The organism is Rhizobium acaciae (assembly GCF_025941625.1).
GTDB classification, from domain to species: Bacteria; Pseudomonadota; Alphaproteobacteria; order Rhizobiales; family Rhizobiaceae; genus Rhizobium; species Rhizobium acaciae.
Window position 1 is genome coordinate 57672 of record NZ_JAPCZO010000016.1, and the last position, 57671, is coordinate 115342.

The window sequence follows — 57671 nt, forward strand, 5'->3', positions numbered from 1 at the left end:
CCGCTGCAAAAAGCCCGTTGGTCCATCGACCTACGGGCTCTTGGCTTGGAAATTGATCACCCATGGCCCCTCCCTGTGAAAGCGAGAGGCACCGTCGTTACGCGAACTTCCGGTTAACTCGCGTCGAGAGGGCGTCGGTGCGCGACGTCCGCGATGAGCGCCAAATCGAGCCGTACGTCATACTCGTGGTCTACGACTGCTCCGGGCCGATCCCGGACCTTCGCACCGAGGCCTCGCATGTCCGCTCTCGTACTAGGTGTCCTCGCAGCGGACGGTCCGCCGTCGGCCCCAAATCGGTCATTCCTTCAAGCCCGGGCAACGACTGCTCCTGGCGCACGGCAGTCCTACACGGCTTGCGATTCCGGCAGCATGATTGTGTGACCCAAGATTGGCAAGCCATTGCTTTGACCAATGCCCGAGCCTAAGGCCAATCCGCATAACCCGAGGACAGCATACTGTTTTCCGAGCCGGCCGAAGCGCGGGCGATCTCGCGGTAGCCGGCGGGTGAAAGGCCGGTCTTGCGTTTGAAGAAATGGCTGAAATAGGTCGGGTCGCGAAAGCCGAGGCTGTCGGAGATTTCCTGGATATTGCGGGCCGATCGCTCCAATCTCAGCTTTGCCTCCTGCACCACGCGCTCGTGCAGGAGCTGGATCGGCGAGCGCCCAAGCGCCCTTTGGCAGGTGGAATGCAGCCGGTCGGCTGTGACGCCCAGTTCCGCGGCGTAGTCGCTGATCGGCCGGTGCTGGCGGAAACCGGCCTCGACGAGTTGCCGATATCTCTGCAGGATCGATCCCACTTCTCCCTGCCCGCGCTGCTCGCTTCTCTCGCCATCGGAGCCGCGCCAAAGCGCCATCAGGATGAGCCTGATATAGGCGGATGCGACCATCCAGGAAGAGCGGGAGGGATCGCCCAGTTCCCGTACGAAGCCGGAGATCAGCGGGCTGATTTCGGCCACAGCTGAGGGATCCAAGGCCTCGACCAGCTTGCGCTGTTCGGTGAAGATGCGCAGCGAATAGGATTCGACCTTGTCGCCGATCGCATCGACCATGATCTGCGGCGAAGCGCCTACCAGATGAGCCGCGGTTCCGGCTGATATCGACAGGTCGCACCGCGCCTCTGGCGGCAGGAAGGCAAGCAGCGGTCCGTGCAGCGGCCGATGTTCGCCATCGTCGAAATGAAGCTCCCCACTCCCCTCGCCGAGCAGAAGGAAATGGTGGAAATCGGCATAGATCCCTTTTTGGAAACGGATACGCCGGTGCGACAGCGACGGAGCGTGCCACTCGCCCCTGGCATAGTGATGAATCCCTCCGTCCGTCGCCACCGCTTCCACCTCCGTTCCCACATCAAACAATGCTGATATCACCGGATAATTACAATATTAACCCAATAAATCGCATTCCATCCGTGCCAGATCGGCGTAACCTTTTCTCCATCGGCCTTTGGGAGGAGGCTCTTCAACAGATGCAGGAACGGTCAGGCGGCCCTCGTGGCGTCGCGTCCGCTCGTTTTCTCCCATGGCAACAATGCAAGCGCCATCACGTGGAACCAACGCGTGGGGAATGGGTGGAACAGTGTTTTCGGCAAAGCTGATGATCAACAACGAGGCGATGGATGCTTCCGAAGGGGCTACCTTCGAACGCATCGATCCGTTGACCGGCGATGTCGCCACGATCGCCTCGGCAGGAACCGTTGCCGACATGACAAGGGCAGCCAATGCGGCCGCGGCCGCTTTTCCGGACTGGTCGCAGACCGGCCCGGGCGAACGGCGCAGGCTCCTGAATGCCGCAGCCGACATCCTGGAGGCCCGCACACCCGAACTCGTTGCCGCCATGACCGTCGAAACCGGCGCCACCGCCCAATGGGCGGCGATCAATTGTGGGCTCGGCGCGGATATTCTTCGCGAGGCGGCGGCGATGACCACGCAGATATCCGGCGAGATCATTCCTTCCGGCATTCCGGGAAGCCTTGCCATGGCGGTCCGCCAACCGGCAGGCGTCTGTGTCGGCATTGCCCCCTGGAATGCACCTATTATTCTCGGAGCCCGCGCCGTTGCCATGCCGCTGGCCTGCGGCAACACCGTCGTCCTGAAGGCTTCCGAACTCTGCCCGAAGACCCATGGCCTGATCGGCGACATTCTGTGTGACGCCGGCTTTCCGCGCGGCGTCGTCAATGTCGTCTCCAACGCGCCGAGCGATGCCGCCGCCGTCGTCGATGCGCTGATCGCCCATCCGGCCGTGCGCCGCATCAACTTCACCGGCTCCACCCGTGTCGGCCGGATCATTGCCGAATCCGGTGCAAGGCATCTCAAGCGCTGCCTGCTCGAACTCGGCGGCAAGGCGCCGTTCATCGTCCTTGCCGATGCCGATATCGACGAGGCCGTGCGTGCCGCCGCCTTCGGCGCCTTCATGAACCAGGGCCAGATCTGCATGTCGACCGAACGGATCATCCTGATGGACGAGATCGCCGACAGCTTCGTCGGCAAGTTCCGGACGAAAGCCGCAACCCTCGTCGCCGGCAATCCCAAGGACGGCAACACGCCGCTCGGCACGCTGATCAACACTGAGGCCGTCCGCCGCGTTAGGTCGCTCGTCGATGATGCCCTGCAGAAGGGCGCGGTCCTCGTCTGCGGCGGCCAGGCCAACGGCACGCTGATGGACGCGACGGTCATCGATCACGTGACGCCTGCCATGCGCATCTACCGCGAGGAGAGCTTTGGACCGGTCGCGGCGATCGTCCGGGTCGGCAGCGTCGACGAGGCCGTGACGGTTGCCAACGACAATGAATACGGGCTGTCGGCCGCCGTCTTCAGCGCCGACGTCAATGCAGCACTTGCCGTTGCCATGCGGCTTGAATCCGGCATCTGCCACATCAACGAATCCACAGTTTCCGACGAGCCGCAAATGCCCTTCGGCGGCGTCAAATCAAGCGGCTACGGCCGCTTTGGCGGCAAGGCCGCGATCGATGAATTCACCGAGCTCAGATGGATCACCATGGCCTCGGGAAAACGGCACTACCCGATCTAATAGATCGGCCGACATGAACAATGGGAACGGGCTGGGAGGCCCGATCAAGAGGGAGGAATGATTTCATGAACGGCATTTTCCGCAACGGAAAAATCAACGCGGCATCGCTGAGCCGCCGCTCTTTCATCGCATCGACCGTGGCGGGCGGTGCGGCGCTGGCGCTTTCCGGCCGCACGGCCTTCGCTCAGAGCGGCGATACGCTGAAGGTCGGCTTCATCAGCCCGCGCACCGGCCCTCTCGGCGGCTTCGGCGAAACGGACGGCTATGTGCTCGAGCTGGCGCGCAAGGCGCTGGCGAACGGCCTTCAGGCGGGCGGCAAGACCTGGAAGGTGGAGATTCTCGACCAGGACACCCAGTCCGATCCCTCGCGTGCCGGCCAGCTGGCGAAGGACCTGATCAACAACCAGGCGATCGACCTGATGCTTGCCGTCTCGACGCCCGAAACCATCAATCCGGTGGCCGACGCCTGCGAAGCGGCCGGCATTCCCTGCCTCTCGACGGTCATGCCCTGGGAAGCCTGGTATTTCGGCCGCGGCGCCAAGCCGGGCGCACCCTCGCCGTTCAAGTGGACCTATCATTTCGGCTTCGGCGTCGAAGAGTTCCACAAGGCCTATGTTTCGCAATGGAACCTGATCGAGACCAACAAGAAGGTCGGCGTCATGTATCCCAACGACGCCGACGGCAATGCGATCCGCACCCATCTGGCGCCGGCGCTTTCCAAGGCCGGCTTCACCATCGTCGATCCCGGAGCCTATGAAACCGGAACCACCGACTTTACCGCGCAGATCGCTCTCTTCAGGCAGGAGGGCGTGGAGATCTTCAATTCGTTCCCGATACCGCCCGACTTCGCCGCCTTCTGGCGTCAGGCCGCACAGCAGGGCCTCACCCAGCAGATCAAGATCTGCCAGATCGCCAAGACCGGCCTGTTTCCCTCCGACATCGAGGCGCTCGGCGACCTCGGCCTGAACATCGGCAGCGCCGCATACTGGCACAAGGCCTTCCCCTACAAATCCACGCTGACCGGCGTATCGGGAACCGAACTCGCCGACGGCTATGAAACGGCAAGCGGCAAGCAGTGGACGCAGCAGCTCGGCGCCAGCCTTGCGCTTCTCGACGCCGGCTTCGATGCGCTGAAAGCCAGTACCGACGTCAAGAGCAAGGAGGCTGTGGCCAAAGCGATCAGCACGCTGAAGACCACCACCATCGCCGGCAAGGTCGACTTTACCAGCGGCCCCGTCGCCAACGTCTCTCCCGGACCGATCATCGGCACGCAATGGGTGAAAGCGCCGGAAGGCTCGAAATTCGCGCTCGACTATGTCGTCACCGAAAACGCCACCGACCCCAATGTCCCGGTCGGCGCCAAGCTCACCGCTTACAACGGGTAACGCACAGTGCTGCAGCGGGAAGCTCAAAGACGGCCGGGGGGAGCCTTTCTCTCGGCCAAGGGGATCCACAAGCGGTTCGGCGCGCTGGTGGTGCTGGAGAATCTGGATTTTTCCATGGGCGATGGCGAGGCGATCGGCATTGTCGGGCCGAACGGCGCTGGCAAGACGACCCTGCTCAGCGTGCTCGCCGGCGCCTTCCCGCCGAATGAGGGAAGCATCACCTTCGACGGCGTCGACGTCACGCGCCGGACGGCGGCGGAGCGCTGCCGCTCCGGGCTCGTCCGGACCCACCAGATTCCCAAACCCTTCGGCGGCATGACGACGTTCGAAAATGTCTTCGTCGCCGCATCGCACGGCAATGCCGCAAGCCGCGACGAGGCCTATGAGCGCGTGGTCGATTCGCTTTCGCTCTGCGGCATGCTTGGCGTCGCCAACCGCCCCGCCGACACGCTCGGCCTGCTGGACCGCAAACGGCTGGAGCTTGCCCGTGCGCTTGCCACGCAGCCAAGGTTGCTGCTGCTCGACGAGATCGGCGGCGGCCTGACGGATGGCGAGGCGAGCGAACTGGTGGAAACCATCCTGGAACTGCGCCGCCGCGGCATCGGCATCGTCTGGATCGAGCATATCGTTCATATCCTCCTGCAGGTGGCGGAGCGGCTGATCTGCATGGACGCCGGCAGGATCATCGCCGATGGCGAACCGAAAACGGTCATGAGCGATGCGGAGGTGGTCAAGGCCTATCTCGGAGGGACACCCGCATGAGCCTTCTCTCCATCCGCGACCTCGACGTCCGCCACGGCCTGCTCCAGGCGGTGCGCGGCGTCAGTTTCGATCTTGCCAAGGGCGAGGTGCTGGCGCTGGTCGGCGCAAATGGCGCGGGCAAGACGACGCTGCTCAGATCGATCGCCGGCGCCCATCTGCCATCCTCCGGCCGCGTCCTCCTCAACGATGAAGATCTGGCTGCCGTGCCGTCCCATAAGCGGATCGCCAAGGGCATCGCCCTGGTGCCGGAAGGCCGGCGTCTGTTTTCGCAGATGACGGTGGAGGAAAACCTGCTTCTCGGAAAGAGCTCCGGCCGCAAGGGCGAGTGGAGCATCGACCGCGTCCTCGACGCTTTTCCGAACCTGAAACCCCGCCGTCACGCTAAAACGGGGCACCTCTCGGGCGGGGAACAGCAGGCAACCGCCATCGGCCGGGCGCTGATGAGCAATCCCGATATTCTTCTCCTGGACGAGGTCTCGCTCGGGCTTTCGCCTCTGGTCGTCGATCGCGTCTACGCCCAGTTGCAGGCCTTGCTCACCTCGGGAACGACCATTGTGCTCGTCGAGCAGGATCTCGCCCGCGCCATGAGCGTCGCAAACCGTGTCATCTGCATGCTGGAAGGACGCATCGTCCTCGACCGGCCGGCCGCGGCCGTCACGCGCGAACATGTCACCCAGGCCTATTTCGGATTGCACCGGACATCCGGCGAAAGGAGCGCATCGTGATCAACACCCTGCTCCAGGGCATTCTGCTCGGCGGCTACTACGCCGTCATCGCCTGCGGATTGTCCTTCATGTTCTCGGTCATGCGGATCATCAATCTCGCGCATGGCAGCCTGGCGGTCGCAGCCGCTTACGGGCTGTGGCTGCTCGCCGCCAAAGCCGGAATTCCGCCCTTCGCCGGCCTGCTGATCGTGCTGCCGGTCATGGCGGCGGCCGGCTGGCTGTTGCAGCGCTTCATTCTGGAGCGCAGCGCCCGCGGCGGCACGCTGCTGCCGATTCTGACGACCTTCGGCCTGTCGATCGTCATCGACAATCTGCTGTTCGAGCAGTTCGGCGCCGACACCCGCTCGCTCGCGCCGTTCATCGGCAACCTGTCCTATGCATCCTGGCAACTGCCTGGCCACATCTACGTCGGCAAGCTTGCCGTCATGATGATGGTGACGGCAATCCTCGTTCTCGGCGGGCTGCAGTTCTTCCTGAGCCGCTTTGCGCTCGGTCGCGCGATCCGCGCCACGGCGGAAGATCCCGATACGGCGGGGCTGGTCGGCATCGATGCCCGCAGGGTAAACGCCGTCGCCACCGCGATCACTATGGTCACGGTCGGGATCGCCGGTGCGTTTCTCGGGATGCGGGCAACCTTCAGCGCCTATTCCGGCGGCCCGCAGCTTCTCTTTGCCTTCGAGGCGGCCGTCATCGGCGGAGCGGGATCGTTATGGGGCACGCTTGCCGGCGGCATCGTTCTCGGCCTTGCCCAATCGCTCGGCGCGCAATTGCATCCGCAAGGCTTCCTGATCGGCGGCCATGCCGTGTTCCTGCTGGTGCTTTTCGTCAGGCTATCCCGGTTCGGCATGCCGGTTTTTGACAAACTTGTCTCCTCTCTCAAAATGCGCACCCGTCTCCGGAGCCCGACATGAGCCCCAACGCGACCCTTGCCTCCAACGGAATATCGATAGAACGCTGGACGAAGGCGTCACGGGTGGCGCTCGGCTGCATGGCCGCGGTGCTCGTCCTGCTGATGTTTGCCCCCGCTGTCCTCGGCGCCGGCGCGATCGACCGCATGACGGCCCTGTTCATCTACGTGATCCTTGCCGCCATGTGGAATGCGCTTGCCGGTTTCGGTGGGCTGGTCTCGGTCGGCCAGCAGGTGTTCTTCGGCCTCGGCGCCTATTTCACCATCCGGCTTGCGGATGCGGGGCTCAATCCCTTCGTCTCGCTCTTTGCCGCCGCGATCGTGACCGGCGCGCTGTCGATCCCGCTTTCACTGTTCATGCTGCGCCTGAAGGGTGGCGAGTTCGCGATCGGCATGTGGGTTATCGCGGAACTCGCCCACCTGCTGGTCAACCTCGACCGGCTGATCCAGGGGGAAACGGGAACTTCGCTGATCTCGCTCAACGTCTATGACGGCGCGACGCGGCGGGCAACGATCTACTGGCTCGCCTTGATAGCCATGGCCGCCCTGCTGGGTGCTCTCTTCATGCTGATGCGCAGCCGCGCCGGTGCGGCCATGCAGGCGATCCGCGACAATGAGGAAGCGGCAACCTCGGTCGGCGTGCGGGTGATCGCAACCAAGAGGCTGCTCTTCGTGCTCGCCGCCTTCGGCATCGCGGTCGCCGGAGGCCTGTGGCTGGCGACCGCCACGACCTTCCAGCCGAAGACCTATTTCAGCGTTCAATGGACGGCCTACATGATCTTCATGGTGCTGGTCGGCGGGATCGGCAAGTTCGAAGGCGCGATCCTCGGCGCCATCCTGTTCTTCGTGATCGAGACCGTCTTCGGCGGAGCCGGCGTCTGGTACCTGATCGGCCTCGGCGCCACGGCTTTGATTTTCTCGCTCTACCTGCCGCGCGGCCTTTGGGGCGAAATCGAACGCCGCTTCGATTTTCAACTTCTGCCGGTCGGCTACCGGCTGAAATTGCCCGGTCCGCATAAAATCAAATGGGAAGAATGAGCCGGCTTGCTTCCGAATTCTGTTGTGAAAGGTGACGTTCATGCTTTTTGGTAAAACAATCCTGGTGACCGGCGTGGCTTCCGGCATTGGCGCCCGCACGGCGGAATTGGCCGGCCAGATGGGCGCCGAGGTTCTCGGCGTCGATGTCCGCGAGCCGGCCAGCGGAAGTGCCGCCTTCATCAAGGGCGATCTCTCCACGGCATCAGGCGTAGCCGAGATCGTCGCGCAGCTTCCGGTGCGCCTCGACGCGCTCGCCAATGTCGCCGGCCTTTCCGGCAACACCGGTGTCGTCTCGACGCTCGCCGTCAATTTCTACGGGCTTCGCGCCCTGTCGGAAGCCGTGGTACCCCGCCTGCGCGAAGGCGGTGCCATCGTCAACGTCGCCTCGATCGCCGGCTATGGCTGGCGCGCCAACCTCGAGCGGGCAAAGTCGCTGACATCAATTGAAGGCTTTCCCGAGGTGGCGGCGGTAGTCACTGAGCACGGCCTCAAGGATGAGGAAGGTTACCCGCTCTCCAAGGAACTGCTGCTGCTCTGGACAATGCGTGCCGCCCATCAGCCGCTGTTCAAAAACCGCGGCATCCGGGTGAACGCGGTGAGCCCCGGGCCGGTGGAAACGCCGATCCTCAAGCAGTTCCGCGCCGTGCTCGGCGACGCCAAGGTCGACAGCGACATCACCCGCGTCGGCCGCGCCGGCACCTCCGCCGATATCGCGCCTGCCGTGCTCTTCCTCTGCTCGGATGGCGGGCGCTGGATCAACGGCGCCAATCTTGCCGTCGACGGCGGCCTCGAAGCTTCCATCAACGCCGAAGTCCTCGGCTTCTAGTTCTTGTCCCAAGGAGACCTCCGATGAATATTTCCCTCCTCATCAACGGCGCAGACCGCGCGGCCTCCGGCGGCCGCACCTATGATCGCATCGATCCCTTCACCGAGAAGCTCGCAAGCCGCGCCGCCGCGGCAAGCCTGGATGATGCTGCCGCTGCCGTCGATGCCGCCAGCGCCGCCTTCGGCGCCTGGTCGAAGACCGGCCCCGGCCAGCGCCGCGCGATCCTGATGAAGGCCGCCGACATCATGGATTCCAAGGTGGGCGAGTTTACCCAATTGGTGATCGAGGAAACGGGCGCCACCGCGCCCTGGGCCGGCTTCAATGTCATGTTCGCCGCCAACATCCTGCGCGAGGCCGGCGCCATGACCACGCAGATATCAGGCGAAATCATCCCTTCCGACAAACCCGGCACTCTCGCCATGGGCGTTCGCCAGGCTGCGGGCGTCTGCCTGGCAATTGCCCCCTGGAATGCGCCGGTCATCCTCGCCACCCGCGCCATCGCCATGCCGATCGCCTGCGGCAATACCGTCGTCCTCAAGGCCTCCGAACAATGCCCCGGCACGCACCGGCTGATTGCGACGGCACTGACCGAAGCCGGCCTGCCCGCCGGCGTCGTCAATGTCATCACCAACGCGCCGGAGGATGCGCCTGAGATCGTCGCCGCGCTGATTGCCCATCCGGCCGTCAAACGCGTGAATTTCACCGGATCGACCAAGGTCGGCAAGATCATCGCCGAGACCTGCGGCAGGCATCTCAAACCCGCCCTCCTCGAACTCGGCGGCAAGGCGCCGCTGGTCATTCTCGACGACGCCGATATCGACGGTGCCGTCAATGCCGCCATTTTCGGCGCCTTCATGAATCAGGGCCAGATCTGCATGTCGACGGAACGCATCATCGTCGACGAGACGATCGCCGACCAGTTCGTCGCCAAACTGGCCGCCCGCGCCAGCCAGCTCCCGGCCGGCGATCCGCGCGGCCACGTTGTTCTCGGTTCGCTGATCAGCCTCGACGCGGCGAAGAAAATGGATGAGCTGATTGCCGATGCGACCGCCAAGGGGGCAAAGCTCGTGGCCGGCGGCAAGCGCTCGGGAACCGTGGTCGAGGCGACGCTGCTCGATCACGTCACGCCCGAGATGCGCGTCTATGCGGAAGAATCCTTCGGCCCGGTGAAGCCGATCATTCGCGTCTCCGGCGAGGAAGAAGCAATCCGCATCGCCAACGACAGCGAATACGGCCTGTCGTCGGCCATCTTCAGCCGGAATGTCCAGCGGGCAATGGCCGTTGCGGCACGGATCGAATCCGGCATCTGCCACATCAATGGCCCGACCGTGCACGACGAGGCGCAAATGCCCTTCGGCGGCGTCAAGGGCAGCGGCTATGGCCGTTTCGGCGGCAAGGCGGCGATCGCCGAATTCACCGATCTGCGCTGGATCACGGTCGAGGATTCCGCCCAGCACTATCCTTTCTGAGCCGGTTTTACAGTTGTTGCCGTGCCACGACGCCATTGCGGTCGTGGCACAGCCTATGCTCAGACCGGCGAAAGGGATTTCGCACCGCCCTTGGGAAGATGCTTCAGCGCTTCGAGATGCCGTGGCGGCGACCGGCTACCGCGATCGATCCGAATTCAGCTCTCCAACCATTGAACGATGAGCTTGGCTGCCGCCCGCTTGCGGCCCACACGAATGTCAGCGGCGCCGGTGTCGAAATCCAGGCCGTTTTTCTCCCGCACCTGTCTCAGCCATGTCGGAAAGGCATGAAGATTTCCACGCCCGAGAACGGGGAAACCGAGATCGTTCCGGTAGATCTTTGTTTCGCTTTCCGAGAACTCTCCGCGCTCGATGGTGCGTGCGTTCAGTTCCCACTGCCAGTCCGGGTTCGGCCGGATCTGCAATCGTACGACGTTCCTGGCGATCAACGGATGGCCTTCGGTGCCGCGCAGCGGGATCGCAATATGGATTTCCCAGTCCTCGTCGTCGCCAAATGGCAGGCCCAGCCTTTGCGCCAGGGCGACGGATTCGGTGGCATTGCGGCGCGCAAACTCAATGTCCTTGAGCTGCCGCGCCAGCGAGCGGAAACGCTCTTCGTCAGGCTCGATATCCGGCAGGACTGTCTCGATATAACGGTGCAATATCGCCAGTTGCTCGACGCGCCGCATAAGATCATATTTGCCCTCGATCATATCGGCAACAAGCTCGGCGCGGGTTGCCCTGTTGAGCAGGCAGATAAACACCGTGCCCCAGAAGCTGAGGTTGGTGACGTCGTAGAGATCTTCGCCATAACGTCGGTCGTGGCGATAGCCGAGATGCTGGAAAACCTCGAGAATGCGCACCGCCTCGTCGGCAAAGGGAACAAACTTTGCCTTCTTGTCGCGCTGGGCAGGCATCGTCGTATAATTGCCGACCTGCGCGATGAGCTTGAGCCGCGCCTTCAGCGCCTTGGCCGAAATCGTCTCGCCGCTGGGCAAGGCTCCGGTATCGTCAAAACCGAACACGAACAGCAATTTGTGCCGCCGCGACATCGGGATGACGCCGCCAAGATCGAGAAACGGCAGCATGCGCCGATAGGCCTCGAGCAGCAGCGGCATTTCCTTGTCTCCGACAGAGGGTGCGCCGCCGGCAATGCGCATGAAATGGAAATAGAAATCGATCTGCTCGTTCGGATCGAGCAGCCCGGAAACTTTGGTCGCCAGAGGCCCGATACGATAATGATTGGCAGGCCAAAATTTCCCCTGGCGCCGGTCGGCAAAGGCTTCGTTCTCGTCGGCAATGAATGTCCGCAACAGCTTTGCGTCGGCGTCGGTCATGGTGTGTCCCTATCGATCAGACGGTCGTGTCCGATCGTACGGACAGCCTCGAGATGTCCAAAGGGTCCTCGGCCACCCTGCTTCGGATCGATATAGCGTTCGAGCGTAAAGGATCCTATCTGCGCCAGAACGCCCAGATATTCGATGAAGCCGCCGATTGAAAAATCCCTGGCAGCGCCATCGCCGCCGAGGCGGAAATGCGGGACCATGGTATAGACCTGATCGACACTGATCGGCCCGAGCCGCCGGCGAACCGCATCGAAAACGGGCTTGCCGGTTGTAGCATCCACCCAGCCACGACCATCGAAAACGCTGGCGTCCACGGCGGCAGCTACCGCCATATCGTCGTCGAAGGGAGGTACGCCTTCAATGACGTGGGTGGTAATGTCTGTGGTGGTGACGGTGCCGAGATTCATCTTGAGCGTGATCAGCTTGAACTTCGGATGCCAGACGCTGACTTCGCCGAACGCATCACGCATGAAGGGCACCATTCTTGCGGCGTCGAATTCCGGATCGCCTGCAAACAGCGCATGCAGGACAGGCATGATCGGCTCAGGATCGCAGATCCAGAAAAGACCGTCGCGCCATTGCCCGCGACCATGCTCAATCCAGAAATCAACCATCGCGTCAGGCAGCTTCCCGCGATAGCCCTCAGCCTGCGAAGCAGCAACCGCCATACCGTCTTTGAGCGGTCCGAATTCATCCAATATTTCCTGTAAGGGGCGCCGGGGGGTAGCAGACATATTGGCTCCAGATGCTCATCAGCCGCTCGATATGGTCAGGGCGATCCTTTGTCGCCGCCACCCTTGAACGGCCTCTGAGAAAGCTCTTTCGGAATGTCGTACTGATTCCAACCCTGATCATCGAATGTGTAATAGCGAAGCCCGTAGTCGAACACGTAGAGCTTGTCGTTTTGAACGAAGATCGCGCTCGGCTGCAGTACGAAGGGGGCAGAGCGCATCTTCACCTTGGGCGCGAATGGCTTTGCAAAATGGCCATCGAACCGGAACAGTTCGGTGCCGGTTGCAAGGATCAGTTCGTTGCGCCAGCGAACGCCGTCCTTGAAATTCTTCTCGCGGTCGGCAATGGACGAGATGTCGGTAAAGCCGGCTTGCGGACTGCCCTTCATCACCAGGCCATCGGAACCGATGACATAGTCGGCTTCGGGGCCATCGCTCTCGACATCGGCGACGTAGGAATAGGCGGGAAGAGATCGAGCGATGCGATCCGGCAATGCCTGCTGCTTCCAGGCGCCGGGCTGCCCGGTGAAAAGTGTTTTCAGGCGCGGATAGCTGTCCAATTCGGAATAAAGTTTTTTCTGAAGCTCAAATTCCTCCTCCTCCGACATATCCTCCCGATAAAGAGGGTGGCCGGGATAGAGATTGAAATGCCGCGTATTCGCCGCCTGCGTGGCGACGATGAAAATATCGCCGTTCTGATTGGTCCCGAGGATCGTCCAATCGGGCACCTTATAAGGATATTCCGTCTGCAGCGGCGGGGAGACATCCTGCCAGGACTTGTCCTTACCAAGCTTCAGAAAACCTTCGCCGCCCGCAACCAGCCATTGATCCCCGACCGGCAGAATGGAGGTGAATAGGATCTCGGGTGCATCATCGGATTCGGCCTGGGTCCCGGGAATGACCGAATGCTCCGCGCCTTTGGGACTGATCACATAAATGTCGCCGTTCAGGCTGAGCGTCACATAAGATGCCTACGTCATCGGTTCGCGGCACGACCCTGACATCCCGCAATTCCCGCCGCACATCGAGGCGCGAGAATGTCTGCGCTTCCGCGTCGCGCGTCAGGATGATGGTATAGGGATCGTCCCAGCGCGGGCCGCCAATCAAAAGCGCAAAATATCGATCATCCGCCATGGCCGCGGCATAAAGCGTTGGCTCCCATGCTCCGTAGAGCTCCTCGAAATCTTCTTCCTCAGTGGCGGTAATTTCCGCTTCGGCCTCGGAAATCCTCCTGGACTCGTGGGGTTTGCCTCGCGCTTCAAAAAACACTGCTGCGGTCAGTCGTACCTCCTTCAAATCGCGATCAGGGACTTTCTCCGCATCCCGGTGGCTGTACTGACGATGTCCGCCCATGAACAGGTATGGCTGCAAGGATACGATAGACGAGCCCTATTGTCTGGCAGGCAAGCCTTTGAACTCGCGTTGCAGAAGTGACGGCGGGATCTCGTACCAATCCCAGGATTGCCCGTCCCACCTGCACACGCCATGCTTCCTGTCGAAATATATCAGCGTGTTATCGAAAGATTGAATTTTCAGAGGTGCAGGAATATTTCGGTTTATAGCTGCGGAATTTAGTTTGGGTTTCACGATGCCAAGCTTATGGCCGTCAAATCGGCGAAGACCGTCGTCTGTGGCCGCAAAAAGCTCCGAACGACACCACGCGGCACTGAACAATGTTTCCGTATCCCCGAGGAAGCCGACCTTCTCAAATCCTACTTCGATGGTTCCCTGCAGGATCAGACCTCCCCCGCCCAAAAACCAAATACGCTGCTCCGGGTCGCGGTATAGCCCTCTAATCACGCAATCTTCGGGGAGGGATAATCGTGAGAAACCGCCGTCGAGATAATGATACACGCGTTGGATGCGTGGCCTTGTAACGCGCTCGGACCGTTGTTCCTTCATCATCTTCAGGAACTGCTCCGGGCTGACATTTTCCCAGCTTTTGGGATCGAGCTGCGCAGCGCTTGGTGCAGAATAAGGTCTTTGAACACTTTCGACGATGAGCGAACCGTCCAAGGAAATCGCCTTTCCAAAATGTTCGGCCTCATAACCGACCTCACGGGATTTGTTCGCAGAAAGCCGTTGCCATGTTCCAAAGCCCTCTCTGCGATAGAGTTGACGGCTATCCCCGACAACATATTGGCTATGTCCATCTACGACCAGCGTATGGACTGCCCCAAAACCCTCAGCATCTTCGCTGAGAATCCCAGCTCCGGGGATCTTCGATCGCTCCGCATGCTCGTCCTTCAACACATAGACGTCGCCCTCGTTGCTGAGCGCTACCGGGACATGGTCTTCCGTAGGATCGGCTCCCATATAGCTGATATCGACGATCTCGCGCTGAACATCCGTTCTGCTCCACGGCTGAGAAAATCGCCCATCATAAGAAATGATCGCAGTAAATGGATCATCGTATTCAAGCTCGCCAACACATATCGCAAAGCGGTCGACATCAAATGCCACAGCGGCTTGAATTGTTGCCTTCCAGTCACTGCCGTTCATCAATAATGTCCCCTTCTCAGTACTGTTTCGGCTTCGCCGGACGGAAGTGGCCGTTCCCTCGTTCGCCCAGGAGCGGCAAATCCGGTTTTTGACGCGACCTGGCCTGTTGCCATGGCTGTAGCTAGCGCTTTGCATTCTTCCGGCAAATCCGGAATATCCTCGATCACTTTGATACTTTCAGCTAATATTGCCCCCATAGGCGCTGTCCCCGGTACAGGGCTTGCGAGTTCTGCAAACCGTTGTCGAAGTATTCCATGCAATCCTTCGCTATCGCTTCCGTGCTGCCGACTTAGCAAACAAATCGACATCCCCTGGTTAAGCGTCGGTGCGTTGGGAATACGATTCTCTGTGGAATCATATTCGGATTTGCCAGGTCGCCGCCCTAATCGATAGGCCATATCAGGAACGATATGGTGAGCATTGCCCCGACATATCGGCTCGATCTCCTCGTAGGGGCCAACAATGCATCGACGTTGTGAGCCTTCCTCATCAACGCGCGCACCCTGCGTCTGGGGTAGAGGTTGCGGTTGCTGCCGTTCTTCTGTCTCCTGCTGCCTCCGGCGTCGTGCGTTCTCTGCGCGCTCGGATCGGAACCACTCCTGAACGTCATCAACGTCGACGCCTTGCTCCTCAAGTTCGCGTGCCTTCCGGAAAAGCGCCCGTTCGAAATCATCTTGTGGCATTTCATCATACCACGGCATTGCCGTCGAGGTTGGCCACATACCCTCGATAAAAGCTCCGATACCAGTCATTGCCCTACCAAATCGGCCGAGCCTTCCGACCCATTTACCGACTTTGATGGTCGGCCGGGGTGGAGGCCTATTCCACTGTGGAACATTCGGCCGGATGACCTGCCCCGGGGGTCGCGGCACCGGGGCGGGTCGAACTGGCGCAGGAACCGTTTGAGGTACCGTCGCCGGTGCTGCCTGCGCATATTGTGCGCCCATCACCAGCAGCTCCGGCGAGGCATCGCTCATGATCTTGCCTTCATCGCTGCCGTTCCAGCGCAGCGATCCTCGGACAGGATCATCGTCTTTCGGCGGCGCATATGTCTGCGTCCCACGCACGAAGATCGCTTCGCCCTGCGTATTCCGATTGTTCATCCAGAAGCGGTCGAGATGCCGGATGACATGAGAACTCTCGGCACGCACCTGATCGGCATGCTCGATCGGTTCGCAAACATTTTCTACGGTGCCGGATTTGACACCCTTTCTCGTTCCCGGCGCATCGCCATGGACGTGCGTCGTACGGGATCGCATGACCATGGCCTTCTTGCCGGTGAAGAGGACGGAAGGCGTATATCCCATGTCGTGCCCGCAATAGTCGACGATCGGGTACGGGATGGGGACAACCGAGGAGCCGACCGGCGTCAGGCAAACATCCGGCGACAGCGAGACGATCTTTGCCTCGTCAAGATCACGCAAACCTTCGCGCGGCTGCTTCGTCGTCCAGGGCGCCGGATAGTCGGGTTCGCCGACATAGTTGTCGCGCGGGATGCTCATGCCGCAACCTCATCGGCGTCAGCATCGGCCGTCGCTTTGACTTGGACCCGCGTCAACGTCAGCGATGTTTCGCCTGCCTCCTGAAGGGGAAAGCGTGCCCGCCAGGTCAGCATCACGCGACTATCGTTCCGCCAGTCGAAATGCACGCCGTCCAGCGAGAGCACATACCACTCATCGCGCTCATGACCGACACATCGGACCCCCAGCGTGATTCCCGGAAGTCGCCCTGCGGCTAGGGCGAAGCTAGGGTGCAGATGATCCAGTTGGTAGTCTTCGTCCCCGATCAGATGCGGCACAACAACGAGATCCGGAAGAGCACATTGCCAGAAGCGTGCATCGAAATCCCTAGGCAGAAGCGGGTGGCGCTCGTTGAGCCAAGTATCGTCATAGGTGCCGGCATGTTGCTGGCGGGACCGCCACCAAGGTGACACGAGACCCAGTCCCTGGGGCACTGTTGGCTCGCGCCAGTTCAGCTTCTCGCCAGGCAACGTGATTTGTGGCGCCGCGACGCGCGCTTGATCCCAAGGCATGTCGAGATTGACGATGCCGCATCCGAGCGGATTACACGCTTCGACATCGGCGGGCGTTTCGTTTTCCGGGTCTCCGGTGCCGGGAATTTGGCCGCCATACGCCTTGCTCCAGCAAATCGGCACCGAAGACGCCGGCTCGGCTTCGGTCAGTTGCCAATCCGTCAACACGCGCTTTGCTTCCTTTGCCGAGAAGCCGGCCCATTTTTGCTTGACGACGGGGCGCCAGAAGCGCGCGCCATGGACTTCAAGCTTTTTGGAAAGCTGCCCGACGCGTAGGCCGACCTGCCATGAAGGTGCTGGCTCGCCGCCCGCGGCGTAAGCATTGCCGAGGAAAGTGATGTCGGTTCCGACCTTCTCTGGCGTGAGATCGGTCTGACGCAGGAGAGGACTGGCATGGGGATCGCCGTCATAGGCATCCTCCCACTGGAAGTCTTCCTGTTTCGAGGCGATGGCGAGCGCATCGCCCTGGCGGTGAACGAAAGTGCCGCGAACCGACACAACGCAATCCAAATCCCCATTCGCGTCGAATTGCCGGAAGGCCATAGCCGGAAAGGGAAGCCGGTTGATCAGGTCCAAGCGAACTTCCTCCTCAGTTCAGATCGATCGGCTTGCCGCGCATCTGGAAGTGTTCGGTGGCGACGAAGTTGAACGTCTTGCCGAGAATGATCACTTCGCCATTCGCCTTCATGATGAATTTGGAATCGCCGCATTCGATGACGAATTCCTCGCCGACGGCGATCTTCTTGAACTTGCCGACGCTCTCCAGCGATGTCTGGCCGACATTGGTCACTTTGCTGACGCCGATCTGCTCGGCGCGGGCGATGCCGATCGTGTCGGATTTGAAAGAGCCGACGATGGTGTTCATGATGCCGGGAAGCGGGAAGAGGCCTGAAGCCGCATCGCCGACACCCGTGCCGGAGCCGGCCAGCGCCGTGCCGGCATCGGCGCGCGGGCTTGGCCCCGAGACGACCCCCTCACGGCTGCCAAGACCACCGGCGCCTAGGAAACCAAGAGCCGACGACGCAACTGTGCCGGCAAAGGCCGCAAGCCCCGGCCCGCCACCGCCTGCTATTTGCCCGGCCTGCGCCAGCAGCCCCGCCGTATGCCCGGAAAGACCACTGACCGCCCCCATCAACGCCATCGCCATCGGCCCCGTGCCGCCGACGACGGTGTTCATCGAACCGCCGACTTCATGTTTCTGGTTGCCGCCGACTTCAACCGTCCGGTTGGCGCCGATCGCCGAAACCTCGTGGCGATCGATGCGCTTGGTGCGGTCATTCAGTACGCGTGTCGTCTGGTCCTTCTGCGCATGGAAGAACATGTTTTCGCTGCCGGCCTCGTCTTCGAAGGTCATCTCGTTGAAGCCGGTGCCCTTATGCGAGTTCGAGCGCATGACCATGCGGGTCTTGTTGGCCGGCAGGTCGTAAGGGACTGCGTTGCTGGGATTGGGCACCACGCCGGTCACTAGCGGCCGGTCGGGGTCGCCGTCGACGAAGGCGACCATCACTTCCATGCCGATGCGCGGGATGACCTGGGCGCCCCAGGTCCCGCCTCCCCAGACCTGGCTGACGCGCACCCAGCAGGTGTCAGAACCGTCCTTCTTGGCCTTGCGATCCCAGGGGAACCACAGCTTGATGCGGCCGTACTGGTCGGGGTGGATCTCCTCGCCGGAAGGGCCGGCGACGATCGCCACCTGGGTGCCCTCGATCCGCGGTCGCTTCGTCTCGCGATGCGGCGTCATCGCCACCCGCGACGGCACCGCCTCGAATGTGTTCGTGTATTCCGGTTCATTGCTATTCGTCTCATACGAACGGTCGACGACGGTATGCACCGACTTGACCACCACATGCTCTTCATAGGCATGGTCAGGATGGGCGACTTCATAGGGGGTGAAGCGGCGTCCCGCCTCCAGAATGCGGGATGTGGAGGCGCCGAAGACCCGGTCGTGATCGGCTTCGGACGCCTGCATCCTGAGTTTTTCCGCCCGCTCCGCCTCGGCCACGGACGAAATGCGCGCCGGATATTCGTAAAGCTCGCGCTTGGTCGCTTCAGGCATCTGCACCAGCGACGGGGTCATGGTGCCGGGCACCATGCGCGGCGTTTCGAAATTCCAGTCGGCGCCTGCCCGCTGGCCCGGCACATAGGAATAGCGCCGGCTCCACTCGTTGATGTGGTTGCGGTCGGACGAGCCCTGCGCCAGGCGGACCCGCCCTTCGCCCTGCGCCGAGGGCGACGGGCCGAGCCAGGATCTTGCGCCATCTGCCACATGCAGCTTGTGTTTGCCGTCCTCATGGGAGAACCAGTAGAACAGGCCGTCTTCCTCGAAACGTCGCGTGAGATAGGCAAGGTCCGTTTCGTTCCACTGCACCGAATAATGCTGCGGCGGCGGTGGCGTGATCACGCCCGACGTATCGGGCGCCGGGATGCCGTGTTCGGAAAACAGCGTCTCGACGATATCGACCGAGGTCTTGTCCATCCAGATGCGGCAGTCGGAACGGCGCGAAAGCAGCCACATCTGCGGCCTGAGCACCATGGAATAGGATCTGAGGCCGCGCGTGATGGGCGGTCCCTCGTTGAGTTCGGTCACCAGGCCGTTGAACGGCCGGCGCACGCCGCCGCCATCGTCACCCTGCTGCACCTCGACGGAGACATCCATCAGCCGGCCGATCAGTTCCTCCGGCTTGACGGATGGTTTCTTGGCGCGGGCCGAGAGCTTGATTTCAAAGAGCGAGGAAATCCCTTCCTCGATCGTCACCCGCTCCGGCAGAAGCTGGTCCTCGCCGAGCGGCGAGACGATCTTCAGAATACGGTTCGCCTGGATGAAATCGGCGGCGAGGGATTGCAAATCGTCCATAACATCACGTTCCGTCTTGGGAGCCGAATTACTGCTGCTGTTGCGGCCGAGGATGGGTTTTGAGATAATCCGCCAGCGCCTGGAAATATTGCCCCAGCATTTCGGTATTGGCCTGGTCGGACGCCTGCCTGTAACTTTCGATGAGCGCGTCGCGCTTGGCCTTTCCACCCGGGCTCTCGTAGAAATCCGTCAACACCGAGACGTCTTCCGGAGACAGAGTGGCCAGCACAAAGGTCAGGCGCGTCTTTTCGTTCGCCCGCGCTATGTCCTTGGGAACCGGCTTTTCGTTCTCGCTTTTCGAACGCAGCGACGAGATCACGCCCTGCATTTCGGATTGCAGCTTGTCCTTTGAAGCGGACGCCAGTGTCTCGACATCGGAATTGGAAAGAGCCTCAAGGCAGAGATACATGAGCTGTGCGGTGAAAGCGGTGTCCACAGCAAGATCCGGGCCAGCCATCAGATCGGCAAGCCGACTGATACGCGGACCGTTGTCCGGGTCGGCAAGACGCGTTTCGATGTCTTTCGCCGCTGTTTGGTCCTGCGCTTCATACATGCGAGCGACCTTCGTCTGCCCCTCTTCCAAAGCCGCTGCCGTTTTGGCGAAGGCCTTCGGATCAGCGGCACCGTCGCCTGCCTCACCCACGGCTTTCGATATTTCGGCAAGCATGCTGTCGGCCTTGAAGGAAGATCGCGCCGCGGTTTCAAGCAGAGGCTGCGCATCCGAAGTTGCGGAAATGCCCCGATCGGCCGCAGCCTTCGCGACATTTTCGACAGCGGCAGGCGTGCCGGAAAGGCGCGACGCCACCTGCTCGATCTGAAGCAGGGATTGATCGGTGGTATCAGACGCGCCAACCATGCCGGCAGCACTTGCGGCCATGGCGCAGACGAGAGCGGCCGCAACCAGCCAGCGCATACGACCCATCAATCCGTGCGGCTTCAGGAGATCCGTCAACAGCATCGACACCCCTCAGATCATCCTGACGTCGGTGAGCTGCTTGGGCCGCGCTTCGGTGGACAGGCGGTTGATGATCTGCTCCGCCTTCGCCAGTTGCGTGCTGCCTGTGGGGTCGATCAGCAGCTTTTCGGCAAAATTCTGCTCGGGATAGAAGGATGAATTGCCGGTAAGACGGCTGAGCGTATTGATGCGATCCCGCACGACCGATCCGATATTGTCGTATTCGACACGCTGACCGGGTTCGAAAGGCTGCAGCGGCCGGCCGATAAAGCGGGGCGAAGTGGCCTTCGGATAATCCGTTGCCGAAGGCAGCTGCGGAATGGCGTTCTTGCTGTATTCGATATCCCGGCCCATGCCGCCGGCGGTCCCGCCGGTGGCAGGCACATAGGTCACCAGCTTGTCGGAATCCAGAACCGCGCTCATGTAGAACAAGAGCTCCATCTTCCGGGACAGCCTGTTTTCGTCGACGCGCCGGCTCTCCGGCGGATTGCAGAACGGCGTCTTGCCGACCAGATCGGCAAGCCTGGATTTGTTGGCTTCGGTGATCGAATTGTCCTGCTGCACGCCCCTGACGAAATCATGCACGCAGATGTGGTTGGTGTCGATGAAATCGGCGATCCGCGTCATGAAATTGAGGGCGGTCGGCGCCGAGGCGATCGGCGCGCTGCTCGTCAGCTTCTCCGCAGCGCTGGTCACCTGCTTGTTGGCGAGCTTCTTGGCCTCGTCGAGCACGCCACCGAGCGCAAACATCACCGGCTTGCTGGTGGCGGCGGCATGCATCAGGTCGAAGGTGCGGTTGAGATTGTTGTTGCAGATCACGCGCAGCGCCGCGCGCCCCGCCAGCACACGCACCGAAGTCGTGGCGAAGGCGGCCATCATGATGCTGCCCGTCAGGACCGAAGCAGAAAACACGAAAAGCTCGGCCAGCATGCGGTCGCGGGATTCCTGGGCCTTTGTGGTTTTCTGGTAATTGTCGATGGCGAGATCGTAAGCCCGCACATAGGGATTGGCGACATTCGTCTCCCATTGGGATTTGTACTTGGGCAATTCTATAAGAATATCGTTCAAACGATCAGTTGCAGCCGACACGATCATCTCCATTGTCTAAAGCGCAAGGATGTCTCTCAACTCATCTGCGAAAACAGCTGTTTGATTGGCCTCCCCCAGGAATGGAAAAGACAACCGAAAACACGGGTCGCAGTGCCAGCCAGGGCTGGCACTGCCTGTGTCGGGAAACCTTAAGCGGCCTTGGTGGTCGCGAGATCGTAAGAAGCGATCATCGGCGACTGCGGCGAGTGCTTGTCGTCGTAAGGCGTGTACTTCACTTCCATCTTGGTGAAGTTCAGCTTGATCGTCTCGACCGGGCGGTCGCCGTTGGAATCGATCGAGTAGCTGGCGATCAGCGTATTTTCGAGGGAGTACTCGATATAGGTGTCGCCAGGATTGCCCGTGGTGACGAGATGGATGACGGAGCGCTTGCCGGTACGGCCCGAGCAGGCCTCCTGGAAAAGCTTGGTCGACGAGGAGTCGCTGACCTTGGTGAGGATCACTTCCGAAACGGTCGGCTCGGAAGCTTCACGGTTCGCCGCCGAACCAGCGGACGTGTTCATGTTGCGGGCTACATTCCAGTGGATGGCTTCGATATCCATCCATTTGCGATGCTGCTCGTGGGTAGCATCCCCCTGGATACCGTCGATCTGAAGATAAATCGGCATGCTGTCAGCTCTCCTGTTGGCGGTTGAGTGCCTAGTTGCGTCTAAGGCGTAGTTGCCTTTCTTCTCGCTGCTCCCCGAGTGCGCTTGCGGCTCGGGGTTACTTCATCCGACAACCGGTTTTCTCCCGGCGTGTCGAATTCCTGCGGGGCGGCCTCTTCGGCATCGAGGCCGAAGCGATGGCCGTCGTATCCGATGGCGACCCCGCTAATTTTCTTCCCCTGCCCAACGGCATCGAGGAAAAACGTCGAAAGCACAGGCAAGAGGTCGCGGGCGATCATGACCTCGATCGCGCGGGCGCCCACCTCGCTGGTGCGCGCCCGGGAAATCAGCGCGTCGCGGGCTTCCGGCGACAATGAAAGCTTGGTGCCGTAGGTGGCCTCGACCCTCTCGCGGATACGGCCGATCTGAATATCGACGATGCCCGAAAGGGTCTCGTTACCAAGCGGCATGAACGGCAGCACCGTCGTGCGACCAAGGAAGGCCGGCTTGAAATGCTTCTGCAATTCCGGCGCCAGCAGCGCTTCGAGCGCCTCTGCCTCCGGCATCGTGTCGGGATCAGCGACAAGTGCGGCGATCATCTCCGAACCGGTATTCGCCGTCATGACGATGGTGGTGTTCTTGAAATCGATGTCCCGGCCTTCGCCGTCGCGCAGCGTTCCCTTGTCGAACACCTGATAGAAGATTTCCTGGACACCCGGATGCGCCTTGTCGATCTCGTCGAGCAGCAGCACCCCATAGGGCCTGCGCCTCACCGCCTCGGTGAGCACGCCGCCTTCGCCGTAACCGACATAACCGGGGGGCGAGCCGAGGAGCATGGAAATCTTATGCTCCTCCTTGAACTCGGACATGTTGATGGTCGTGAGGTACCGGCTGCCGCCATAGAGCATATCGGCGAGCGAAAGCGCAGTTTCGGTCTTGCCGGTGCCGGACATGCCGACCAGCAGGAAGACGGCCGGCGGCCGCCGCGGATCGGAAAGCCCGGCGCGGGCGGCCCGCATGGCCGAAGCGATCCGCTCGATCGCCGCGTCCTGGCCAAGCACCCTCTCCTTCAGACGGGCATCGAGCGTCTTGACGGTCTCGATCTGGTCCGACAGCAGCTTGCCGACGGGAATGCCGGTCCAGCGGGCAACAACGGCGGCAACGATTTCCTTGTCGACGACGCGCGGCAGGAGCGGCGTTTGGTCCGCGACTGTCGCCAGGCTCCGTTCAGTGACAGCAAGTGCTGCGCGTGCGCATTCCGCCGTCATCGCCTGCGACGGGAAAGGCGCCACATTCGTGCCGTCGCCGCTCTTGTCGGCCGGCGCCAGCGGGACGACGGCGTCGTCGGGCGAAAAGAACTCTTCCAGCCGGTCAGCCTCCCGGACGAGCCGGTTTTCTTCGTCGAATTTCGACCGAAGCGTCTCGATCTCCAGGACGATCTGCTGCTGCTTGCCTGCGATTTCGCCAAGCCGGGCGCGCTTTTCCGGCGTCTCCGGTTCGCGTGCGAGCCAGTTCGCCTCGGTTTCCAGAAGATCGCGCTCGTCGGCGAGCAGCTTCAGCGCCTCCGGCGTCGTCTGGCGCGCCAGCGCCACCGCAGCAGCTGCCGTATCGATCAGGCTGATTGCCTTGTCGGGAAGCTGCCGGTCCGGCAGATATCTGGCCGAAAGCCGGACGGCGGCGACGATCGCCTCGTCGCGGATGCGGACCTTGTGGTGGGTTTTCAGGCCTTCCGCCACGCCGCGCAGCATGCGGATGGCGGCTTCTTCGTCCGGCTCGCGAACATGCACGGTCTGAAAGCGGCGGGTGAGTGCGGCGTCCTTTTCGATGAAGCGCTTGTATTCGCTCCAGGTCGTTGCCGCGATCGTCCGCAGTTCCCCGCGCGCCAAAGCGGGCTTCAGGATATTGGCGGCATCGCCCTGCCCTGCCTGTCCGCCGGCGCCGATCAGCCCATGCGCTTCGTCAATGAACAGAATGATCGGCTCCGGCGACGTCTTTACCGCATCGACCACGCCATGCAGCCGCCGTTCGAACTCACCTTTGACGCCGGCCCCGGCCTGCAGCAGGCTCAGGTCCAGCAGCAGCAGCTTCACGTCCTTCAACCGGGCCGGCACGTTGCCGGCGGCGATCTCCAGCGCCAGTGCTTCCGCCACCGCAGTCTTGCCGACACCCGCCTCGCCGACGAGGATCGGATTGTTCTGCCGCCGACGCATCAGGATATCGATCAACTGCCGCAATTCGCGATCGCGACCGATGACCGGGTCGGTTCGGCCCGCGCGGGCATCCGCGGTCATGTCGTGGGTGTAGAGCCGCAGGAATTCATTGTCACCGGACGGGGTGGCGGGCACGGAAAACTGTTCCGACACGCCTGGCGCCGCCTTCTCCAGCAAGCTGTCGAGCATCGCTCTGTCCAGATTGCGCATCGACGGGGCAATGCCCCGCGTCACCGCCCGCAATGCCGGCTCGTTGATCAGCGCGGCAAGCAGATCGGCCAAAAGCACGACATTGCGCCCGCACTGCAGCGATGCAACCAGAAAGGATTCCCGGCCAAGGGCGAGCAGGTTCGGGGACAGCGCAAGCGAGGCGCCATCCTCTCTCGGCATGTCGGCGATCGCCGCGTCGAGCTCCATTCTCAGCATCTCGGAGGAGAGCTTGAGCTCTTCGAAAACGGCAGAAAATCCTGCGATATCAAGAAGGGAGCGAAGCCAGTGGGCGATATCCACGACGGCATGCTGATGACGCACGGCAAGCGAAGCCGCTGTCTCAAGACCGACACGTAGATTGGGCTCAAGCGTTCTTACCAGACGATTGAGATCGATATGGGACATTCGCAAGTCCTGTTTTTACGTCGAAATTCAGTACGCTCACCCGATGCGAAGAAACAACTAGGGCGCTCATAAACCCTTGTCCAGAAGAAAAACGACTCTATTTTGAAAAATGAGCATATCGAAAGTCGTCATAAATCCGTCATCATCCTTCTATGGTTGACAAGCCAATATGAGCCGCCCAAAATAGCCATTATTCGCATTATGCTCTGCTTTTTGAGGAATTTAACCGCGTGAATGTTCGCGAAATTATAGATCCACTTGAACAAAATCATCCGTGCGGAGAAAACGTGCGGAGTAATACTGTGTCTCGTGAAATATACTATAGAATTAAGGACGCGAGAAACGCCGCACGTACAGCCGAACGTAGTATTATCCCGGGTGAAACTATTGCGATTGCACCTGCTTGGCACGATGTTAGCAATCTTGGATTGCAGATCCTTTCTTCGAAGAGCAAGGACATCGAAGTATTGGCATGGCTCGCTGAAGCGCAGTTGCGGCTGCGGGGGTTCTCAGGATTGCATGACGTCTACGTCGCAACCGTGTCGCTTTTAGACAAGCATTTCGACGCTTTGCATTCGATCGGAGATGGTGACGTCGAGGAACGGTTTGCGCCGTTTGCGGGGCTGAACGGCGTCGGCGGCGAAGGAACGCTTATCCAGGCTATTCGTTTGACATCATTGATCCCGGGCGGAAAGTTCGCCCAGTTTTCGCTTTGGGATTTCCAGCTTTCGCAGCGGCCGAACGAAACCGAGCGGCGCAAGGAATTGCAGCAGGCGGCGGCGGAAGCCGGTGTCGCTCAGATGGCAGCCTATCTCGGCGTGCTGACCGAGTGCATTGCCGCTTTCGATCGCATGGTCGAAATACTTGACGAACACTGCGGTGACCAGGCGCCACCGAGTTCGAATACACGCAATGTGTTGCAGGAGGCGGCATCTGCAATCCGGATGCTGGCAGGAATCGAAGCTCCGCTCGCCGCTCCGCAAACCCTTGCCTCGCAAGGCTCCGAGCCACTGCAGGCAAGCGAAACCGACGAGTCCGAAGCCATTGGCCTGCGGCCTGTCAGCACCGAGACGATTCGTTCGCGGGAAGAGGCCTTCGAACTTCTGATCGCCGTCGCCCGCTATTTCCGCCGCACCGAGCCCCATTCACCGATCTCCATGTCGATCGAAACGCTGGTGCGTCGCGGCCGCATGGATTTTTTCGAGCTTCTTGCCGAGCTCCTGCCCGAACAGCAAACGCGCAACGCGGTGCTGACGGCAGCCGGCATCCAGCCCGTAGCCGACAAGGGAGGCTAACGGCACGCCGCAGCATCCTCAATTGACAATCCGCCGATGAGACGAAGGAGAATCTCGATGGCAAGTGTGCATGAAAAACTGGAACGGGTTCGCAAACCGCGAGTCCACATCAAATACGAAGTGGAAACCGAAGGCGCGATGGTGGTGAAGGAACTGCCTTTCGTCGTCGGCGTACTCGGCGATTTCTCCGGAAATCCCACGCAGCAGCTCAAGCCGTTCGGCGAGCGCAAGTTCGTGCAGGTCGACCGCGACAACTTCGACGACGTCATGCGCCGCATGACGCCGGGCCTCACCCTGTCGGTCGAGAACACCCTCGAGAAAAACGGAACCGAGCTTCCCGTTTCGCTGAAATTCGAAAGCATGGCCGATTTCGAACCCGGCGCGGTCGTCGATCAGGTGCCGGCGCTGAAGGCCCTGCTCAACGCACGCAACCAGCTGCGCGACCTGATGAGCAAGGCGGACCGCTCCGAAGAGCTCGAGCGCCTGCTCGAGGATATCCTGCAGAACAAGGCCGATCTCTCGCAGCTGGTGGCCCAGCTCGGCGGTGACAAGGCCGAAGAGGCCAAGGACGCATTGAACTGAGTACCTGGGATCGCGGACCGATCGCGCCCGCGCGCTCCATTCCTGAAGAGTCGTTGTCCGGCAGCGGCCCCTTTTGAAGGGAACCCCTCATGCTTCGAGGGCCGCCGCTTTCGCAAAAAGGATCGATAGATGACCGCCGAAACGCAATTGCAAACAAAGGAAGACGTAGGCTTCGCGCCTGATGAAAACCTGCTCTCGAAGGTCGTTGCGGCGACCCGCCAGACCGAGCCAGACCGTGCCCAGGACCTTCTGCGCACCCTCACCGATCAAGCCCTGAAGGGCACCGTCACCTATGATCGCAACCTGACGATCACCTTGAACAATGCCATTGCCGAAATCGACAAGGCGATATCAAGCCAGCTCGCGGCCATCATGCAGTCGCCTGAGTTCACCAAGCTCGAAGGCGCCTGGCGCGGCCTGAACTATCTCGTCAAGAACAGCGAGACCAGCGCCAACCTGAAGATCCGCGTGCTCAATGCATCCAAGCGCGATGTCGCCAAGGATCTGGCAAAGGCCGTCGAATTCGACCAGTCGCGGCTTTTCAAGTCGGTCTATGAAGACGAATTCGGCACGCCGGGCGGCGAACCGATGGGCGCGCTGATCGGCGATTTCGAATTCGACAATTCCTTTGACGACGTCCAGCTTCTGCAGGGCGTGTCGATGATCGCCGCAGCCGCTTTCGCCCCGTTCATCTCGGCCGCCAGCCCGCGCATGTTCGGCTTCGAGGATTTCCGGGAGCTCGCAAAACCCCGCGATCTCGAGAAGATCTTCGAGACGGTTGAATACGCAAAGTGGCGCAGCCTGCGTGACAGCGATGATTCCCGCTTCGTGACGCTCGCCATGCCGCGTGTGCTCGCCCGCATGCCCTACGGCCCGAAGACCAGCCCGATCGAGGAGTTCAACTTCGACGAAACCGGCGGTTCCAAGACCGGCGAGCTGTCGCACGGCTCTTACTGCTGGATGAACGCGGCCTATGTGATGGGGACACGTCTGACCGAGGCCTTCGCCAAGAACGGTTGGTGCACCGCCATTCGCGGGGCGGAAAACGGTGGCAAGGTCGAAGGGCTGCCGATGCACATCTTCTCGAGCGACGACGGCGATCTGGACCTGAAGTGCCCAACGGAAGTCGGTATCACCGATCGCCGCGACGCCGAACTCGGCAAGCTCGGCTTCCTGCCGCTCTGCCATTACAAGAATACGGACTATGCCGTGTTCTTCGGGGCGCAGACCGCGCACAAGCCGAAGCTCTACGATCGGCCCGAGGCGACTGCCAATGCGGCCGTTTCAGCCCGCCTGCCCTATATGATGGCGACCTCGCGCTTCGCCCATTATCTCAAGGTCATGGGCCGCGATAAGATCGGCTCCTTCATGGAAGCGGAGGATTGCGAGGCCTGGCTCAATCGCTGGATCTCCAACTATGTCAACGCCAATGACGACGCCGGCGAAGAGTCGCGAGCGAAATATCCGCTGCGCGAGGCGAAAGTCACCGTACAGGAAATCCCCGGCAGGCCGGGCGCCTACAACGCCGTGGCCTGGATGCGCCCGTGGCTGCAGATGGAGGAATTGACCACCTCGCTGCGCATGGTCGCCCGGATTCCCTCGAAGAACTGATGAAAGCGGGTCCAAGCGCGGCGGGTTGCCGCCGCGCTTGGACCTTGCGTTCGAAACATCTGTGTCAGGTTGACGATGGGTTCCAGCACTGAATGGCGGCGCCGGGCGGATCAGCTGATTACGCTGATCGACGAAGCGCTGAACAGGCAAGTCAATGCCATCCTCCACCATCCCGATTTTCAGGCGATGGAGGCGAGATGGCGTGGCCTTGCCATGCTCGTGCGCGAGGCAAGCCGCAGCGGCGAGGTCAAGGTCAAGCTTCTCGGCGTAAGCTGGAGCGAGCTCACGCGGAGCATGGAGCGTGCCAGCGACTTCGACCAAAGCCACCTCTTCGAACTGATCTATAGTCGCGAGTTCGGCATGCCGGGCGGTGAACCCTTCGGCCTGCTGGTCGGCGACTATTATCTGTCTCCGGCCGATCCGGCCGGCGGCGATCCGGTCGGCACGCTGTCGCAGATCGGCATGGTGGCGGCCGCCGCCTTCTGCCCCTTCATCGCAGGTGCTGCGCCGCTGGCGATCGGGCTTGAAGACTTTCACGAGCTGAACCGGGTCAACGACTTTTCCTGGCTTGCCAATGAGACCGCCCGCATCCGCTGGAATGGTCTCCGCGCGCGTGAGGATTCGCGTTTCCTCGGACTTGTCGCGCCGCGCATCCTGATGCGCTCGCCGCTCACGCCTCACGCGCGCAATCGCAACGACGGCTTTCCCTTCCGCGAAAGCGTTGCTAGCGACGGTAGTTCGCTTCTCTGGGGCAACGCCGCTTTCGCTTTTGCGACCGTCGTCATCCGAAATTTCATCGATTCCGGATGGTTCGCCGATATCCGCGGCGTCACGCAGGACGCTATCGACGGTGGCCTACTGAGCGCAACCGAGCTTCCACCTTATGATTTCGGCACCGAAAGCAACGGACTATCAGCTCAGGCGCCGGTGGAAATCCATCTGACCAGCGGCCAGGAGCAGCAGCTCTGCGAGCTCGGCATCATCCCCGCCGCGACCACCTATCTCTCCTCTTCGGCGATTTTCAATTCCAATCAGTCCCTGCATGCGCCGCCGCACTATTCCAACGAGCATGCGCGCCAGAACGCCCGCCTCGCCGCGATGCTGCAATATGTGCTCTGCGCGTCGCGCTTCTCGCACTATCTCAAAGTCATCATGCGCGACGAGATCGGCCAGCTTTCGGATGCGATCTCGATCGAGCGGAAGCTGGCGGATTGGCTGACCGCCTATACGCTCGGCAACGACGACGCCGACATCGCGCTGCGCACCCGCTTCCCCCTGCGCTCGGCCGGCATCGGCGTCGCCGAGATTCCGGGCAAGCCCGGCAGCTTCTCCTGCACCGTCCGGCTGCAGCCGCATTTCCAGCTCGATGACGTTGCCACGAGCTTCCATCTCATCGCCGAGACCGCGACCACGGGCCAGATCCTGAGCCGCCCCGTTGCCATACCCGAGAGGATGTCCGCATGACGCTTTCCGCCAGCATCGCCCAATCGCTCAGCGACAATGCCCTCGATGACGCGATCGAGGAGGTCAAGGCGCATCTGAAGGTCAAGCCGTCAGATCAGGAGGCGCGGCATCTCTATATCGATCTTCTCGTGCTTGCCGGTGACTACCAGCGGGCGGACAATCAGTGCAGCCTTGCTGCCACCCTCTCACCCGACGCGACGATGGGTTTCGCCTTGCTGCGCAACGAGCTTCGGGCGATGGCGGCGCGCGACGCTTGGTTTACGAGCGGCGCCCTGCCGGAATTTCCGCAGGGGCCGAGCGAGCTCGACAAGCTCGCCGTCCGCCTCGGCATCGCCCATCGCGGCGGCAATGCGGATGAGGCGAGGACCACACTCGATGCACTCGAGACACTGAGGGACGAACGTCCGCTGATCTGGAACGGCAAAGCGGTCTCCGATTTCCGCGACCTCGACGACCGGACGCCGCATGCTCTCGAAGTCATCATGACCGGCGGCGGCTATCTCTGGATCGATTTTTCCAAGATCGCAGCCCTCTCGATAGAGCCAATTGCCCGTCCGCGCGATCTGGCCTTCCGCCGCGCCGAGCTCTCCCTGATCGACGGCGCAGCCGCGTCGGTGCTTCTCCCTGCGGTCTATCATGGCACCAGCAAGGAGGCGAGGCTTAGGCTCGGCCGCGAGACCGAATGGATCGAGGAGCCGACCGGCATCACCAGCGGCCGCGGCCAGCGCTGCTACCTCGCCGGCGACGAGCTGGTTTCCTTCCATGACACCCAAAGTCTGGAGATCGTGTCGGCAACGGCTGCCGGCAGGCAGGTTGCGCATGGTTGATCCGCTCGAACGCTACCGGCTGCGCGACCGCGTCCTCGCCCGCTCGATCCTCGACAGGTTGATCGACGAGGCTCCGGATCGCACCGTCGATCCGCCGATGAGCTTCGTCGACCAGGTCCGCGACGTCAGGGAGGCCATCCGCCGCGATCTCGAAGCGCTGCTCAACACGCGGCGCTGCCCGGCGACGCCGCCGGCAGCACTTTCGGAACTCAAGGACGCGCTGGTGAGCTATGGCGTCGACGGCATCGTCTCGGCAAATCTGATGACCGACCAGGCCAAGCTCAAGCTGGCGCAAGCGATCGAGCGGCGGATTGCGCTTTTCGAAACCCGGCTTTCCGATGTGCGGGTGACGATCCTCAAGAGCCGGACGATGACCGAACGGGCCTTGCGCATGCGTATCCAGGCGACCTTCCGCCTGCATGAAGGCATGCCGCCGATCAGCTTCGAGTCGACCATCGATCCCTCGACCCAGCGCTTCCTCGTGGAGGCGGCGCATGGCTGAAGGTTTCCTGCACCGCTACAATGAGGAATTGCTGGCGCTTCGCCGCCGGGCCGCGCGCTTTGCCGATGCCTTCCCGAAGATCGCCGGCCGCCTGCGCATGACCGGCGACGTCGCCGACGACCCGCATGTGGAACGCCTGATCCAGAGTTTCGCCTATTCGGCCGCCCGCGTCCGCCAGAAACTGGACGACGAGTTTCCCGAGCTGACCGACGGCCTGCTGGAAACGCTCTACCCCCATTATCTGGCGCCGCTGCCCTCGATGAGCATCGTCAAGTTCCGCCCGAGCGACACGCTCGCCTCGGTCCAGACCGTGCCACGCCATACGGAAATCCTAGCCGAGCCGGTGAGAGGCGAAGCTTGCCGCTTCCGCACCACGCAGGATGTCGAGATGGCGCCGATCGAAATCACCGGTGCTGAGCTTTCCGGCCAGCCGATCAATGCGCCGCTCTCGCCCTATGCCGGCGTTGCCGGCTGCCTCAGGCTGTCCATCCGCCCTCTCGATGCCCGAAAGCCGCTTGGCAGCCTTGGCGTGAGCCGGCTGCGCCTGCACATTCCGTCCCCCTGGCAGCAGGCGGTATCGATCTACGAGCTGCTTGCCAATCACACGCTCGGCATCGCACTTGCCAAACATGCGGACGACCGTTCGCCGGTCTTCCTGCCGTCGGGCAATCTCAAACCGGTCGGCTTCGAACCTGAAGAGGCCATGCTGCCCTATCCGGCGCCGAGCTTCATCGGCTACCGGCTGCTGACCGAATTTTTCGCTCTGCCGCGCAAATTTCTGTTTCTCGACATCGAAGGGCTTGACGCCTGGCGCGGCGACACGCTGGAGCTCTTCGTCTACCTCGGGGAAAGCGACGCCAAGCTCGAACGCGCAGTCTCGGCCCGCGACTTCGCGCTCAATGCGACGCCCGTCGTCAACCTCTTCCGCCAGGTCTGCGAGCCGATCGCCATCGACGGCACCCGCACCGAATACCGCCTCCTGCCGGATGCGCGGCGCCAGAAGACCCGTGAGATCTATTCGATCGACCGGGTTCTGCTGACCGGATCGCGCGGCCAGGAGGAATTCTGCCAGCCGTTCTTCGGACGGTCGCAACGGGCAGGCACGAGCGCGACCTACTGGCAGGCCTATCGCCGTTTCGACGAAGACGACAGGACCAGCGATATGGACATCGCCTTCGTCGACAGGCAGCGCCGTTCTTCAGGTCCTGTCGATGCGGTCGCAAGCGTCGATACGCTCTGCCTCAACCGCGACCTGCCGGAACAGCTTCCCTTCGGCGGCGGCCATCCATTCCTGCAGCTTGCTTCCGGCCATGAGGCGGTCGCAAGCGTCGAAGCCCTGATCCCGCCGACGCCGTCGGTCAGGATGAACGATCAGGAAGGGCGGAACTGGCGGCTGATGTCGCATCTTATCCTCAACCACCTGTCGCTCTTCGACAATGACGGTGCGGCGCTGAAGGATATCCTGTCGCTCTACGCCTTCCGGGATAGCCCCGAGACCAAACAATTCGTCGATGCGCTCGTCAGGATCAAGGCGGGCAATTCGACCGCCCGCCTCGGCAGCGGCGGCATGGTGCCTGGCACCGAGATCGCGCTTGAATTCGATCCGGCCGCCATCGACCGGCCCTCGGCCTTCCTGTTCGGAAGTGTGCTCGACCGCTTCTTCAGTCTCTACACCTCGGTCAACAGCTTCACCCGGCTCACCGTTGGGATAAAGGGGCAATCGAGGCCGATCGCCCGGTGGCCGGCACGCGCCGCCGAACGCCCGCTTCTCTGAGGAAGGATCGCTATTAAATCATGGATCTCCCCATCGCCCGCAAGCCAGACGCCCTTGCCGATCTGCTCGAACGCGACCCCGGTCGCTTCGAGCCGGTGACGGCCTTTCGCGTCGCGCAGGCTTCGGTGGGGGAAGGACGGCTTGATGTCGCCTCACATGTCGGCGTCTCGCCGGCGCCTCTTGCCGTCAGCGGATACAAGCGCAAGGGCGGCGGCGCCACCGTCCGCAGTGCGCTTGCCGGTCTCGTCGGGGCGCTCGGCTCGATGCCGTCGGCCTATAACGACCTCGTCATGCGCGAGGAGCGCAACAGGTCGCGGGCGCTGGCGGGCTTCTTCGACATGTTCAGCGCGCGGATGGCGGCACTCTTCACTGATGCCTGCGAGAAATACCGCATCGCCAGGCGGCTGCGCTGGGGCGGCACATGGTCAAACAACGCCTTCGTCACCACGCTCCTGTCGCTAACCGGCTTCGGCACCAAGCGTCTCGTCGAAAAGAGCGGCGTCGACGAGGAGCTGATCCTGCGTTTCTCGGGCTTCTTTGCCGCGCGCAACCGCAATGCCGTCAATCTCCGGGCCATGCTCTGCGAATTCAGCGGCCTGCCGGTGGAGATCGAATTGTTCCGCGGCCGCTGGCTGACCATCCCGATCGAGGAGCGCAGCCGCATGGGCCAGCCGCAGGGCGTCCAGCTTGGCGTCAATGCGACGGCAGGTGCGGCGATCCATGATTTCAGCGGCGGCTTTCGCATCGTCATCGGGCCGCTCGGTTATGCCGATTACCTCTCGCTCGCGCCGGGTGGCCGCGCCATCACCGAGCTCTTCGCCCTGACGCGGCTCTATGTCGGCGCGGCGCTCGAATTCGACATACAGGCGATCCTGAAGAAGGAGGACGTTCCCTTCTGCCAGCTCGGACAGGCGGGCGATCCGCCGCGCCTTGGCTGGAACAGTTGGGCGAGGGTCGCGCCGGCTGCAAGCGACAGCGGCGATGCAGTGATCGTCGAGCGCCTGTCGGTTCAGGCGCGGTGAGGAGACGAGGAATGCGGCTTGAACTGAAAGAGATCACCAGTGACGCGACGGCGCCAGCAGGCCAGTCGAAATGGTTCTTCGAACGTGGCCGGCGAACGCTCGGCCGGGCACCGGATTGCGACTGGCGGCTGCCGGAGGATCGTCGCTCCATTTCGAAGCTTCATTGCATCATCGAGCGCGACCGCGAAGGCTTCCTGCTGCGCGACCAGAGCGCAAACGGCTCCCGGGTCGACGGCGTCGCCGTGCATGAAGGCCAGATCGTGCGGCTTTCCGACAGGTCACGGCTGGAGGTGGGCGGACTTGCCTTTTCCGTCCACATATCGGGCGAGAAAGACCGCGAGGTCGAGGATCCCGATGCCGGTCTGATGCTGAGTGACGAACCGCTGACCATTTCCGCCATCCTGGCCGATATCGCTCCCGGCGGTCATACTGCAAACGGCATCCTTGGCGAGCGTGCCAGCGATGACTGGGCTTTTCCCGAAACGGGCGGCAAGAAAGCGACGGCCTCATCTCGCAATGTCGAGATCGGCTGGAGCGGCCCTCCGGAGATCCGCTCAGTCACCCAGCTTCTGCCGGAGGATTGGAATTCGGAAGAGACCGAATATGGCAGCCATCTGGAACATGGTTCCGCCACCCATGTTTCCGCGCCCATCACTCAGCGCCGGCGGGCACCGGTGATCGAGATCGTCAACGACAACGATCCGGACCCGGATTCCGAGGAGTTTCCGGCGCTGACGATCGGCCGGCCCGAAGCCTTCGCGGATCGCCTGGAGCCAGTGCTTGCCCGTCTCGAGGAGGCTGTCCAGACTAGCTATGCCGTTTTCGAGATGAGTGCGCCATCCGCCGCCAGCGAGCCGGACTTCCTTGCCGACAGCAGCAGAGAGGAAGCGCTTCTTGCCCGCATCGAAACCCTGTTCGGGCAACAGCTCAAGCTCAATTCGGCGCTTGAGGCTCTGGTTCAGACAGCAGGCCGGCTGGAGCCGCGCATGCTGGAGGCGCGGGTCGAGACCGGCGCCTGGCGCCTGCCCTGGCGTCGGGACCAGGCCTATTGGCGCGCTTACCGGGCGCAATTCGAACAGGACGGCAAGAGCCGGTCGATCCAGGACGTTTTCCGCGACGCGATGACGGGGGCGGTGAACGGCACGCAGGCAGGGCCTCGTCCGCAAGACAGGCAGGAAGGAAAAGACGCGCATCATGAGGAATGAAAACCGGGTGGCCTGGAGCGAAGGCATGTTCCTTCGCGTGCAGCATTTCCAGCAGGCGGACCGCTGGACCGAGCGGCTCGTGCGCACGGCGACGCACGGCCTGTCGCCCTATCCCTGGGGAGTGGCGGAAATCGGCATCGACCGCGGCGCACTGGCGATCGGCCAATTCGCGCTGTCGAACTTGCGCGGCGTTTTGCCGGACGGAACGCCGTTCGAAGCACCTGTTGATACCGACCTGCCGCCGCCGCTCGATCTCGACGAAAACACCAAGAATGCTATCGTCTATCTCGCACTTCCTTCCCGTCAACCGGGCAAGGCCGATGTAGCGTTGAACGGCGGCGCTGCGCGCAACAGCGTCCGGCTCGTCGCTTCGCCCTACGAAGCGCCTGACGCCAATGTCGAGACCGACTTCATGGCGCCGATCGATGTCGGCCGTCTCAGCCTGCGTTATCTCAGAACCGGTGATGAACTCGCCGGCTACGAACTCATCGGACTTGCCCGTATCATCGAGGTGCGTTCCGACAGGGCCGTGATCCTCGATCCGGACTATATCGTGCCGAGCCTCAACTGTACGGCTGCCGCACGGCTCGGCGAGCTGATCACCGAACTGCTCGGCATCGTGCGCCACCGCGCGGAGGCCATCGCCGAACGGATCGGCGATCCCACCATTCGAGGGACCGCGGAGGTCGGCGACTACCTGCTCTTACAGATGCTCAACCGCGCGGATCCGATGCTGAAACACATTTCGGCGAATGCGACGCGGATCCACCCCATCGTCTTTTACGAGACCTGCATCCAGCTTGCCGGCGAGCTCGCCACCTTCACGACCGACCGCAAGCGCGCGAGCGACTTCCCGCCTTACCGCCACGACGACCTGAAGGCGACGTTCGCGGCCGTCTTCGACGATCTGCGCGCCTCGCTATCGTCCGTGCTCGAACAGGCAGCCGTGGCGATCGAGCTGGCCGAACGCCGGCATGGCGTCAGGATCGGCACGATCAACGACCGTTCGCTGCTGAGGGATGCCGGCTTCGTGCTGGCGGTCCGGGCCGAGATGCCGGCCGAAGACGTGCGCCGCAAGCTGCCGGCGCAGATCAAGATCGGCCCGGTCGAGCGCATCGCCGACCTCGTCAACGTCGCGCTGCCGGGCATTCCCGTTCGGCCGCTGCCGGTGCTGCCGCGCCAACTCCCCTATCGCTCCGGCACCATCTATTTCGAACTCGACACCAAGAACCCGCTTTGGAAACAACTCGACACTTCGGGCGCCATCGCCGTGCACCTCGCCGGCGATTTTCCCGGGCTCGAAATAGAACTGTGGGCCCTTAGAGAATGAAGAACGAACCCGCCTCCACCTGGCAGAACCTGCCGACCATCGTCGAACTTACGGAGGACGGCACTCGGAAAAAGCAATCCGCCCGCAAGATGGCGGAGATGCTCGACGACGTCCTCGACTTTCCCGAAAGCGAGGGCGGAAAGGCGCCGGCGGGATCGCTTCCGAAGGGCGCAGCCTCCGTCGAAACGCTCGTCCGGGATTTTCGCTTCGGGGCCGAAGACGTGCCGACCCTGGTGCGCTCGGCCGCACCGCTTCTCAACCTTGCCCATGGCCTGCGCTACACGGAAGAACAGCCTGATATCGACGAACTGCGCCAGGTGGCCATCGAAGCCGTCGGCCGCTACGAACGCGATCTGGCGAGCGCCCGCATCAGCCCCGAACGAGCGCGCGCCGCCCATTACGTCGTCTGTGCGACGGTCGACGATGTCGTGCTCAGCAAGGCCTGGGGCGTTCGTGCCGGCTGGGCCCGCTCGGGTCTCGTTTCCACCTTCCATATGGACGTGACCGGCGGCGAACGGGTATTCGACCTGCTCGACCATTTCCACCAGAGCCCCGGCGCCAACAAGGATCTGCTTCTCCTCATCTATCTCTGCCTGTCGCTTGCCTTCGAGGGCCGCACCCGCGTTTCACCACGCGGCGGGCTGGAGCTCGGCCGCATCCGCGACGGCCTTTACAAGACGTTGCTTGGCCAGTACGGCGTCTTCGAACGAGAGCTTTCTCCCCACTGGAAGGGCGTTTCGGCCCGGCATCAGCCGTTGCGCACCGCGGCCGCGATCTGGACGCTTCTTTCCCTTCTGACGCTGATCCTGGCGCTCGGCTACATGTTCTTCACGCTCTCGCTCAATCGCGCCTCCGACGGAACGTTCGAGCGGCTCGCCAGGCTGCCGCGCGATATGCCGAGCGTATTGGTCAAGTTACCGGAGCCGCCTCGGCAGCCGCCGCCTGTCGTCGTCGCCGAAACGCCGCCACCACCGCCGCAAGTGAAACCGCCGAGCCGGCTCGACAATCTGCTCGCCTTCCTCCAGCCGGAGGTCGAGAAGAAGCTCGTCACACTCTCGGATTCGAATGGCAGGCTGCTGGTGCGGATCAGCAATTCCGGGCTGTTTGCCACCGGCAGCGCGGAGGTCAGCCAGAAATTCCACGATCTGCTCCAGCGGATCGGCGGTGCGCTGGCCGCAGAGAACTTCCGCGCCGTGGTGGTGGGCTATACGGACAATGTGCCGATCCGCACCGTGCAGTTCCCCTCCAACTGGCACCTTTCCGAAGCCCGCGCCAAGGCGGTCGGCGAAATCCTGAGCTCCTTCACCGGGCCGGGCGCGATCCTGACCGAGGGGCGTGCCGACACGGATCCGATCGCCGCCAACGATACGCCGGAGGGCCGGGAGATGAACCGCCGCACCGAGATCCTGGTCCTGACCGATCCGAGCGAGCGGCTGAACGATGCGGGTTTGACGACGCCGCGTCGGGCCGAAATGCCGGATGAACCGACGGCGCCCGCCGCAGGAGGTGGTTCGCGATGAACCCGCTCAGTTACTTCTATACGCTCCGCTCCTATGTGGAAGCCTATGCCGGCCTCATCGGCCGTCGCTTCATCTCGATCATCTGGGTGGCGGCAATCTGTGTCGTGATCTGGTTCTACGGCTATCTCGCCGCCTATGGCGACTTCAAGCCGCTGGCGAGCGCCAGCGCGCGGCTGACGCTGATCGGCATCATCCTCGCCGCCTGGCTCGCCTATCTCGTCTTCACGACGATCCGCGACCGCCGCCGCGACAAGCAGCTCGTCGACGGTATCGAGCGGGACGCGGAAGCAGAAGCTGCGGCCAGCCAGCAGGCTGAGGTCGGCGAGATCCACGGTCGGCTCAAGGAAGCGCTACAACTGCTCCGCCGCATCACCAAGAAGCGCTTCGGCTATATCTACGAGCTGCCGTGGTATGTCATCTTCGGCGCGCCGGGTTCCGGCAAGACGACGGCGCTCACCAATTCCGGCCTCAAATTCCCGCTCGGCGATGCGCTCGGCAGCAATTCGGTGCAGGGGATCGGCGGCACGCGCAACTGCAACTGGTGGTTCACCGACGAGGCCATCCTCATCGATACGGCCGGCCGTTATACGACGCAGGACGATCTGAACGGCACCGCCAAGGCCGGCTGGGAAGGGTTCCTAGGCCTGCTGCGCAAGTACCGGCGTTCGCAACCGATCAACGGCACGCTGGTGACGCTATCGATCGGCGATCTCCTGACGCGCGATCCGGAAGCGCAGCGCGAGGAGATCAGGGCGATCCGCCAGCGACTTTCCGAACTCGATGAACTCCTGCATGCGCGCGTGCCGGTCTATCTGCTGCTGACCAAGGCCGATCTGCTGACCGGCTTCGTGGAGTTCTTCGACGGTTTCAACAAAAGCGACCGCGAACAGGTCTGGGGCACGACTTTCGGGCTCGACGAGAGCTACAAGGCGGCGAACCTGCCGGAACGCTTCATGGAGGAATTCACCCTGCTGCAGCAGCGCGTCGATACCATGCTGATCGAACGCTTGCAGCAGGAGCCCAATCCGGAATTGCGCGGCCGCATCTTCCGTTTCCCGGCCGAGCTCACCTCTTTGAAGGAGCGTCTGCACGAGGTCGTCACCGAGCTTTGCTCGGGTTCGAAGCTGGTGGAGGCGCCGCTGCTGCGCGGCATCTATTTCGCCTCTAGCACCCAGAGGGAGGAAACGGTCACCGTCCCTCGCATGCGACGCAGCTATTTCCTTTCGCGCCTCTTCAAGGAGGTGATCTTCGGCGAGGCCTCGCTGGTCGCCCGCGACAAGCGGCTTTCGGGGCGGCAGCTGCTCTTCCGCCGCGCGGCCTATGCGAGCGCGATCCTGCTGCTTGCCGTGGTGCTGACGAGCTGGACGGCCACCTACATCCAGAACACCACGGCGCTGGCCGGCGCGGAAAGACGCATTGACGCCTACGAACAACTGGTGCGCGGCGTGCCGGTTCGCGACGTTTCGGATGCGGATTTCCTGCGCATCCTGCCGGCGCTCGACAATCTCGCCGCCGTCACCACCGACTTCTCGAAGACCCGTGTCTGGCCGATAAGCCTCGGCCTCGACCAGGAAGGCAAGGTCGCCAGCCGGCAGCGCGAGGCCTATCAGCGGGCGTTGAACACGCTGCTCCTGCCGCGCATGCTGGTGCAGCTCCAGAAGGACATGACCGAGACCACCGACGTCACCCGAACCTTCGACGCGTTGAAGCTCTACGGCATGCTCGGCGGGCTCGGCCCGGTGAATGCGGACTTTGCCGCGCTGGAAGCAGAAGACATGTTCACGAGGCTCTATCCAGACGAAGGTAGAGCGGCGGCCCGGCAGGCGCTGATTGCCCATGCCGATGTCATGGCGCGCGGCGCGCTGCCACCGATCGAGCTCGACAAGTCGCTGATCGCCAAGGCGCGCGAGGTCATCCGCTCACAGAACATCGCCAACCGCGCCTATGACATTCTGGCGGAATATCGCGAGTCCCGCGCGCTTCCCGCCTGGAGCCCGGCAGGCGCGCTGGGGCCGCTTGGCGAACAGGCTTTCGAGCGGAAATCGAAGGCGCCGCTTAACAAAGGCATCCCCGGCCTCTTCTCCGCGACCGGCTATCGCACCGTCGTTCTGCCCGGGATCACCGACGCCGCGCGCGAGGCGCTCGACGAGCAATGGGTCCGCGGCGATCCCAATCCCGCCAGCGTCACGGTCGACACGATCGCCCAGGCGACGCTTCAGCTTTACTTCGACGCCTTCGAGCAGCGCTGGTCGACGATCCTCACTGATATCAGGGTGAAGCCCTCCCAGACGATTGGCGATGCGGCGGAAACCACCCGCATCCTGGCGGGTAATCCCGGTCCGGTCGAGACGATCACCAGATCGATCGTCGCTGCCACCGATCTGCGCGCACTCGGTGCAGAAATCGCCTCGGCCGCCGGTGACAGCCTGCCAGCCTCGACCACGGCGCTTGCCAGTGCAGCGAATGCGCCCGATCCCTTCGACCGTCTTCGCGAAGCGCTGAAGGCGCCGGCCGGCCAATCGTCGCCGGCCGACCAGCCGAAGGATGCGCCGCGATCGGAGATCGGGCAGCTCGATCCGATCCTGCAGAGGGTCCAGGAGCAGCTTTCGCGCGCCACGACGTCGACCGCCGAAGTCGCGAAAGTCTTCGACGTCGATAGCCAGCTCACCGACGCCAACCAGGACCTGCTGCAGCAGGCCCGCAAGCTACCGGCGCCGGTCGATAGCTGGATGGCGGGGCTGGCTGCGGATGTCGGATCGCTGGCGGTCAAATCCGCCCGTTCGCGCATCAGCAACGCCTGGGCTGCCGAAGGCGCGGGCTTCTGCTCGAATGTCGTCGCCGGTCGTTATCCTTTCGACCGAAAATCCCCACGCGACGTGGCGATGAGCGATTTCATCAGGCTTTTCGGACCGGAGGGGCTGTTCAAGACCTTCTTCAAGGAAAAGCTCGAAGCCTTCGTCGACACCAGCGCATCGCCATGGGGCTGGAAGGGCACGTTCGGCGCGGTGAGCATTCCGAGTGCGGCGATTGCCCAGTTCGAGAATGCCGACAAGATCAACCGCGCCTTCTTCCCGGCCGGCAGCGAGAACCCGTCGATTTCAATCAACGTCAAGCCGGTATCGCTGACCGAGGCGGCCAACGCCGTGATGCTGGAGATCGAGGGCGAACGCGTGGTCTATTTCCATGGCCCGATCCAATCGAAATCGATCACTTGGCCATCGACGGACGCCAGCAACGTCTCGCGCCTCGCCTTCCAGCCGGGCGGCTGGCAGCAGGCGCTGACGGAGAACGGCGACTGGTCGCCCTTCCGGCTCTTCGACGATGCCGATCTCGCCATACAAGGCGACGACCTCTTCCGGGCAAAGTTCCAGCAGAACGGCCAGGCGGCAGAGTTCGACGTGCAGTTCGGTTCGGTGCTCAATCCATTCCGGCTGGAGGCGCTCGGCGCCTTCTCATGCCCGGCGCAATTCTGACCGGTCTGATATGAACGAGCGCGCCACCCTGGACCGAAGCCCGACCGAAGCCGACAGGATCGGCTTCTTCGGCAAGTTGCCCAGCCACGGCGATTTCGTTTCGATGGGACTGAGCCGCCACCTGCAGGCGGCGCTCGACGCCTGGCTGCAGTCGGGGCTGCAAGCGGCGCAGCGAGAACTCGGCGAGGATTGGGAACGCCGGTTTCGCATGATGCCGGCATGGCGTTTTATCGTCGAACGCGGTCTTTGGGGACCGGCCACCATTGCCGGCGTTCTGCTTCCGAGCCTCGACCGCGTCGGGCGCAGTTTTCCGCTTGTTATCGCCGCCCAGCTTCACGGTTTTGCCGAGCATCCACGCCAACTCTACCTTGACGACACCTGGTTCACGGCCGCCGAGGCGATCGCCGAAAGCTCGGCCAAGCGGGATTTCGACATCAATCACTTCACCGCAAGCCTGAAGCGGCTGCGGACCCTGCGCCCGGCCGACCTCGCAGAAAACGAGACTCTACAGGACAACGCTTCCGGCCGCGGCACGCTCTGGTGGCGGATTAATTCTGAGGAGCGGCGAGCCAAGGGGTTTCGTGTCGGCGGCGCCCCGGACCCCGAGGATTTTCCAAAGCTGCTGCACGACAATCCCCCCGCGGCTTCGGCACGGCCGCAACCCGAAACATCAGAGACGCCGCGCCCTGTTGTCGTCGAGCCACATCATCCGCTGGTGATCCGCCACAGCCATGCCACGCATCCCGGCACGCGGCTGAGCGTCAACGCCGATGCGCTGCTCGTTTCGGAAACGCCCTCGCTCTTTGCCGTCGCCGATGGCGTCGGCGATGGCAACGCCGCTGCCGAGGTCGGCAAGATCGCCGTCCATATGCTGGCTGAAACCGGGAACCAGCAGACGATCGAAGCTCTGGTACAGGAGATCAAAGGCAAGCTCGGCCGCGCCCATGGCCTGCTTCAATCGGCCTATCTTTCCTCGGATCGCGAACCATCGGCCGCGAGCATCGTCGTGCTGGCCACGCGTGATGAGAGCTGCGCTCTGCTCTGGGTGGGTGACGCCCGTTGCTATCTTCTGCGGGACGGCATGATGCGCTGCCTCACGCGCGACCATGTGGAGATCGGCCTGCGGCGCACGCTTTCGCGCGCCATCGGCATGCGCGGACATCTCGTCCCCGAAGTCCGTTCCGGCGGATTGCAGGCCGGCGACAGGCTGCTGCTCTGCAGCGCGCCGCTGCCCAGCGTCGTCCCCGAGCGGATCATCGCCGAAATCCTCCTTTCCGCAAAGATCGAAAAGGCCGCCGATATCCTCGTCCAGGAGGGGCTGATTGCCAATTGCCGCGAAAACCTCAGCGCAATCGTGATCGATGTGAAGACCGATGACAAATGATCATCCTGCGGATTTCGAAGAGATCGCCCGACGTTTTTCGCATCTCTGGCAGGCGTTGAATCGCGGTTCACCCGAGACCCGGAAAATTCTGGTAGACCGCGTCCGGGACGCGCTCGATCGGGGCGAGGCCCGCCTCCGCGACGCGGATTGCGAGATCGTCGCCAACAGCTTTATGCTCGAGGCGCTGATCCATGACGGCGCGGCCACCCGGGTCTATCGCGCCCGCCATCGCGATCTCGGAACGTTTCATGCCATCAAGATGCCGCAGGCCGACCACGCCGACGATCCCGTCCTCAGAAAACTGATGCTGCGCGAGGCGGAAATCGGCATGGCGCTCCGCCATCCCCACATTGCCGAGACGCAGACCGTTCTGCGCCTTGCCGACGGGCGCCCTGCCCTGGTCATGGAATGGACCGGCAGCCGCCTTGCGGAGCTTTTGCAGGCAAGGCCTTTATCCCTCGGCGAGATCACTTCAGCGATGACCTCAATGCTTTCAGGCCTGGAGGCCATCCATGCCGGCGGTTTCGTGCATTGCGACCTGTCGCCGCTCAACCTTCTCGCCGACGGCGATCTCTCCCGTTTGAAGATCGCCGATTTCGGCATCGCGCTTGAGCGCGGATCCCGGCACGATCAATTCGACCTTGCCTTTGCCGGCCAGCCGGATTTCGCATCCCCCGAACAGATGGCCGGTCAACCGCTCGACCAACGGTCCGATCTTTATGCAGCCGGGTGTCTGCTGTCTTTGTTGCTTAGCCGTTGCAACGAGGAGAGCGACGGAACCAAGGCCCTGGAGGCATTGGCAAGCCGCCTGTCCCAACGGGATCCGCAGGACAGGCCTGAAAATGCAAGAGCCGCCTTGCATCTGCTCGGCGGCTCCGCAAAACGTCCGGCTGTCGATGCTTAATTACCGCTCGACCCTGGGATCGGTGCTACGGCCGTCGGCACACTCTTCTGGTACACGTTGAAAAGCTTGGCAAAGTCCACCAGGCTGGCATTGCTGGCGTAGATGATATCGCCATCCATCATCTGGAACCGCTGCATCAGCGCCAGATTGGAAACGTCCTTCAGATTGACGCGGTAGATCACCGGCTTGGTGCTCACCACAGCCGGGGCAGCATTCTTGGCATTTACGGCCGCAACCTGCGTGTAAACCGGCTGGTTGCGCAGCACATAGAAATTGCGCGCATCGGCACGATCGTCGAGCAGGCCGCCGGCCCGTCCGAGCGCCTGGGCAAGCGTCAACCTGCCCGGCTCGAATTCGAACTCGCCGACACTCTTGAAGGCGCCGAAGGCGGTGAAGGTGGGTGAATCCTTGTCGATATAGATCTGATCATCAGGCAGCAGGTAGACATTCTGTTTGTTGTCATCGATGACGCGCTGGAGCGGCACGGTGGCGCGCTGCTTACCGCGCATCAGCGTGACAGTCGCCGAGCCCGGAGCAGACGATGCGCCGCCGGCAAGTGCTACCGCATCGAGCACACGCTCCTTGCGGGCGGTGAGCGGGAAGCGACCGGCGGCACGCACGTCGCCATTGACGGTGATACCGCTCGAGGGCCTGTCGACCACTGTGACGACGGCCTGCGGATTGACTGCCGATCCCTTCAAGCCGGTGACGATGCGCGTCTGCAGCGCCTCGGTCGAGGAATCCACCACTCGCTGTTTGCCGACGAAGGGAAGGGTCACGTTGCCCGTGGAATCGACGGTGAAGCGGCCGAGATTGAGGGTCTTGCTTTGAGTTGAAGAGAAAAGCCCTTCTTCGCCGGTGTCGAGGATCGTGACTTCGATGACATCGCCGCGCCGCAGCCTCGTATCGGCAAATCCGCTCGAGCGCATGAGGCTGAGCCCGGGATCTGTGGCCGCATAGGCAAGCGGAGTGACCGCAACCGGACCCATCGGCGCTTCCGAGAGCCGGACCACCGGGATCCGCTCGTTACTTTGCGGGGCGGTGGCATTGTAGAAACCACCCGCAGTTGGGCCATCCGATGGCCGAGCGCAGGCGCTAAGAACTGCGACAAGGACGAGCGGCGCCAACTTTCGCATCAGGTATCCTTTTGGCAATATTGAGAGAATCGAAAAATATCAGCGGTGAACGACCGAGCAATACCAGTTGCGCGCGAAAAATCAATTATGACAGTCCGGAGGTAGGCGAGTGTGGCTAATTGGCAACCATATTACTTAAGTTGAGTGAGATGGATGCGGCTTGAACAGGCCAACACCTGTTCCTCCGGCTCCAGCTTGGAACCAAAACCTTGGCACGCGTATTCGTCGAGATTGGCTTTCGAACTTATGACGGGGTGAGAAAATGGCCTTGCACATCAAAAGAATCTACGAGCCGAAAGACGACAAGGACGGCACGCGCATCCTGGTCGATCGTCTATGGCCTCGCGGATTGAGCAAGCAGGATGCAGCAGTCGATATCTGGTTGAAGGATATAGCACCAAGCCCGACGCTGCGCCGTTGGTTTGGCCATGATCCCGCCAAATGGATCGAGTTCCAACGCCGGTATCGGGACGAGTTGGAGAAGAATCCCTCCGCCGTCGAGGAGCTGAAACGCCAGATCCAGCAAGGGGACACGACGCTTCTCTACGCTGCGAAAGACGTACAGCACAATCACGCCATCGTGCTTCAACGCTTCCTCGGCAAAGACTGACGCGTCGGTGACCGACGTCGATGACACCCGGCCTCCCCGTGTCCGAAATTTCTGGGAACCTTTTCGTCCGAGCTGCATCCAATGCTCGCTTCCGAAGGCACACATCGTTCCCGCCGGAAGGCATCCAGTCACGACAAAAGGAAGACAGTGTTGAAACGAATTCTCGGCGCCACTCTGCTGGCGGCATCGCTCGGCACGGCTTCGCTCGCCGCCGATGCCAAGCGGACCGATCCTCAGATCGCCCACATCGCCTATACGGCGGGACAGATCGATGTCACCGCGGCAGAGCGGACGCCGAGGGCGAGCACATGCGCGCGGTGGCCAACGCCCCCGATGTCCATAACCTCATCATCTGCACGCTGTGCTCCTGCTATCCCTGGCCGGTGCTCGGCCTGCCGCCCTACTGGTACAAGGACCCGACCTTCCGCAGCCGCGCCGCCCGCGAGCCGCGCGCCGTGCTGACAGAGTTCGGGCTGGCGGTTCCCGATGCGGTCGAGATCAAGGTCTGGGATTCCAGCGCCCAGATCCGCTGGTTCGTCGTGCCGGAACGCCCGGCCGGTACGGATGGGCTTTCCGAAGCGGAACTCGAGGCCCTTGTCACCCCGGAAGCGATGATGGGTGTCGCCGTCGCCAGGGCAGCGCGAGGAGGGCGCCGTGCTGACGCAATTCGAGCATTTCGCCGTCACCGAGATGATGGGCAGCATCGACAATCCGCCGCGGGCGAACGGCTCGCTTTGCTTCGGCAGCGAGTGGGAGCGAAAGGCCTTCGGCATGGCGCTTGCGCTCGCTAAGGACGGCTTCTTCGAACGGGACGAGTTCCGGGACGAGCTGATCGGCGCGATCGGCGCCTGGGAGGCCGCCCACCCGGTCGATCGATCCTCCTGGAACTACTACGATCAATTCCGGCGCGCTCATCACGGCAGCGGGCGTCACCTCGGGCATCGATCTGGCGCTCTCGCTGGTCGAAGAGGATCACGGGCGCGACATTGCGATGATCGTCGCCCGCTACATGGTATGTTCATGAAGCGTCCCGGAGGACAATCGCAGTTCAGCGCCCACCTCGTCGGCCAGATGTCGGAAACGACGCTGATCCAGAAGGCGCAGGAATATGTGCTGGCAAATCTCGGCGCTCCGCTCGCCGTCGACGATCTTGCGCAGAAGATCGGCATGAGCAAACGCAATTTTGCCCGCGTATTTCGCCGTGAGCTCGGCATGACACCGGCTGATTTCGTCACGGCGGCGCGAACCGATGCGGCCCGCCGCTTGCTGGAGGATACCGCCCAGCCGCTACAAAAGATCGCCGCCATGTGCGGCTTTAGCGACGTGAACGCGATGCGCCGCGCGTTTGCGCGAACGATCGGCGTTAGCCCGAACCACTATCGCGGCCGATTTCAACGCCCCGCGTCCGCCAGTTTCGAGCGATTGAAGCATTCAGCCTACGAGATCCGGTTGGGATCCCGTCCGGAATTACGATTGTAAGCGAGCGCTCGGCGCAACCGTTGCTCGGCTGAGCAGTGCCGGACCACCTTTCAGCTGCTAGTTGGTGCCACTTTCCATTGCGCCCGAGAATTTAGCACAGTTTCAGGAGCGATATTTCTCTTACCTCGTGAGCACCTCCGAGTGAAAACCGGAGATTGAAAGGCTGTATGATACGGGGTAATTCTGTGATCGGCAGTGGAGAATCCGAGCCGGGAAAGCTGCAGCCGGGTGCTGAGTTGCACCGAACGAGCTGGAGCCTTTAAGACCGGTTGCGAAGTATCGCCAAACTAGCCTCCTGAGATCAACATGCAGTTCAAGCGCAATGAAATTCACGAACTGTCGATCTTTCTCGCGATAGTCCAGTACCGTAGTTTTCGGAAAGCGGCGGATCACCTGGAAGTAACGGCTTCCGCCCTAAGCCACAGCATGAAGGCGCTTGAGCAAAGGCTGGGCGTTCGTCTCCTTAATCGAACCAGCCGCAGCGTTGCACCAACCGCCGCCGGAACAGCCCTCGCCGAGAAGATTTCTGCCGGGCTCGAGCTTATCAACTCCGGATTGGAGGACTTGAACGGACATTACCAAGGTGGCGCCGGCAGCATTCGCATCAATGTTCTGAAAGATGCCGCCGTTCTGCTTTTGCGGCCAGCCATCCCGGCGTTCCAGCAGCGCTTCCCGAATGTCGAACTTGAGGTCGCCGTGGATGACCAGTTCGTCGATGTCACCGCGGACGGCTTCGATGCCGGTATCCGGTACAGCGGCACCATCCCGGAAGACATGATCGCAGTTCCTCTTACTCCTCCTTTAAAATGGGTCGCGGTCGCTGCCCCTGATTATCTGAGAAGTCATGGTCGCCCTGTCATGCCGGAGGACCTCAATTCTCACCGCTGCATCCGGATACGGACGGGCCGCGGCCAGATCTACAAGTGGGAATTCGAACGCGGCGATGATCGCCGCGAGATCGACGTTCCCGGAGCGTTGATATCAGGCGAAACCGATCTTGCCATCAATGCGGCTCTGGAAGGCGCCGGGCTGTGCTATTGCCTGGAAAGGCTGGCAAGCCCCTATGTCTCCGCAGGGCGCCTGGAGGTCGTTCTTCCCAAGTGGGCGTCGATGGGCCCGCCGTTTTCGATGTATTATTCCAGCCGGCGGCAGCTCCCCTTCGGCGTCGACGCGCTGATCAGGATCGTTCGCGGGCTGAACGGATTGTAGAGGCTGCTTCCAATCGATGAGCCTAGCTCATCGGTTCAGTGATTTCCACTCTATTGATTCATCGCTCCCCCACGTTGTACCGCTTCTATCGAACCTTCATCAGGAAGCGGACACACCACATGAGCAAGCGGATCATCTTTACCGGCGGCAGCGGCAAGGCCGGCCGCCATGCGGTTCCATATCTGGTGGGGAAGGGACACAAGGTCCGCAACCTCGACCTCGTTCCCTTGAACTGCCCCGGCGTGCAGACGTTGATCACCGACCTCAGCGATAGCGGCCAGACCTTCAACGCCCTGTCGATGCATTTCAGCGGCGAGGGTCTGCAAACGCCGGGCGGACCGGCCAAGGTCGACGCCGTCGTGCATTTCGCGGCTATACCGAGCCTGCTGCTCAAGCCCGACAACCAAACTTTTTCGGTCAATGCGGTCTCGACCTACAACGTCATCGAAGCGGCGGTGAAGCTCGGCATTCCCAAGGTGATCATCGCGTCCAGCGAAACGACCTACGGCGTCTGTTTTGCCGAGGGCGACAAGGATTTCCATTCGTTTCCGCTCGAAGAAGACTATGACATCGACCCGATGGACAGCTATGGGCTTTCCAAGGTCGTCAACGAGAAGACGGCCCGCGCCTTTGCGATGCGCAGCGGCATCGACATCTACGCTTTGCGGATCGCCAACGTCATCGAACCGCATGAATACGAGCGTTTTCCAGGCTTCCTTGCCGATCCGCCAACACGCAAGCGCAACGCCTGGAGCTACATCGATGCCCGCGATCTCGGGCAGATCGTCGATCTTTGCCTGCAGGCCGACGGCCTCGGCTTCCAGGTCTTCAATGCCGTCAACGACACGATCACGGCAAGCGAGCCAACGCGGGATTTCCTCGGCAAATGGGCGCCGGACACGCCGATCCTCCGGGAGCTCGGCGAATTCGAAGCGCCGCTCTCGAACCGGAAGATCCGGGAGGTTCTCGGTTTCAAGGAAGAACACAACTGGCGGAAATACGTTACCGGCGCATGATGCCGCGAGGCGCATTTCTGGCACCGCCGATCAACAACTTTGAGGAAAGACCATGAAGACCACAAGACTTGGCAAGACAGGGCTTGAAGTCAGCCGCATCTGCTTCGGCTGCATGTCCTTTGGCAAACAGACGGACGAACGCCCATGGGTTCTGGGGCTCGAAGAGGCGCGGCCACTCTATAAGCGCGCATGGGATGCCGGCATCAATTTCTTCGATACGGCCAATGTCTACGCGCAGGGCACGAGCGAAGAGATCACCGGCGTCCTGCTCAAGGAACTGGCGCCCCGCCAGGAGATCGTGCTGGCGACCAAGGTGTTCGGCCGCATGCGTCCCGGCCCAAACGGCCAGGGTCTTTCCCGTGCCGCGATCCTTACCGAGATCGACAACAGCCTGCGCCGCCTCGGCACCGACTATGTCGATCTCTACCAGATCCACCGCTTCGACCCGTTCACGCCGGTCGAAGAAACCATGCAGGCGCTGAACGACGTCGTGCGCGCCGGCAAGGCCCGCTATATCGGCGCATCCTCGATGTGGGCCTGGCAGTTTTCCAAGCTCCAGCATGCAGCCGAGGTCAACGGCTGGACGAAGTTCGTTTCGATGCAGAACCAGGTCAGCCTCACCTATCGCGAGGAAGAACGCGAAATGCTGCCGCTCTGCAGCGATCAGGGTATCGCCGTCATTCCGTGGAGCCCGCTTGCCGGCGGCAAGCTGACCCGTCCCTGGGGCACCGAAACCAAGCGCGCCACTACCGACCGCTACAACAAGAGCATGTATGAGAAGACCGGCGATCGGGACGTCGTCGAGGCCGTCGAAGCCGTCGCCAAGGCGCGCAAGACGTCCATGGCGCAGGTCGCGATGGGCTGGGTGCTGCAGAAGCCGGTCGTGACCTCGCCGATCGTCGGCGTCAGCAAGATGAGCCATCTCGAAGATGCGATCGCCGCGGTCGACTTCGAACTCACCGGTGATGACGTCAAAGCGCTTGAAGCCCCCTACAAATCGCTGCACGTCGCCGGTTTCTGACGACAGCGCCGCGCGGCTTTTCAGACACGCAAACGACATTGTAGCATTTTTGAATTGCTGCACAGGAAGACAACATGACGAGAGAAGCAATGGTCGCCGGCATCCCGCAGATGGGGTACGGCACATGGAACCGCTCGGCCGATGAAGCCCATCAGGGCGTCATCTGGGCGCTCGAAGCCGGATGCCGCCACATCGATACCGCCCAGGGCTACGGCAACGAGCAGGATGTCGCCCGCGGCATCAAGGACGCCGGCGTGGCGCGCAACGAAATCTTCATCACCACGAAGGTGAAGCCCGACAATTATGGCCCTGGAGCCGTCATGCCGTCGGTCAGGGAAAGCCTGGAAAAGCTCCGCGTCGACCAGGTCGACCTGTTGCTCCTGCACTGGCCGTCGCCGCATAACAAATATCCGCTTGCCGATTATCTCGGCCAGTTCGCCGAGGTTTTCGATTCCGGCCTTGCCAGGCAGATCGGCGTCTCGAACTTTACCAAAGCGATGATCGACGAAAGCATCCGCCTGCTCGGCAGCCGCACGATCACCACCAACCAGGTGGAGTGCCACGTCTATATGCAGAACCGGCCGATCATCGATTATTGCCAAAAGCTCGGTATAGCGGTTACGGCCTATTCACCGCTCGCGCGCGGCGCCGTCGTCGGCGACCCGGTTCTTGAAGAGATCGGCAAGGCCCGCGGCGCCACCAGCGACCAGGTCGCGCTGGCCTTCCTGATCGCCAAGGGGCATGTCGTGATCCCGTCTTCCAGCAAGAGGGGCCGCATCATGCGGAATTTCGAAGCCCGCAAGATCACGCTGACGCCGGCCGAGATCAAACGGATCGAAGGCCTCGAGAAGGGCATGCGACTGGTAAACGGCGATTGGTGCCCCGTTTGGGACGTGTGAAGGCAGTTCGCTGCTCGTTCTTTCACCGCCGTCGACATCGAAATGACAGCCGCCGTTGATGCCGCAGTTGTGTTCAAAGAGGAGATGAATATGGATTATCGCAAGCTCGGTCCCAGCGGGACCGTCGTCACCGCCTATTGCCTCGGCACCATGACCTTCGGCGCGGAGGCCGATGAGGCCGCCTCGCACAAGCTGCTCGACGATTATTTCGCCTGGGGCGGCAATTTCATCGATACCGCCGATGTCTACAGCGCCGGCAAGTCGGAAGAGATCATCGGGCGTTGGCTGAAGGCGCGCCCGACCGAGGCCCGCCAGGCGATCGTCGCCACCAAGGGGCGTTTTCCGATGGGCAACGGCCCCAATGATATCGGCCTGTCGCGCCGGCATCTTAGCCAGGCGCTCGACGATTCGCTCCGCCGCCTCGGCCTCGAGCAGATCGACCTCTACCAGATGCATGCCTGGGACGCGTTGACGCCGATCGAGGAAACGCTGCGCTTCCTCGACGATGCGGTTTCCTCCGGCAAGATCGGCTATTACGGCTTCTCCAACTATGTCGGCTGGCATATCGCCAAGGCCTCGGAGATCGCCAAGGCGCGCGGCTATACGCGTCCCGTGACGCTGCAGCCGCAATATAACCTGCTGGTGCGCGACATCGAGCTCGAGATTGTCGCGGCCTGCCAGGATGCCGGCATGGGTCTGTTGCCGTGGTCGCCGCTCGGCGGCGGCTGGCTGACCGGCAAGTACAAGCGCGACGAGATGCCGACCGGCGCCACCCGCCTCGGCGAAAACCCCAATCGCGGCGGCGAATCCTATGCGCCGCGCAATGCGATGGAGAGAACCTGGGCGATCATCGCTGTCGTCGAGGAGATCGCCAAGGCGCATGGCGTCAGCATGGCGCAGGTGGCGCTGGCCTGGACGGCAGCGCAGCCGGCGATCACGTCCGTGATCCTCGGCGCCCGCACGCCGGAACAGCTCGCCGACAATTTGGGCGCCATGAAGCTCAAACTCTCCGACGACGAGATGGCCAAACTGAACGAGGTGAGTGCGCCCCAGCCTTTCGACTACCCCTATGGCAAGGGCGGCATCAACCAGCGTCATCGCAAGATCGAGGGCGGGCGGTAGTTCGTGGACTGGGACGGTGGCCGAGCCGCCGTCCGGTTTGCCTCGTCACGGCGCTTGTCTCATCAGTCGTCCGCCAAGCGGGCATTTCGATGGAACTCCATCTCGCCGCCACCTTGTCACGGTTCTTGTCATCGGCATCTGGACAATCTCCGGCATGCGGAATGCGCCGGCGCGGATCGCGTTGCATGAAGGCAAGGCACCGCTGGTAGCGCTTCCCACCTGGGGCCCAATGCCGTTCTGCGTGATCGGCATCGCGGCCTTTCTCGTCGAAGGCGCCGGGATCGACTGGTCGGCGATCTATTTGCGCGATGTGTTTTCGGTCGAGCCCTTCATTGGCGGACTGGGATTGACGCTCTTTACCTTCTGCATGGCGCTGGCGCGCCTGTTCGTCGATCCGTTGGTCGATCGGTTTGGCGCGCGGGCCGTCGCCACGATGTTGCTTGTTCTTTCGGCGATCGGCATCTGCGCCGTGTTGGGGGGCGCCGCATTCCTATGTCGCGCTGGCAGGCTTTGCCTTGATGGGCGCCGGCTGCAGCGCGGTCTATCCTCTCGCTGTCTCGGCGGCGGCCCAACGCACAGATCGCGCGGCGCTCCGGGCTGCCGGCGGAGGTACCGCTGCGACTGCTCGGAGCGCCGTTTCATCGCCCTCAGAGTTTCTGTTGCTCTATCGCGCTGAAGCGCAATGCCCTTCCATCGGCTTCTGCCAAAGCGTCCATTTCCTTTTCGAGTACATCTCGATCGTCGACGCCGCGCAAGAGGCGACCAGCAAGCACATCGAACCGGCCAGCGGCGATGTCCGCGATAAGAAGTGCAGCTCGAGAAGGGTGGATATCGATGCCGTCGTCGAAGAGCTGCTGGATGGCGGGCAGATAAGTTTTGCCTGCCTCCGAAAACAACTGCTTTTCCGTCATGTCGGTTCGTACGAGCCCGGGGTCGACGGCAAAGGCGCGTATGCCATGAGCGATCGTCGTATCATTGAGACACTCGGTCAGCCGCATGATCGCTGCTTTACTCGATGCGTATCCGGAACCGTGTGGAAAACTATTGCCCGTCCCTCCGCCAACCAGGTTGATGATCCGGCCTCTGCCGCGCGCCAACATTGTCGAACAAGCCGTGCGGGAGGTGTGAAACGTCCCTTGCAAGTTGATTTCCACATCCCGCCACCAGGCAACAGGGTCACACTCCCATATCGGTCCGAAAGCCTGGAAAGAACCGTGATTGTTGACTAACGTATCAACCGAACCGAACTCAGATGCGATCCGGGCAAAAGCGTTTTCGACGGCGCTGTATTGGGTAACGTCGGTCGTCACAGCGATCGCTTGCCCGCCTTCATCTTCAATCAGCGAGGCTGTTTCCTCGATCTCAGTGGCGGTTCGCGCAAGCACCGCGACCTTGGCGCCTTCTCGCGCCTGCCGGAGCGCGATCTCCCGACCGATTCCTCTACCGCCACCGGTGACGACCGCTACGCTGTCCTTAAGCCGGGTCATTTTGTGCTCCTATCTTGTTTAGTGCTGCCGCCACGCAACGGTTCGGCTCGTTGAGCACTATCAGACAAAACCCTTGCTAGTTTCAAGATAGATGATAACGTTTCAATTAAATTGAGTGCCAAGGGCAAAGTCAACGTTTGGGAGGATGTGACATGACCAACAGCAGTGGATTCACGCATGAGATACGTCGCCGCACCCTGCTTGCGGGTGCGGGAAGTGCCGCATTGATGGCGTTGGCGGGTAGCGCCAACGCGCAGGATAGCGTGAGCGGCGAACTTGTGGTGCTGAATTGGCTCGGTGGTTCCGAGCTCGACATGATGCACCAGATCCAGAATGCATTTACGGCGAAATATCCGAAAGTGACGATCAGGGAAGTTGCCATTACCGGCCAAGGAGACATGCGCGGTGGCATCCGCACGGCACTCATGGGCGGCGAAGTGGTCGATGTTCTCTACAACACCTGGCCGGCCTTCCGGAAGGAACTGCTCGATGCCGGCATGCTGCGGCCGATCGACGACCAATGGAAGTCCTTCGGCTGGGACAGGCTCATCAGCCAATCCTGGAAGGATCTCGGCGCTATAGCCGGCAGGACCTATGGCCTGACTTACACCTTCGGCAACCGCTCCGGCATCTGGTACAAGAAGGAGCACCTTGCCAAGGCGGGCATCACCGAGCCGCCGAGGAGTTGGGACGAGTTCGTCGCCAGCTTTGCGAAGCTTACAAAAGCTGGGTTCGCGGCTCCGGTCGCTATTCCCGGCAAATACTGGGCGCATGCCGAATGGTTCGAAACGCTGCTACTGAGAACGGCAGGCGTCGAGACGGCTTCGAAGCTGGGCGCGCACGAAATTTCGTGGACCGATCCGGCCGTGAAGAATGCGCTTACAAAATATGCCGAAATGTTGACCGCGGGCTGCTGCGGTGCGCCGAACAGCATGCTCGCCAACGACTGGGACGGGGAAGCCGACCAAATCTTCCAGGCGAATTCCAAAAATTTCCTGCTGATCGGCATGTGGATGAATAACCGCGCCAAGAATGATTACAAACTCACCGAAGGTAAGGATTACGGCCTCTTCCAGTTCCCCGCCCTCGGCATGGGTCATGACGACACGTCGAGCGTCGATACCAAGGAACTGCTCGTCACGGCAAACGGCCCCAATCCGAAGGCAGCCGACGCCTTCCTCGATTTCTGGACAAGCGCCGAGGCTGCCAACATTCTTGCCAAGAACGGCTATGCATCACCAAGCAGCAATACCGACACGTCGCTCTATGGCGAGACGCAGAAGGTGGCGACATCAGCGGTCGCAAGCTCGAAGCTGCAATTCGTGCTCGGAGATCTCCTGCCCGGCGATCTCGTCGATGAATATCGCGTGCAGCTGCAGAAATTTCTGCAGGATCCCTCGGATGCTAATATCGATAGCGTCCTTGCGGCAATCGAAACCAAGGCCCAGGGTTCCTACTGATGGCCGGCACCTCCGCTTCCCCCGCGCGGGAAGCGGCGGGCGTGATGCAGGTTTCCCCGCTAGCGGTCAGCATTGAAGGCCGCCGGCGTCTGCTCAGGGACACGCCCGCCGCATTGATCCTGATCGCACCCGTCATCGTGCTCTTTGCCCTCGCCGTGGTCTATCCGCTGGTGGAGACTATCCGCTTGAGCTTCTGGGACATACAGGGCCTGCGGAAGCCTTCCTTCATCGGCTTCGGCAATTATGTGCGGCTGTTTTCGGACGCCGCCTTTCGCAGCACGCTGCTAACGACCCTGATATTCACGATCGGGACGACGGTGATTTCCGTCTCGATTGGCTGGGCTCTGGCAATGACGTGCGCGTTCGCGCCACGACAGACGCTGCCGTTCCGCGTGATGATCTTTGCCGCCTTCGGTATTTCGGAGGCAGTTTCGGGCTACATGTGGATCGGCATCTACAGGGCCGATGCCGGCGGCCTGCTCAATTCGCTGATCCAGCTTTTCGGGTTTCCCGGCTTCTCGCATGCTTGGCTCGGCGATGCCAACACGGCGCTGTGGGCACTCATCATTGCCGCATCGTGGAGCGGCGTCGGCTTGCCCCTGATGCTGATCTTCGCTGCCATCCAGGCAATCCCGAAATCCGTGCTCGAAGCAGCCTATATGGACGGCGCCAAGCCGCTCTCGACCATGCGCCATATCATGATGCCGCTATCGATGCCCGGCGTGCGTGTCGCGGTTTTCATCAATCTTCTGGGTGCCCTGCGCGCCTTCGACATCATCTACATCCTGACGGGCGGCGGACCGGTGCGCTCAACCGAGACGGTCGGCTATTTCATGTACCGGGAATCCATGACCCAGTTCAAACTGGGCTATGGCGCCGCCGCGACCGTCATCCTGCTGCTGGCCGTGCTCATCGTCTCGATCCCCGCCATCATCCAGCGAACGGCAGGTGCGAAATGATCGGCAAGGCTCCCCGCTGGATTGTCATATTCGTCGGCATCATCGCCTGCATCTGGGTCATCCCAATCGCCGGTATCGTTGTTACATCCCTGCGTCCTCCCGAGGGCGTCTCGCTTGGCTGGTGGCACTTCGAGCGCTTCGATCTGACCTTCGATGCGTGGCAGCGCGTCTGGGACAAATATCCGCTCTCCCAATCCATGTGGGTGACGATGAAAACGGCGGGGATTGCGACGGCGCTGACGATGCTTTTGACGCCGGCAGCGGCCTACGCCTTCCATTTCCTCACTTTCCCGTTCCGCCGCATCTTGCTGATCATCATCATCAACGCTTTCGTGCTGCCGCAGCAGGTTGTCATCATTCCGCTCTTCACGCTGTGGCGCGATCTCGGGCTGATCGACAACATTCTCTCCGTTCTCATTCCCTATGTCGGGATGTCCTTCGCTTGGTCGATCTTCCTCGTCAAAAATTTCTTCGAGGATTTCCCACGCGAACTCGTGGAAGCTGCCAAGATCGACGGCTGCGGACCGATTGCGACTTTCCGTCATGTGGTGCTGCCGAACAGCCTGTCGCCGATCTTCGCCGTCGGCATCCTGCAGTTCCTCTGGACCTGGAACGCCCTGCTGCTGCCGATGCTTTTCCTGCGCAACGATGTGCCCCTGCCCGTGCTGCTCGCCCGCATCTCCGGCAGCTACGAGATCAATTGGGACCTGCGCTCGGTGGCGGCGATCATCACGACAATCGTTCCCCTCCTCGTCTTTCTTATCTTCCAACGTCAGTTCGCCGCCGGCTCTCAAACCCGCACCGGCGCAAAGGAATAGGACCATGCCTAACACCGCAAACAAGCCGCTGCGCTACCGCCAGATCCATCTCGACTTCCACACGTCGGAACATATTCCCGGCATCGGCGCAGATTTCGATCCGGATACCTTCGTTTCAACCTTGAAGGCGGCGCATGTCGACTCCATCACGATCTTCGCCAAGTGCCATCACGGCTGGTCCTACTATCCGACCAAGGTCGGCAAGCCGCATCCGCAGCTGGCCCGCCCGGACCTCCTCGGCGACATGGTGAAGGCGCTGTCGGCGGCCGATATCGAAAGCCCGATTTATATATCGGTACAGTGGGACGAGCTGACGGCGCGCGAACATCCCGAATGGCGCGCCATGACCGCGTCGAACCAATACCATCACGACCGTCCGGACGACCCTTCGGCGGGCAAGCAGCTTAGCCCGGCGTGGCATACGCTCTGCCTCAACCATGCCGGCCTTCGGAAATACATTCTCGATCAGGCGCGCGAAGTCGCGCAAAGCT

47 protein-coding genes and 5 pseudogenes (1 of these 52 only partly in view) are annotated in these 57671 nt (G+C 62.0%); 37 read left to right on the forward strand and 15 right to left on the reverse strand.

What is annotated here, in order from left to right; all coding sequences use genetic code 11:
• Positions 1–421 precede the first annotated feature (421 nt).
• The gene (locus tag OLZ32_RS24425; protein ID WP_264399601.1) at positions 422–1321 is read right to left on the reverse strand and encodes a helix-turn-helix transcriptional regulator; all 900 of its coding nucleotides are present in this window, start codon (positions 1319–1321) and stop codon (positions 422–424) included.
• Positions 1322–1559: 238 nt separating this feature from the next.
• Between OLZ32_RS24425 and OLZ32_RS24430 the strand changes: the two genes are divergently transcribed.
• The 8 genes from OLZ32_RS24430 to OLZ32_RS24465 all read left to right on the forward strand — a co-directional run bounded on the left by OLZ32_RS24430 (position 1560) and on the right by OLZ32_RS24465 (position 10135).
• Positions 1560–3023 carry an aldehyde dehydrogenase gene (locus OLZ32_RS24430; protein ID WP_264399600.1) on the forward strand — a complete coding sequence of 488 codons (1464 nt, stop codon included), beginning with the start codon at positions 1560–1562 and terminating at the stop codon, positions 3021–3023.
• A gap of 65 nt (positions 3024–3088) precedes the next feature.
• The gene (locus OLZ32_RS24435; protein WP_094087756.1) at positions 3089–4408 is read left to right on the forward strand and encodes an ABC transporter substrate-binding protein; all 1320 of its coding nucleotides are present in this window, start codon (positions 3089–3091) and stop codon (positions 4406–4408) included.
• Between the two features lie 6 nt (positions 4409–4414).
• Complete coding sequence (locus OLZ32_RS24440; protein ID WP_222284540.1) at positions 4415–5170, forward strand: ABC transporter ATP-binding protein; 756 nt, start codon at positions 4415–4417, stop codon at positions 5168–5170.
• Positions 5167–5895: an ABC transporter ATP-binding protein gene (locus OLZ32_RS24445; protein WP_164051418.1), complete on the forward strand. Its 729-nt coding sequence runs from the start codon at positions 5167–5169 to the stop codon at positions 5893–5895. Before OLZ32_RS24440 ends, OLZ32_RS24445 begins: the two co-directional genes overlap by 4 nt.
• Positions 5892–6806, forward strand: a complete 915-nt coding sequence (locus OLZ32_RS24450) for a branched-chain amino acid ABC transporter permease (protein WP_264423237.1) — start codon at positions 5892–5894, stop codon at positions 6804–6806. Before OLZ32_RS24445 ends, OLZ32_RS24450 begins: the two co-directional genes overlap by 4 nt.
• Positions 6803–7840: a branched-chain amino acid ABC transporter permease gene (locus OLZ32_RS24455; RefSeq protein ID WP_264423239.1), complete on the forward strand. Its 1038-nt coding sequence runs from the start codon at positions 6803–6805 to the stop codon at positions 7838–7840. The genes OLZ32_RS24450 and OLZ32_RS24455 overlap by 4 nt, the downstream gene beginning before the upstream one ends.
• A gap of 40 nt (positions 7841–7880) precedes the next feature.
• Complete coding sequence (locus OLZ32_RS24460; protein WP_264423241.1) at positions 7881–8666, forward strand: coniferyl-alcohol dehydrogenase; 786 nt, start codon at positions 7881–7883, stop codon at positions 8664–8666.
• Between the two features lie 23 nt (positions 8667–8689).
• Complete coding sequence (locus OLZ32_RS24465; protein WP_264423243.1) at positions 8690–10135, forward strand: aldehyde dehydrogenase; 1446 nt, start codon at positions 8690–8692, stop codon at positions 10133–10135.
• A gap of 155 nt (positions 10136–10290) precedes the next feature.
• Here OLZ32_RS24465 and OLZ32_RS24470 read toward each other — a convergent pair whose 3' ends face one another.
• The 12 genes from OLZ32_RS24470 to tssH form a co-directional block, all read right to left on the reverse strand.
• Entirely contained in the window at positions 10291–11469 is a 1179-nt protein-coding gene (locus OLZ32_RS24470; RefSeq protein WP_264423245.1) for a hypothetical protein, read from the reverse strand.
• On the reverse strand, positions 11466–12212 hold the full coding sequence (locus tag OLZ32_RS24475) for a GAD-like domain-containing protein (protein WP_264423247.1): 747 nt from the start codon (positions 12210–12212) through the stop codon (positions 11466–11468). Before OLZ32_RS24475 ends, OLZ32_RS24470 begins: the two co-directional genes overlap by 4 nt.
• A gap of 35 nt (positions 12213–12247) precedes the next feature.
• A complete protein-coding gene (locus OLZ32_RS24480; protein ID WP_264423249.1) occupies positions 12248–13141 on the reverse strand; it encodes a hypothetical protein in 894 nt (297 codons plus the stop codon).
• On the reverse strand, positions 13080–13562 hold the full coding sequence (locus OLZ32_RS24485; RefSeq protein ID WP_264423252.1) for a hypothetical protein: 483 nt from the start codon (positions 13560–13562) through the stop codon (positions 13080–13082). The genes OLZ32_RS24480 and OLZ32_RS24485 overlap by 62 nt, the downstream gene beginning before the upstream one ends.
• Before the next feature lie 36 nt (positions 13563–13598).
• Positions 13599–14711 (reverse strand): hypothetical protein, encoded by a 1113-nt coding sequence (locus OLZ32_RS24490; protein ID WP_264423254.1) that lies wholly within the window; start codon positions 14709–14711, stop codon positions 13599–13601.
• Positions 14711–16213 (reverse strand): DUF4150 domain-containing protein, encoded by a 1503-nt coding sequence (locus OLZ32_RS24495; protein WP_264399591.1) that lies wholly within the window; start codon positions 16211–16213, stop codon positions 14711–14713. Before OLZ32_RS24495 ends, OLZ32_RS24490 begins: the two co-directional genes overlap by 1 nt.
• Positions 16210–17319, reverse strand: coding sequence for a DUF2169 family type VI secretion system accessory protein (locus OLZ32_RS24500; protein WP_264423256.1), 1110 nt, complete (start codon positions 17317–17319; stop codon positions 16210–16212). Before OLZ32_RS24500 ends, OLZ32_RS24495 begins: the two co-directional genes overlap by 4 nt.
• A 13-nt stretch (positions 17320–17332) precedes the next feature.
• Positions 17333–19597 carry a type VI secretion system tip protein TssI/VgrG gene (tssI, locus tag OLZ32_RS24505; RefSeq protein ID WP_264399589.1) on the reverse strand — a complete coding sequence of 755 codons (2265 nt, stop codon included), beginning with the start codon at positions 19595–19597 and terminating at the stop codon, positions 17333–17335.
• Between the two features lie 28 nt (positions 19598–19625).
• Positions 19626–20555, reverse strand: coding sequence for a hypothetical protein (locus OLZ32_RS24510; protein WP_264399588.1), 930 nt, complete (start codon positions 20553–20555; stop codon positions 19626–19628).
• A 9-nt stretch (positions 20556–20564) separates the two neighbouring features.
• Positions 20565–21641 (reverse strand): hypothetical protein, encoded by a 1077-nt coding sequence (locus tag OLZ32_RS24515; RefSeq protein ID WP_264423258.1) that lies wholly within the window; start codon positions 21639–21641, stop codon positions 20565–20567.
• Positions 21642–21790: 149 nt separating this feature from the next.
• Positions 21791–22267, reverse strand: a complete 477-nt coding sequence (locus OLZ32_RS24520) for an Hcp family type VI secretion system effector (protein ID WP_003575677.1) — start codon at positions 22265–22267, stop codon at positions 21791–21793.
• Positions 22268–22308: 41 nt separating this feature from the next.
• On the reverse strand, positions 22309–25071 hold the full coding sequence (gene tssH / locus OLZ32_RS24525; protein WP_264399586.1) for a type VI secretion system ATPase TssH: 2763 nt from the start codon (positions 25069–25071) through the stop codon (positions 22309–22311).
• A 230-nt stretch (positions 25072–25301) separates the two neighbouring features.
• Between tssH and tssA the strand changes: the two genes are divergently transcribed.
• The 14 genes from tssA (at position 25302) to OLZ32_RS24595 (ending at position 43964) form a co-directional block, all read left to right on the forward strand.
• On the forward strand, positions 25302–26366 hold the full coding sequence (tssA, locus tag OLZ32_RS24530) for a type VI secretion system protein TssA (protein ID WP_264423260.1): 1065 nt from the start codon (positions 25302–25304) through the stop codon (positions 26364–26366).
• A 57-nt stretch (positions 26367–26423) separates the two neighbouring features.
• Complete coding sequence (gene tssB / locus OLZ32_RS24535) at positions 26424–26948, forward strand: type VI secretion system contractile sheath small subunit (protein ID WP_041937007.1); 525 nt, start codon at positions 26424–26426, stop codon at positions 26946–26948.
• Between the two features lie 129 nt (positions 26949–27077).
• Complete coding sequence (tssC, locus tag OLZ32_RS24540) at positions 27078–28559, forward strand: type VI secretion system contractile sheath large subunit (protein WP_011649237.1); 1482 nt, start codon at positions 27078–27080, stop codon at positions 28557–28559.
• Between the two features lie 75 nt (positions 28560–28634).
• Positions 28635–30023: a type VI secretion system contractile sheath large subunit gene (gene tssC, locus OLZ32_RS24545; protein WP_264399583.1), complete on the forward strand. Its 1389-nt coding sequence runs from the start codon at positions 28635–28637 to the stop codon at positions 30021–30023.
• Positions 30020–30850, forward strand: a complete 831-nt coding sequence (locus tag OLZ32_RS24550) for a type VI secretion system accessory protein TagJ (RefSeq protein ID WP_264399582.1) — start codon at positions 30020–30022, stop codon at positions 30848–30850. The genes tssC (OLZ32_RS24545) and OLZ32_RS24550 overlap by 4 nt, the downstream gene beginning before the upstream one ends.
• A complete protein-coding gene (tssE, locus tag OLZ32_RS24555; protein ID WP_264399581.1) occupies positions 30843–31352 on the forward strand; it encodes a type VI secretion system baseplate subunit TssE in 510 nt (169 codons plus the stop codon). The genes OLZ32_RS24550 and tssE overlap by 8 nt, the downstream gene beginning before the upstream one ends.
• Positions 31345–33126, forward strand: a complete 1782-nt coding sequence (tssF, locus tag OLZ32_RS24560) for a type VI secretion system baseplate subunit TssF (RefSeq protein WP_264399580.1) — start codon at positions 31345–31347, stop codon at positions 33124–33126. Before tssE ends, tssF begins: the two co-directional genes overlap by 8 nt.
• Positions 33127–33146: 20 nt before the next feature.
• The gene (gene tssG, locus OLZ32_RS24565; protein ID WP_264399579.1) at positions 33147–34148 is read left to right on the forward strand and encodes a type VI secretion system baseplate subunit TssG; all 1002 of its coding nucleotides are present in this window, start codon (positions 33147–33149) and stop codon (positions 34146–34148) included.
• 11 nt (positions 34149–34159) lie between these two features.
• The gene (locus tag OLZ32_RS24570) at positions 34160–35353 is read left to right on the forward strand and encodes a type VI secretion system-associated FHA domain protein (RefSeq protein ID WP_264399578.1); all 1194 of its coding nucleotides are present in this window, start codon (positions 34160–34162) and stop codon (positions 35351–35353) included.
• Positions 35343–36683, forward strand: a complete 1341-nt coding sequence (tssK, locus tag OLZ32_RS24575; RefSeq protein ID WP_264399577.1) for a type VI secretion system baseplate subunit TssK — start codon at positions 35343–35345, stop codon at positions 36681–36683. The genes OLZ32_RS24570 and tssK overlap by 11 nt, the downstream gene beginning before the upstream one ends.
• The gene (gene tssL / locus OLZ32_RS24580; RefSeq protein WP_264399576.1) at positions 36680–38203 is read left to right on the forward strand and encodes a type VI secretion system protein TssL, long form; all 1524 of its coding nucleotides are present in this window, start codon (positions 36680–36682) and stop codon (positions 38201–38203) included. Before tssK ends, tssL begins: the two co-directional genes overlap by 4 nt.
• Entirely contained in the window at positions 38200–41676 is a 3477-nt protein-coding gene (gene tssM, locus OLZ32_RS24585; protein WP_264399575.1) for a type VI secretion system membrane subunit TssM, read from the forward strand. Before tssL ends, tssM begins: the two co-directional genes overlap by 4 nt.
• Before the next feature lie 10 nt (positions 41677–41686).
• Positions 41687–43060, forward strand: coding sequence for a type VI secretion system-associated protein TagF (tagF, locus tag OLZ32_RS24590; RefSeq protein ID WP_264399574.1), 1374 nt, complete (start codon positions 41687–41689; stop codon positions 43058–43060).
• Complete coding sequence (locus OLZ32_RS24595) at positions 43050–43964, forward strand: serine/threonine-protein kinase (protein ID WP_264399573.1); 915 nt, start codon at positions 43050–43052, stop codon at positions 43962–43964. The genes tagF and OLZ32_RS24595 overlap by 11 nt, the downstream gene beginning before the upstream one ends.
• On the opposite strand, the gene OLZ32_RS24600 is transcribed toward OLZ32_RS24595, so the two are convergent.
• Positions 43961–45100 (reverse strand): polysaccharide biosynthesis/export family protein, encoded by a 1140-nt coding sequence (locus OLZ32_RS24600; RefSeq protein WP_264399572.1) that lies wholly within the window; start codon positions 45098–45100, stop codon positions 43961–43963. The two genes, OLZ32_RS24595 and OLZ32_RS24600, sit on opposite strands and share 4 nt — an antisense overlap.
• 262 nt (positions 45101–45362) lie before the next feature.
• On the opposite strand from OLZ32_RS24600, the gene OLZ32_RS24605 reads away from it, so the two are divergent.
• From OLZ32_RS24605 to OLZ32_RS24650, 11 genes and pseudogenes are all read left to right on the forward strand, one after another.
• Positions 45363–45710 carry a DUF488 domain-containing protein gene (locus OLZ32_RS24605; protein WP_264399571.1) on the forward strand — a complete coding sequence of 116 codons (348 nt, stop codon included), beginning with the start codon at positions 45363–45365 and terminating at the stop codon, positions 45708–45710.
• A gap of 147 nt (positions 45711–45857) precedes the next feature.
• Positions 45858–46016: pseudogene (locus OLZ32_RS39585) on the forward strand (DUF4142 domain-containing protein); the annotation flags it as partial.
• Positions 45992–46351: pseudogene (locus OLZ32_RS24610) on the forward strand (nitrile hydratase subunit alpha); the annotation flags it as partial. The pseudogenes OLZ32_RS39585 and OLZ32_RS24610, both read left to right, overlap by 25 nt.
• A 13-nt stretch (positions 46352–46364) precedes the next feature.
• Positions 46365–46622, forward strand: a pseudogene (locus OLZ32_RS24615) (nitrile hydratase accessory protein); the annotation flags it as partial.
• Positions 46606–47189: pseudogene (locus OLZ32_RS24620) on the forward strand (GlxA family transcriptional regulator); the annotation flags it as partial. The pseudogenes OLZ32_RS24615 and OLZ32_RS24620, both read left to right, overlap by 17 nt.
• Positions 47190–47495: 306 nt before the next feature.
• Positions 47496–48398, forward strand: a complete 903-nt coding sequence (locus tag OLZ32_RS24625) for a LysR family transcriptional regulator (protein ID WP_264399570.1) — start codon at positions 47496–47498, stop codon at positions 48396–48398.
• Positions 48399–48517: 119 nt separating this feature from the next.
• Positions 48518–49414, forward strand: coding sequence for an NAD-dependent epimerase/dehydratase family protein (locus OLZ32_RS24630; RefSeq protein WP_264399569.1), 897 nt, complete (start codon positions 48518–48520; stop codon positions 49412–49414).
• Positions 49415–49466: 52 nt separating this feature from the next.
• Complete coding sequence (locus tag OLZ32_RS24635; RefSeq protein ID WP_264399568.1) at positions 49467–50435, forward strand: aldo/keto reductase; 969 nt, start codon at positions 49467–49469, stop codon at positions 50433–50435.
• 74 nt (positions 50436–50509) lie between these two features.
• Positions 50510–51334 carry an aldo/keto reductase gene (locus tag OLZ32_RS24640; RefSeq protein WP_130745953.1) on the forward strand — a complete coding sequence of 275 codons (825 nt, stop codon included), beginning with the start codon at positions 50510–50512 and terminating at the stop codon, positions 51332–51334.
• 90 nt (positions 51335–51424) lie between these two features.
• Positions 51425–52456, forward strand: coding sequence for an aldo/keto reductase (locus tag OLZ32_RS24645; RefSeq protein ID WP_264419781.1), 1032 nt, complete (start codon positions 51425–51427; stop codon positions 52454–52456).
• A 44-nt stretch (positions 52457–52500) separates the two neighbouring features.
• A pseudogene (locus tag OLZ32_RS24650) lies at positions 52501–53046 on the forward strand (MFS transporter); the annotation flags it as partial.
• A 57-nt stretch (positions 53047–53103) separates the two neighbouring features.
• On the opposite strand, the gene OLZ32_RS24655 reads toward OLZ32_RS24650, so the two are convergent.
• Positions 53104–53943: an SDR family NAD(P)-dependent oxidoreductase gene (locus OLZ32_RS24655; RefSeq protein ID WP_264395831.1), complete on the reverse strand. Its 840-nt coding sequence runs from the start codon at positions 53941–53943 to the stop codon at positions 53104–53106.
• 152 nt (positions 53944–54095) lie between these two features.
• Here OLZ32_RS24655 and OLZ32_RS24660 point away from each other — a divergent pair, with 152 nt between their 5' ends.
• The 4 genes in view from OLZ32_RS24660 to OLZ32_RS24675 are tightly spaced (at most 4 nt apart) and all read left to right on the forward strand, a layout consistent with a single transcriptional unit that may run on beyond the window.
• Positions 54096–55403 (forward strand): extracellular solute-binding protein, encoded by a 1308-nt coding sequence (locus OLZ32_RS24660; protein WP_264395832.1) that lies wholly within the window; start codon positions 54096–54098, stop codon positions 55401–55403.
• Positions 55403–56362 (forward strand): carbohydrate ABC transporter permease, encoded by a 960-nt coding sequence (locus tag OLZ32_RS24665; protein WP_003550941.1) that lies wholly within the window; start codon positions 55403–55405, stop codon positions 56360–56362. The genes OLZ32_RS24660 and OLZ32_RS24665 overlap by 1 nt, the downstream gene beginning before the upstream one ends.
• Entirely contained in the window at positions 56359–57180 is an 822-nt protein-coding gene (locus OLZ32_RS24670; protein WP_264395837.1) for a carbohydrate ABC transporter permease, read from the forward strand. Before OLZ32_RS24665 ends, OLZ32_RS24670 begins: the two co-directional genes overlap by 4 nt.
• 4 nt (positions 57181–57184) lie before the next feature.
• Positions 57185–57671: the 5' portion of an alpha-L-fucosidase gene (locus tag OLZ32_RS24675; protein WP_264395839.1), read on the forward strand. It continues 1565 nt past the right edge of the window; the window shows 487 of its 2052 coding nt (coding positions 1–487); its start codon is at positions 57185–57187; its stop codon lies beyond the right edge, outside the window.

Coding starts and splice junctions, on each gene's coding strand:
- OLZ32_RS24430 (WP_264399600.1), top strand. CDS start 1,560: ATGGGTGGAACAGTGTTTTCGGCAAAGCTGATGATCAACAACGAGGCG.
- OLZ32_RS24435 (WP_094087756.1), top strand. CDS start 3,089: ATGAACGGCATTTTCCGCAACGGAAAAATCAACGCGGCATCGCTGAGC.
- OLZ32_RS24445 (WP_164051418.1), top strand. CDS start 5,167: ATGAGCCTTCTCTCCATCCGCGACCTCGACGTCCGCCACGGCCTGCTC.
- OLZ32_RS24455 (WP_264423239.1), top strand. CDS start 6,803: ATGAGCCCCAACGCGACCCTTGCCTCCAACGGAATATCGATAGAACGC.
- OLZ32_RS24460 (WP_264423241.1), top strand. CDS start 7,881: ATGCTTTTTGGTAAAACAATCCTGGTGACCGGCGTGGCTTCCGGCATT.
- OLZ32_RS24465 (WP_264423243.1), top strand. CDS start 8,690: ATGAATATTTCCCTCCTCATCAACGGCGCAGACCGCGCGGCCTCCGGC.
- OLZ32_RS24470 (WP_264423245.1), bottom strand. CDS start 11,469: ATGACCGACGCCGACGCAAAGCTGTTGCGGACATTCATTGCCGACGAG.
- OLZ32_RS24475 (WP_264423247.1), bottom strand. CDS start 12,212: ATGTCTGCTACCCCCCGGCGCCCCTTACAGGAAATATTGGATGAATTC.
- OLZ32_RS24485 (WP_264423252.1), bottom strand. CDS start 13,562: ATGGGCGGACATCGTCAGTACAGCCACCGGGATGCGGAGAAAGTCCCT.
- OLZ32_RS24490 (WP_264423254.1), bottom strand. CDS start 14,711: ATGAACGGCAGTGACTGGAAGGCAACAATTCAAGCCGCTGTGGCATTT.
- OLZ32_RS24495 (WP_264399591.1), bottom strand. CDS start 16,213: ATGAGCATCCCGCGCGACAACTATGTCGGCGAACCCGACTATCCGGCG.
- tssI (WP_264399589.1), bottom strand. CDS start 19,597: ATGGACGATTTGCAATCCCTCGCCGCCGATTTCATCCAGGCGAACCGT.
- OLZ32_RS24510 (WP_264399588.1), bottom strand. CDS start 20,555: ATGCTGTTGACGGATCTCCTGAAGCCGCACGGATTGATGGGTCGTATG.
- OLZ32_RS24520 (WP_003575677.1), bottom strand. CDS start 22,267: ATGCCGATTTATCTTCAGATCGACGGTATCCAGGGGGATGCTACCCAC.
- tssH (WP_264399586.1), bottom strand. CDS start 25,071: ATGTCCCATATCGATCTCAATCGTCTGGTAAGAACGCTTGAGCCCAAT.
- tssB (WP_041937007.1), top strand. CDS start 26,424: ATGGCAAGTGTGCATGAAAAACTGGAACGGGTTCGCAAACCGCGAGTC.
- tssC (WP_011649237.1), top strand. CDS start 27,078: ATGACCGCCGAAACGCAATTGCAAACAAAGGAAGACGTAGGCTTCGCG.
- tssC (WP_264399583.1), top strand. CDS start 28,635: ATGGGTTCCAGCACTGAATGGCGGCGCCGGGCGGATCAGCTGATTACG.
- OLZ32_RS24550 (WP_264399582.1), top strand. CDS start 30,020: ATGACGCTTTCCGCCAGCATCGCCCAATCGCTCAGCGACAATGCCCTC.
- tssE (WP_264399581.1), top strand. CDS start 30,843: ATGGTTGATCCGCTCGAACGCTACCGGCTGCGCGACCGCGTCCTCGCC.
- tssF (WP_264399580.1), top strand. CDS start 31,345: ATGGCTGAAGGTTTCCTGCACCGCTACAATGAGGAATTGCTGGCGCTT.
- tssG (WP_264399579.1), top strand. CDS start 33,147: ATGGATCTCCCCATCGCCCGCAAGCCAGACGCCCTTGCCGATCTGCTC.
- OLZ32_RS24570 (WP_264399578.1), top strand. CDS start 34,160: ATGCGGCTTGAACTGAAAGAGATCACCAGTGACGCGACGGCGCCAGCA.
- tssK (WP_264399577.1), top strand. CDS start 35,343: ATGAGGAATGAAAACCGGGTGGCCTGGAGCGAAGGCATGTTCCTTCGC.
- tssL (WP_264399576.1), top strand. CDS start 36,680: ATGAAGAACGAACCCGCCTCCACCTGGCAGAACCTGCCGACCATCGTC.
- tssM (WP_264399575.1), top strand. CDS start 38,200: ATGAACCCGCTCAGTTACTTCTATACGCTCCGCTCCTATGTGGAAGCC.
- tagF (WP_264399574.1), top strand. CDS start 41,687: ATGAACGAGCGCGCCACCCTGGACCGAAGCCCGACCGAAGCCGACAGG.
- OLZ32_RS24595 (WP_264399573.1), top strand. CDS start 43,050: ATGACAAATGATCATCCTGCGGATTTCGAAGAGATCGCCCGACGTTTT.
- OLZ32_RS24600 (WP_264399572.1), bottom strand. CDS start 45,100: ATGCGAAAGTTGGCGCCGCTCGTCCTTGTCGCAGTTCTTAGCGCCTGC.
- OLZ32_RS24605 (WP_264399571.1), top strand. CDS start 45,363: ATGGCCTTGCACATCAAAAGAATCTACGAGCCGAAAGACGACAAGGAC.
- OLZ32_RS24625 (WP_264399570.1), top strand. CDS start 47,496: ATGCAGTTCAAGCGCAATGAAATTCACGAACTGTCGATCTTTCTCGCG.
- OLZ32_RS24630 (WP_264399569.1), top strand. CDS start 48,518: ATGAGCAAGCGGATCATCTTTACCGGCGGCAGCGGCAAGGCCGGCCGC.
- OLZ32_RS24635 (WP_264399568.1), top strand. CDS start 49,467: ATGAAGACCACAAGACTTGGCAAGACAGGGCTTGAAGTCAGCCGCATC.
- OLZ32_RS24640 (WP_130745953.1), top strand. CDS start 50,510: ATGACGAGAGAAGCAATGGTCGCCGGCATCCCGCAGATGGGGTACGGC.
- OLZ32_RS24645 (WP_264419781.1), top strand. CDS start 51,425: ATGGATTATCGCAAGCTCGGTCCCAGCGGGACCGTCGTCACCGCCTAT.
- OLZ32_RS24655 (WP_264395831.1), bottom strand. CDS start 53,943: ATGACCCGGCTTAAGGACAGCGTAGCGGTCGTCACCGGTGGCGGTAGA.
- OLZ32_RS24660 (WP_264395832.1), top strand. CDS start 54,096: ATGACCAACAGCAGTGGATTCACGCATGAGATACGTCGCCGCACCCTG.
- OLZ32_RS24665 (WP_003550941.1), top strand. CDS start 55,403: ATGGCCGGCACCTCCGCTTCCCCCGCGCGGGAAGCGGCGGGCGTGATG.
- OLZ32_RS24670 (WP_264395837.1), top strand. CDS start 56,359: ATGATCGGCAAGGCTCCCCGCTGGATTGTCATATTCGTCGGCATCATC.